Origin of the sequence: Sedimentitalea todarodis (assembly GCF_032595355.1) — a bacterium.
GTDB classification, from domain to species: Bacteria; Pseudomonadota; Alphaproteobacteria; order Rhodobacterales; family Rhodobacteraceae; genus Sedimentitalea; species Sedimentitalea todarodis.
In genome coordinates this window covers 112626-168930 of record NZ_JASMWN010000005.1, presented here as the reverse complement: position 1 = coordinate 168930, position 56305 = coordinate 112626, and the positions used below count along the sequence as shown (strand labels likewise).

Below are 56305 nucleotides of genomic sequence, written 5' to 3'. Positions count from 1 at the left end.
TTGACGAGCATGTTCAGGCAGGCAATCCCCGCCGCGCCGCCACCGGTGCTGACGACACGTATCTCCTCAAAGGACTTCTTGGCCACGAAAACCGCGTTCTTGGCCGCAGCACCAACGACGATGGCGGTGCCATGCTGGTCGTCATGGAAAACCGGGATGTTCATCCGCTCGCGGCAGATCTTTTCGACGATAAAGCAGTCCGGCGCCTTGATGTCCTCAAGGTTGATCGCGCCAAAAGTGGGGGCAAGCGAGCATACGATTTCGGCCAGCTTCTCCGGATCGGATTCGTCCACCTCGATATCGAAACAGTCAATATTGGCGAATTTCTTGAACAGGACCGCCTTGCCCTCCATCACCGGCTTGCTGGCCTGCGCGCCGATATTGCCCAGCCCCAGGACCGCGGTGCCGTTGGACACGACCCCCACAAGGTTGGCTTTGGTGGTATAGCGCGCGGCATTCGCCGCATCATCCTTGATTTCCAGACAGGCCTCGGCCACGCCGGGTGAATAGGCGCGCGCGAGATCACGCCCGTTTGCCATAGGTTTTGTCGCCCGGATTTCCAGTTTCCCGGGCTTGGGGTATTCGTGGTAGAACAGCGCAGCCTGGCGCAGGGTTTCATTTTCGGACATGACCGGGGTTCCTCCAAAAGATGGTTTAGGACTAAACGAACCTGTGACGTGGGGGCAACCGCGAATATCACAGACTGCGGTTTCGGTACCGCGCTTGCAGAATCTCCTGACCCCCGCCAGAGTTTTTCGCAATCTGACAAGAGGTCCCATGTCTGATATCATAGCCGAAGTACGCCAGCCGACGTCCGAACTGCGCGATGATCTGCCCTTCTATACAAAGACGCTCGGGATGAGGCTGGATATGATCTATCCGGCGGACAATCCGCAGGTGGCGGTGTTCTCCGGTTATGGGGTGCGCCTGCGGATCGAGAATGGTGCGACCGAGCCCCCGGGAACGATCCGGATCCTTACGGATGATCCTGACGGGTTTGCGAACGGTGTTCGACAATTGACCGCCCCGAATGGAACGCGCATCGAGATCGTTGAACGCAATCCGCCGATCGTCCTGCCCACGACGCTGCATTCCTTTGTGGTGCGCCGCCTGGCGGATCAGGCGCCCTGGATCATTGGCCGCGCCGGCATGCAGTATCGCGACCTGATCCCCGACCGGTTGGGCGGGTCGATCATCGCCAGCCATATCCGCATCCCCGATGGCGGCCCGGTGCCGGACATGGTGCATTTTCACAAGGTCGGGTTTCAGCTGATCTTCTGTTATCGCGGCTGGGTCGATGTGGTCTACGAAGATCAGGGCCCGCCGATGCGCCTGACAGCGGGAGATTGCTTCATCCAGCCGCCGGAAATCCGTCACCGGGTGCTGGTGGCGAGCGACAATGTCGAGGTGATCGAAATCGGCGTGCCTGCAGAGCATGTGACCGAGATCGACCATGACATGACCTTGCCAACTCCCCACCTGCGTCCCGATCGTGAATGGCAGGGGCAGCGGTTCGTGTTCAATCAGGCCGAGGGTGCCGAATGGCTGCCCTTCCGACTGCCGGGCTATGTCAGCCGTGACACCACGATCGCCGCCAATACCGGCAATGTCGCGGGTGTTCAGGTGGTGCGGCGCGGGCCGGGAGGTCCGGTCTGGGCGCGCCATGACACCGACATCCTGTTCGCGTTCGTGATGGAGGGGCGGGTGACCTTGCAGGGCGAGGAGCGTGACGCGTATGATCTGATGGCGGGGGATGCCTTTGTCATACCGCCGGGCATGAACACGCGGCTGGCCGATCCCAGCGACGATATCGAGTTGCTCGAGGTCGCCTTGCCCGGTGCGTTCAGAACAGAACTGGAAACCGGATGAACCTGAAAGACGCAGCAACGCGGGTGCGCGAGAACGCCCATGCTCCATATTCCGGCTTCAAGGTAGGAGCCGCCCTGCGCGCGGGGTCTGGCACAGTCTATTCCGGGTGCAACGTGGAAAACGTCGCCTATCCGGAAGGCACATGTGCCGAGGCTGGCGCCATTGCCGCGATGGTCGCTGCGGGTGATACCGAACTGGTCGAGGTCTATGTGATCGCCAGCAGCCCGATGCCCGTCACGCCTTGTGGCGGCTGTCGCCAGAAACTGGCGGAGTTTGGGGATGGCGCCGTGACCGTGACCATGGGGACCACCAACGGTGCCGAACAGGTGATGACGCTTGCCGAGTTGCTTCCCGGTGCGTTCACCTCTGATCACATGGCGGGTCGATAGGGCGATGGACGCGCGCGCCATTATCGCCAAACTGCGCCGCCACGAGGTGCCGGATGCAGCAGAGCTGTGCTGGTTTGCGCAAGGCCTTGCGGATGGAACGGTGAGCGACGCGCAGGCCGGGGCCTTCGCCATGGCGGTTTGCATGGGCGAACTCGGCGAGGTCGGGCGCGGTGCACTGACACTGGCAATGCGCGACAGCGGCGAGGTCTTGACCTGGGACCTGGATGGCCCTGTGGTCGACAAACATTCGACCGGCGGCGTCGGCGATTGCGTGTCGTTGTTGCTGGCTCCGGCGCTGGCCGCCTGCGGGGCCTCTGTCCCGATGCTTTCGGGCCGGGGTCTGGGCCATACGGGCGGAACTCTGGACAAGCTTGAGGCGATACCGGGGCTGACGACCGATGTGTCGCAGGAGCAGTTGACCGAGATCGTCTCGAAGGTTGGCTGCGCCATTGTCGGCGCGACCGCACAGATCGCGCCAGCGGACAAGCGGCTCTATGCGATCCGCGATGTGACAGCGACCGTCGAGAGCGTTGATCTGATCACGGCCTCGATCCTCTCAAAGAAACTCGCGGCGAGCCCCGACGCGCTGGTGCTGGATGTCAAGGTCGGCAGCGGGGCGTTCATGAAGACGCAGGACGAGGCCCGCGCACTTGCCAAGGCATTGGTGGGGGCCGCCAATGCCGCCGGATGCAGGACGAGCGCGGTGATCAGCGACATGAACCAGCCGCTGGCCCCGGCGCTTGGCAACGCGCTTGAAGTGGCCGAAATCATGCTGGTCCTGACGGGTCAGACCAAAGGACCGCTGATGCAATTGACTGCCGCGCTGGGCGGCGTGGTGCTGGCGGATGCCGGGCTGGTCGACGATGTGCAGGACGGGGCCGACCGGGTGGTCGCCGCGATACGTGACGGGCGTGCGGCAGAACGATTTGGCAAGATGATCGCGACGCAGGGCGGGCCACTGTTCTTTGTCGAGGACTGGGCGCGGTTCCTGCCCGAAGCCGATGTGATCCTTGAAGTCGCGGCCCGGGACGCGGGTTATGTCAGCTCCATCGATGGCGAGGCGCTGGGGCTGACGGCTGTCGCGCTGGGTGGTGGGCGACAGGTGGAAAGCGACGTGATCGACCCGGCGGTGGGCCTATCGGGCCTTGTTCGGCTGGGCGAACAGGTCAATCCGGGGCAGCCCTTGGCGGTGATCCATGCCGGGCGCGAGGACGCGGCGCGGCGGGCCGAGGCTGCGGTCCGTTCGGCGATCACGATCGGGGACACGCCGGAACCGGTGCCGGACCTGATCTACGAGAGGGTTGGCTGATGGCGCGGGCATTCCTTGTGGTGATGGACTCGGTCGGCATCGGCGGTGCGCCGGATGCCGGACGATACTACAACGGCACTGTTCCCGATACCGGGGCCAATACCGTGGCCCATATCGCCCAGGCCTGCATGGCGGGTCGGGCCGAACGCGGACGCAGCGGCGCATTGAAGGTGCCGCATCTCGACCAATTGGGGCTGGGGGCCGCAGTGCGCCTGGCCTCGGGTTTTGCCGCGCCCGGTCTGGGTATGACGCCCGCTGGTGCGTGGGGGGCCGCGACCGAAGTATCACGGGGCAAGGACACGCCGTCAGGCCATTGGGAACTTGCCGGCGTGCCTGTGCCGTGGGACTGGCACTTTTTCCCGGACGACCTCCCGGCCTTTCCCGACACGCTCGCCCGCACCGTGGCGCAGGCGGCGGGGACCGGGGGCATCCTTGGCAATTGCCATGCCTCGGGCACCAGGATCATCGCCGAATTGGGGCCTGAACACCTGCGGACGGGTTGGCCCATCTGCTATACATCGGCGGACTCCGTGTTTCAGATTGCCGCCCATGAAGAGCATTTTGGTCTCGACCGTCTCTTGACCCTTTGTGCCGAAATCGCGCCGCGGCTCCACGCGCAAAAGGTCGGCCGGGTGATCGCCCGCCCGTTCATCGGGCGGGCCGATACCGGGTTCATCCGGACGTCCAATCGCAAGGACTATGCCATTACCCCACCCGCACCGGTCCTGACCAACTGGGTTCAGGACGCGGGGCACAGGGTTTATGCGGTGGGCAAGATCGGTGATATCTTTTCGATGCAGGGCATCGACGATCTGCGCAAAGGGGATGATTCCGAACTGATGGGCCATCTGTCGGATCTCGTGGATGATGCCGAAGACGGCAGCCTGACATTCGCCAATTTCGTCGAGTTCGACAGCCGGTTCGGTCATCGGCGCGATATTTCGGGATATGCCGCCGCGCTGGAGTGGTTCGATGTGGGGCTGGGCCGGATACTCGCCCGGTTGCGTCCCGATGACATCATGGTTCTGACTGCTGATCACGGCAACGATCCCAGTTGGACGGGAACCGATCATACCCGTGAACGGGTGCCGGTTCTGGTCAGCGGTCGGGGTGCCCGGTCCTTGGGGCACGTGGGCTTTGTCGATGTCGCCGCAAGTGTTGCCGATCACCTCGGTGTGCCGCCACGTGGGCCGGGAATGAGCTTTTTCTGACGTCGCGCACAGGCGCATGGGTTGCGGAGACCGCGCTGCTGGCCCACAACTTGTCCCGGACATTCCGGGAGAGTCGCATGTCAGAAGCCGTAACCGTCGTTGATCATCCGCTGGTTCAGCACAAGCTGAGCCTGATGCGGGAAAAGGACACGCCCACCGCCGTGTTCCGTCAGCTCTTGCGTGAGATCACCCAGCTTCTGGCCTATGAGGTCACCCGCGAAATGCCGATGACCCGCAAGCCCATCGAAACACCGCTGGAAGAGATGGATGCGCCGACGCTGGCCGGCAAGAAACTGGCGCTGGTATCGATCCTGCGGGCCGGGAACGGCATGCTTGACGGGGTGCTGGAATTGATCCCGCTGGCGCGGGTCGGCTTTGTCGGGCTGTACCGCGACGAGAAAACCCTGCAACCGGTGCAGTATTACTTCAAGGTGCCCGACGGGCTTGAGGACCGGCTGGTGATCGCGGTCGACCCGATGCTGGCCACCGGAAATTCCTCGGCGGCCGCGGTGGATTTGCTGAAAAAGGCCGGGGCGACCAACATTCGCTTTCTGTGCCTACTGGCTGCGCCCGAGGGCATTGCGCGGATGCAGGAAGCGCACCCGGATGTGCCGATTGTCACGGCTTCGATTGACCGAAAGCTGAACAGTCAGGGCTATATCGTGCCGGGGCTGGGCGATGCGGGCGACCGGATGTTTGGAACTAAATGACCGCGCTTTGACACATCTGTCGTTCTGCGGCACTGTTTCGTCAGCAACCACTCGAGGGCAGACATGAACGTGTATCACATTCTCGGAGCCACGATTATCGCCATGGGGGGATTGGTCGGTGGCGCAGCACCGGTGGTGGCTGACGTGGTGAAGATGCTGCCGCAAAACACCCGCGTCGTGCCCTATCATGTCTATGAAGATCGCCAGCAGGCGCGCGATGTCGTGACGCCGCGAGGCTATCGGCGCGTCTGGGACGACGACCGATTGAACCCGCAGCGCGGAATCACGACATTGAAGCCCACTGGCTCCGGGGCTTATGCAGTGGTGCCCCCGGGCTACAAACCGGCCTGGAATGACAACCGCCTGAATCCGACACGGGGGCAGGGCACCGCATTTGGTGCTGCGCAAACTGATCGGGTGTGGCGCCAGACCGTCCCGCGTGTTCCGATGCCGGTGGCCGCGCCACAGCGTCTCTATGACGGCCCGACGCCGCGCAAGCAGCAGAAGACGCCGCTCTGGGAAACACGATAGCGCAGCTGTTTGCGTTCATGGCACGCAAGAGCCTGCCTTAACCGCCGCAGATGTTCTGTAGCTGAACCCAATCCCGATCGGGAAGGATCGGTACGGGGTCGCGTCCGGCCATCGGGTCAGCCTCGATCAGGTCGAGCACTGTTTCGCCGGTGACATCCCGTGCGTAGGCGTAGGGCGAAGATGGTATCTGCGCGGTATCAAAGGCCGCGAGCAAGGCACCGGGCGGCAAGGGTGGTCTGGGGGAAATCAGGACCCATTCGGCATAGCCGTCAAGCGTACCTTGTGTCACCTCGCCCGTGGTCAGCAGCCGGAAGCTCGCCACCGGCCCGGCAAAACCGAGAAGCTGGTCCAGTGGGTCGCTGACCTCAGCCTGAACCTGTTCTGCGAGGATGTAACCCGCGGCGACGGCAGGATCTTCGTAGTCTTCGATCAGGGCCTTGTTCAAAAGGATGACACCGCCCGGCAGGTTACGGCTGTCGATGACCCCGGCAGGCAATACCACCAGCCGCTTGGCCCCGGTGCGTTTCGCCAGTTGCACCAGAACCGGCGTGGTTTCGGCGGTGCCGCAGGCAACGCCTGCCACACGTTCGATCCGACCCAGAAGCGCGTCGCCGATTGCCTGCCGCTGGATTTGGGGCACCACGTTCAGCACGTGGCTGCGCAGCACGCCGGGCAACCACAGGACCAGCACCGCAAGAACCACAGCTGCAATCGCCATCGAACCGGCAAACCGCAAACGGCCCGGCCGCGACCTGCTGCGATCAATTGCGCGCCGCAGCTTGGCGATGGCGTCCAGCATGGCGGTTTCGTCCTCGGCAATCTCCAGCGTTTCGCCAGGATCGCCATCGGGGGAAAAGATCGCGGGGAATTCTCCGGGGTTCTGGCGCAGCACCGCCGCCAGCGACCAATGGGCCAGCGGTTGTTCCTTCATGTCGGTGATGGTCAGTGTCGCGTCGCCAATCTTGACGACCACATCGCGACGTTGCACGTCAGGCGATGGCCGCCATAGGCCCGAGGCTTCCAGCCGTTCATATTTCTTGAGCGCCGTCATGCTGCGGGGTCTGCCAAGCCTCTATTTTTGCGATCTCTTACCATGCCCCGCCTAGGCGGCAAACGGAATTGCGCCCGACGCCTCATAGATCGGCGGATCGCCTGCGCAATTCGAACTTCTGTATCTTGCCGGTCGAGGTTTTTGGCAATTCCTGAAACACCACGCTTTTCGGAGTTTTGAAACCGGCGAGCGTTTTGCGGCAAAACGCAATTAGCTCGACCTCTGTTGGATTGGCCCCATCTTTCAATTCGACAAATGCACAGGGGACTTCGCCCCATTTTTCATCCGGCTTTGCGACCACGGCGGCCAGCAACACATCGGGGTGGCCCATCAGAACGCCTTCGATTTCAACCGAACTGATGTTTTCGCCACCCGAGATGATGATGTCCTTGGCCCGGTCCGCAATCTGGATATAGCCATCCGCATGTTGCACGGCGATATCGCCGGAATGGAAATAACCACCCTTGAAGGCCTCTGCCGTGGCCTCGGGGTTCTTGTAGTAGCCCTTCATCATCCCGTTGCCGCGCATCACGATTTCGCCCTGCGCGCTGCCGTTCATCGGGATTTGCTCCATCTGCTCATCAACCACGGTGATGTGCTCCATGAACGGCATGGCCACACCTTGGCGCGCCTTGATCGCAGCGCGGGCCTCGCCCTCCAGATGGTCCAGATGCGGGCCCCAGGTGCATTCGGTCGCCGGCCCATAAACTTCGGTCAGCCCGTAGACCTGCGTCACGTGAAAGCCCATCGGTTCGATCTTGGCCAGCGTGGCCGGGGCAGGAGGGGCGCCGGCGGTGAACACCTGGACCGTGTGATCAAAAGCGCGCCGTTCGGTTTCAGGTGCGTTGACAAGCATGTTCAGCACGATGGGCGCGCCGCCGAAATGGGTCGCTCCTTCGTCTGCAATCGCGCCAAAGATCGCGGGTGCCGTGATGTCTCGACAGCAGACAAGCGTGCCCCCGACCATCGGCATCATCCAGGTGTGGCACCAGCCGTTGCAGTGAAACAGCGGTACGATTGTCAGATAGCGGGGGCGTAATACCATGCCCCAGCTGATCACCTGGCCCATGGCGTTCAGATAGGCACCGCGATGATGATAAACCACGCCCTTGGGCCGCCCGGTGGTGCCGCTGGTATAGTTCAGCGCAATGCTTTCCCATTCGTCCTGCGGCATGATCCAGTCGAAATCATGGTCTGCATTGCCCAGCACCTGTTCATAGGTCGCATGGCGTCCGGTGGCCGGGTAACCTGCCGCGGCATCGGGCACTTCGATCAGGATCGGGCCGGGGCCGTCATTGCGGGCAATGGCCGCTTCGACCAGTTCCGCGAATTGGGTATCGACCAGCACCACGCGCGCCCCACCGTGATCGAGGATATAGGCCACGGTGCCGACGTCGAGCCTTGTATTGATTGCATTGAGGACAGCGCCACAGGCAGGCACGCCAAAATGCGCTTCGGCGTGGGCAGGGATATTGGGCAGCACCGTGGCCACGACATCGCCGGACGCCACGCCCATGTGCGACAGAGCCGAGGCCAGCCGGGTGCAGCGGTCGTAATACTCGGCATAGGTCTTGCGGTGGGCACCGTAGATCACGGCCAAATCATCGGCAAAGACGTGCGAGGCCCGTCGCAGCCCAGAGAGCGGCGTCAGAGGGACATAGTTGGCCGCTGTCTTGTCGAGCCCGGATTCGTCGCACATCCACCCCATCTTGCATATCCTCCGCTGCCGTTTCGCACCGAACCCTATGGCGATGGTGCTGGGCTTTCAATCGGGATTGCAGGCGAGACGTGGCTCAGAACTACAAAAGGCGACGCATTGCGCCGCCTTTCGAATGGTGTTTGTCTGAAAGTCAGCTCTTGCGGCGACGGCGCGCGGCATAGCCAAGGCCAGCCAAGGCAGCTGCCAGAAGCGGCATTGTCGCGGGCAACGGAACCGGTGTCGGGGTCCCGCTCACCAGAAGCGATGCGCTCTGGAGATCAAATTCGTCGGCGCCGCGATACGGCCAGCTTGAACCGGTGTTTTCGGAAAATCCGAAGGAGAACATGCTGGATGCGACCGAATGGGCGAAGGCATCAGGAGAACCGAGGTCCGACCAGAAGCTCAGCGTGATTGTCTGGGGGCTGGCTTCGTCGTACATGGTCACAAAGTTGTCGTCAGACGATGCGCCATCATCCGACCCGAGAATGCGCGCTTGCCAGCGCTCTCCCAGGCCGAACCACCCGCTTGGACCGGCGTTGCCAAAGGTCAGGGTCAGATCAAACCGCTCGATCGATCCGGTAACCGTACTCAGGTCGAAATTGTCCTGAAACCGCGGCGCCTCGTTGTCGGCAACAGTCACCGAGTCAGAGTTGAGTGCACCCGAGCCGTACTGGTCAGGTGCTACATTCCCACTTCCTGTGCCATAGTCGTGAGTGAACATGCCCAGAGTCGCGGCCTGAGCGCCACCAGCAAGGGCAAGTGCGACCGCTGCGGCCGCGAGAATTGTAGGGTTTTTGTTAAACATGGATTGTGTCCCTCATAAATACACTATTCACAATTCGATTATTCACATCTTCAGGAGCCAATTCAAATGAATTTAATTAAATTCCTGAAAAGTTTTTGTTTTTTCGACGCCCAACACAATTGGCTATGGGCAAGACACCGTTATTGTATCTCGATCGGCATCAAATCAGGGACGGTCAAATGATTGTTTCCCCGGGCCGTCGATACGTGTTCGTGCACATTCCCAAAACGGGAGGGACGGCGCTGGCACTCACGCTTGAGTCGCGCGCGATGCGGGACGATCTCATGCTCGGCGATACCCCCAAGGCCATGAAACGCCGCCGCCGTTTGCGTGATGTGCAAACTCGGGGGCGATTGTGGAAACACTCGACCCTTGCCGATATTGATGGCCTGATCGCGCCGGAGATAATGAACGGGTTGTTCGCATTTACGCTGGTACGCAATCCCTGGGATCGGGCGGTCAGCTATTATCACTGGCTCAGGGATCAGAACTTTGATCATCCGGCGGTCGCGTTGGCGCGGCGACTGGAGTTTTACGAGTTCGTGATGAACCCCACGATCATGGCATCCTTTCGGTCCTATCCTGCCCGTCGATACATGCGTCACGCCGATGGCCGCGAACACTGCGATGCCTACATCCGGATCGAAAAGTTCGACGAGGACGCCGCCCCGCTGATCGCGCATCTTGGGTTCGATCTGAAAATGCCGTTCCTGAACCAGTCTTCGAGAGCCCGGGACTATCGCGGCTATTATTCCTGCGAGAGTGCGGCAACGATCGCGGAATGCTGCGCCGAGGACATCTCCCGCTTTGGTTATACGTTCGAGTGATCCTCGGGATCGACTTCGGTCAGGATCAGGCGCCAGAGCGTCCCGGAGATCAGCAGCGGCGGCAATCAGCGTCCCGCAAATCAGCAGATGTCCCGCGAGACCCGCGCCGCCCGTCAGCCCGGAAATGCCGCGATTGTCGCCAGCGCCGCGACAAGGCTGGGCCATTGCTTGCCGAGCATGGCGCCAAAGAAACCGGGGATCAGACCTGCAAGACCCGAAATGGCATCCTTGCCATCCGGTGAAAACAACGCTGCCGGCACCAGAAAACTGACGCCGACAGCAACAATGATCAGGATCAGCCGCCAAGGCAGCACACGCGCGCCGCTGCCCGGTGGTGCATCGCGAGAAACGACGATCAGGCCGCCGCAGCTTCGGGGGCGAACCGACCGTAAAAGGTCTGGCCCTTCTCTGCCATCTCGCGCAACAGATCCGGGCACTTGAACCGGTTGCCATACTTGGCCGTCAACTGGTCACAGCGTTCGGCGGCGTAGGGCGCGCCGATGATATCAAGCCAGCTCAGCGGGCCACCGGACCAGGGCGCAAAGCCCCAGGCCAGGATCGCGCCGACATCGGCCTCGCGGATATCTTCGACCACGCCTTCTTCCAGCGCCCGCACCGCTTCCAGAACCTGCGCGAACATCAGACGTTCCTGCACTTCGATCAGGTCGGGTTGCGCGTCTGCCAGCGGGTACTTGTCGTGGATGCCCTGCCAATAGCCCGTGCGCTTGCCCTTTTCGTCATAGTCGAAATAGCCGGCCTTGGCTTTGCGCCCCAAACGCCCCTGTTCCTCCATCCAGAACACCAGATCGTCCGCCTCACTCGCCGGATACTCATTGCCCATCGCCTCTTTGGTGGCGCGGGTGATCTTGGCGGCGAGGTCGATGCTGGTCTCATCACCCAATTGCACCGGACCCACAGGGAAGCCGAGTTGCTGTGCCGCGTGGTCGATCAGAACCGGTGCAACGCCTTCGGTGATCATCCGTGTGGCCTCGTTGCCATAGGGAATGATACAGCGGTTGCAGTAGAAGAACCGTGCGTCGTTGACCACGATGGGCGTCTTGCGGATCTGGCGCACATAATCCAGCGCCTTGGCGACGGCGCGCGGGCCGGTTTCGCGGCCCTTGATGATCTCGACCAGCAGCATCCGCTCGACGGGTGAGAAGAAGTGGATGCCGATGAATTGTTCCGGCCGTTTTGATGCCTTGGCCAGGCCGGTGATCGGCAGGGTCGAGGTGTTGGAGGCAAAGATGCAATCCTCGGGAATGATCGCTTCGACCTTCCGGGTCATCTCGGCCTTGACCTTGGGATCCTCGAACACTGCTTCGATGATCAGATCACAATACTTGAGCTGGTCAAGATCGGGGGTGGCGGTGATCAGGCTCAGCATTGCCTCTTTCTTCTCGGGTGTCACTTTCTTGCGCGCGATCCCCTTGTCCAGGTACGCCTCGGAATAGGCCTTGCCCTTGTCGGCGGCGGCTTGATCCCGGTCGATCAGAACGACCTGCATGCCAGCTTGCGCCGAGACCAGCGCGATGCCCGCGCCCATCATGCCCGCGCCGAGAACACCCAGCGTCTTGACCCGCTGATCCGGCACATCCTTGGGTCGGACCGCGCCTTTTTCAAGCGCTTCCTTATTGAGGAACAGCGAGCGGATCATCGCGCCCGACGACGGGTTCATCAGAACAGAGGTAAACCAGCGCGCTTCGATCTTCAGCGCCGTGTCAAAATCCACCAGCGCCCCTTCGTAAACCGCGCTCAGCAATGCCTTGGCAGCGGGGAACGCACCTTGGGTCTTGCCGTGCACCATGGCGCTGGCACCCACAAAAGTCATGAAGCCTGCCGGGTGATATGGCGCGCCGCCGGGCATCTTGTAGCCCTTGGCGTCCCAGGGTTTGACGATGTCCGCGTCCTTGGCACTCAGAACCCAGTCGCGGGCCGCGGCAACCGGATCGTCCACGACCTCGTCCACAAGACCGGCGGCTTTGGCTTTCTTTGGTTCGACCATCCTGCCTTCGAGCAGGAAGGGAGAGGCCCCCATCGCGCCCAGCTTGCGGGTCAGGCGGGTGGTGCCGCCGGCGCCCGGAAAGATGCCGACCATGATTTCCGGCAGGCCGATCCGTGCCTTGGGATTGTCGGCGACAAAAATGCGATGCGTCGCCAGCGGAAGTTCCAGACCGATGCCAGCGGCGGTGCCGGGCAGGGCGGCGGCAATCGGCTTGCCGCCCTTGTTGGTCTTGGGGTTCATGCCGGCGCGCTCGATCTTGCGCAAGAGGGCGTGCATCTGCATCGTGCCTTCAAACAGGCCTCGCGCCGGATCGTCGCCTGCGTCTTCCTTCATCTTGGCCAGCAGGTTCAGGTCCATGCCACCGGCAAAGGAACCGTCCTTGCCGCTGGTGATCACGACGCCCTTGACGGCCTCATCGGCCAGCGCGTCGTCGATGCAGTCCGACAGTTCCGTAAGCCCGGTGATGGACATGACATTCATGGATTTTCCCGGCACATCCCAGGTGATCGTGGCAACGCCGTCGGCGTCTTTGGTCATAGTGAAATCGGTCATTTTCTGTCTCCGATCTGGTCAGCCGTCAGCGGGCTGCCGTTTTTGCGTGTAAAATTGTTCTCGGCCCCGGGGGTGTCTGTCACCATCATGTCGATATCGCTGTAGATGGCGGTCTCGGTCAGGGTTCGCGTGCCCACCACGAGGAACGCCGCGCGCTTGTCGCTGCGGTTGACCAGGTGATGTCCGTTCTCCTGACCCGCAGGCCAGGCGGCGCAATCGCCGGGGCGCATCACGATCTCGCCTTCGTTCTCCACAAGCACCAGCTCGCCTTCGGTCATCATCGCAAACTCGTCCTGTTCAAGATGATAGTGGCGAAGTGACGACGCGCTGCCCGGCTCGATGAAAACGAGGTTCACCCCAAACTGGGTGATCCCTCCGACATCGCCGAGCGCCTGCCAGGATCGCCCTGACACTGCCTCGGCCAGTTGGCCCGGATAGCTTGATCTCGACACGATGCTGATCTGTGAAAGGTCCAGTATCGGCATCAGACCCGCTCGATTATGGTGGCCGCACCCATGCCGGACGCAATGCACAGGGTTGCAAGGCCGGTCTGTTTTCCGGTGCGCTCCAGTTCATCCAGCAGCGTGCCGATGATGATCGCTCCGGTTGCGCCCAGCGGATGACCCATGGCGATCGACCCGCCATTGACGTTGACCAGGTCTGGATCAACATCGAACGCCTGCTGGAACCGCAATACGACGGCGGCAAAGGCCTCGTTGACCTCGAACAGGTCGATATCCTTGATGTCCATGCCGTTGTCAGCAAGGATTTTTTGCGTCACCGGAACCGGGCCGGTCAGCATGATCGTCGGATCCGTTCCGATCTTGGCGGTGGCCTTGATGCGGGCGCGGGGTTTCAAGCCGTGTTTCTCGCCGAATGCCTTGTTGCCGATCAGAACGGCGGCGGCCCCGTCCACGATGCCCGAGCTGTTGCCCGCATGGTGGATGTGGTTGATCCGTTCGAGATGCGGATACTTCATCAGCGCGATCTTGTCGAAACCGGGCATCTGTTCGCCCATCATGGCAAAGCTGGCGTTCAGCGAACCAAGGCTCTGCATGTCGGTCTGCGGGCGCATGTATTCGTCATGATCCAGGATCGGCAAACCGTTCTGGTCACGCACGGTGATCACCGACTTGGCAAACCGCTTGTCATCCCACGCGGCCTTGGCGCGGCGTTGGGATTCTACGGCCAGCGCATCGGCCTGATCCCGGGTGAACCCGTATTCGGTGGCGATGATATCCGCCGAAATGCCCTGCGGCACGAAATAGCTGTCCATGGCGATGGACGGATCAACGGCAATCGCCGCCCCGTCGCTGCCCATCGGCACGCGGCCCATCATCTCGACCCCGCCGGCGATATAGGCATCGCCTGCGCCGCCTTTGACCTGGTTGGCGGCCAAGTTCACCGCCTCCATGCCGCTGGCACAGAACCGGTTGATTGCAAGGCCGGGGATGGACTGGTCAAGATCGGAGGCCAGTACCGCGGAGCGGGCAAGACAACCCCCCTGTTCCATAACCTGGGTCACATTGCCCCAGATCACGTCTTCAACGGCATGGCCGTCGAGATTGTTGCGCTCTTTCACGGCGTTCAGGGTCTGGGCCGACAGGCGCAGGCTTGTCACTTCGTGCAGGGCGCCGTCCTTGCGGCCCTTGCCGCGCGGTGTGCGCAGCGCGTCATAGATATAGGCTTCGGTCATCAGGGTCTCCTCAAGCGCGATCCGACGGGTTGCCGGGCATCAGGTCATAGGGATGTTTCCATCCCGGTGTTTCAGAAAGACGCGTGAGCCACGCGTCGATGTTCGGCCAGTCCGCCCGGTCAAAGCCGAACGGTTCCGGGTAGTAGAGATAGCCACAACAGCTGATATCGGCATTGGTGATGCCGTCCCCGACAATCCAGTCGCGCCCAGCCAGATGCGCATCCAGCACCTGGTAGGCGGCTTTGAGGCGGCCCTGGTTGAACGCGATCACATCGGGATTGCGATGCTGCTCGGGCAGGAAATTGATCAGGAACCGCGTCAGGCCCGCCTGCGAGCTGAGCTTGTGGTTGTCCCACAGCACCCAACGCAGAACCTCATAGCGCTCTGCCTCGCCCTTGCCGCCAAACTTGCCGGAGCGGTCCGTGACAAACTGCTGAATTGCACCCGATTGGCTCAGGCGAAGATCGCCGTCCACCAGCACCGGCGCTTCGCCTTGCTCGTTGATCGTGCTGCGAAACTCCGCTGCGCGGGTCACGCCGGCGAAAAAATCGACAAAAACCGGTTCCCAGTCCAGCCCGCTCAGCTCAAGCGCCAATGCTGCCTTGTAGGAATTTCCGCTTTCGCCAAAACAATGCAATTTCAGTGTCATGTGCCAAGAGCCCCTCCCCGGGCGTGTGTGGGTTCTGTCGGATTTGAGTATTTGTACAAAGATGAAGCCGCAGGTTTTCTTCGGTAACCGCGCGTTAAGATTAATGGACCATGCTTGGTGCCGCGGTACAGGCTGGAGAGCCGATGGCCGTCAAAGGCGAAGTCGCTCCCGTCCTGTTGACAAGCGCACGGTGGCGGGGGCGCATCCTGTGTTTCATCTTTGTGCAAATACTCCCGCCGGAGGCATTCCAGGGGTGCAACCGCCGATACCGCTCTTCTGTTCAAAGCGACCTCGCAATCAACTCTTTCATGATCTCGTTGGTGCCGCCATATATCCGCTGCACGCGCGCATCCGTCCACATTTCGGCAATCGCGTATTCCTGCATATAGCCATACCCACCATGCAACTGCAGGCAGGCGTCAAGGACCTGACCTTGCGTTTCAGTGGCCCAGTATTTCGCCATCGCCGCCTTCTCAACGCTGAGCTTGCCTGCAATCAGATCGGCGATGCAATCGTTCAGAAACGCTTCGGTCACGGCCAGTTTCGTCTGGCATTCCGCCAGTTGAAACCGCGTGTTCTGGAATTGCAACAGAGTGTCGCCAAATGCCTCGCGTTCCTTACAATATTCTATCGTGCGTTCGATGCCGCCCTGCATGGATCCGACGGATTCCGCCGCAATGATCAGCCGCTCCTGCGGCAATTGTTGCATCATCTGGTAAAAGCCGCGACCTTCTTCGCCGCCAAGGATGTTCTCGGGCGGAATCTCGACATTGTCAAAGAACAACTCCGATGTATCCGAGGCGTGCTTGCCAATCTTCGCAAGGTTGCGTCCACGGGTGAAGCCAGTTGCGCCGCCGGTCTCTACGGCGACCAATGAGATGCCCTTGGCACCAAGTGACGGATCGGTCTTGGCCGCCACCAGAATCAGATCGGCATGCTGGCCGTTGGTGATGAAGGTCTTCTGCCCGCTCAACCGATAGGCGTTGCCTTCGCGCACGGCCCTTGTCTTGATCGACTGGACATCTGTTCCGGCCGATGGCTCGGTCATCGCCAGCGCGCCGACCATCTCGCCGCGCGCCATTTTGGGAAGCCAGGATTTCTTCTGCGCCTCTGACCCGAAGGCCAGAATGTAATGCGCCACGATGCCGGAGTGGATGCCATTGCCCCAACTCGCAAGATTGGCCCGTGCCGCTTCGATCACGATCGCAGCTTCATGCCCGAAATCGCCACCAGCGCCGCCGTATTGCTCGGGGATGGACGCGCAGAGCAGGCCGAGTTCGCCCGCCTGACCCCATGTGCTCTTGTCCATTTCCCCCTGCTTGCGCCATTTCTCGATTTGCGGCACCCATTCCTCGGAAAAGAATGTGCGGGCCATGTCGGCCAGCATCTCGTGCTCTTCGGTCTTCCAGCTTGGGGTCATGGTCGATCCTCGGGGTCTGCGCGGGGTGCGCGGCGACGGGCAGTGCCGCCGCGCGTTTTCGATCAAAAGTTTGCCGCGTCAAGCGCCATCACCGTATCCGCACCGCTCTGGATACGGGTCAGGTGCATCGCGGTCGCGGGCAGGCGGCGTGCCATGTAGTAACGCCCGGTCGCCAGCTTGGTTTCATAAAACGCCGTATCCGGCGCTCCCGAGGCCAGAGAGTCCAGCGCCGCCTTGGCCATCTGCGCCCACATCAGGCCCAGGCAGACATGACCGAACATGTGCAGGAAGTCCGTCGAGCCGGCCAGGGCGTTGTTCGGGTTCTTCATGCCGTTCTGCATGAAATACATACCGGCGGCCTGCAGGTCCTTGGACGCGGCCTTGAGCGGTTCAAGGAAGTCGCGGTCAAAGTCTTCGTTCTGACCGGAATTGTCCTTGATATAGCTTTTGACCAGATCAAAGAACGCCATCACGTGCTTGCCGCCGTCCTGCGCCAGCTTGCGGCCGACGAGATCAAGCGCCTGAACGCCGTTGGCCCCTTCGTAGATCATCGCGATACGGGCATCGCGGGTGAACTGCGACATGCCCCATTCCTCGATGTACCCGTGCCCGCCATAGACCTGCTGGGCCTGAACGGTCATGTCGTAGCCTTCGTCGGTGAGAAAGCCCTTGATCACCGGGGTCAGCAGCGAAATGAGGCCGTCAGCGTCGTCATCGCTGTTGCGATGCGCGCGGTCGATCATCACCGCACCCCACAGGATGAACGCACGCGCACCTTCGGCAAAGGACTTCTGGTCCATCAGGCTGCGGCGGATATCCGGGTGCACGATCAGAGGATCGGCCGGCCCGTCCGGGTTCTTGGCACCGGTGACATCGCGACCCTGAAGCCGGTCCTTGGCGTATTCCACCGCGTTCTGATAGGCGGCCTCAGCCTGTGACAGACCCTGCATCCCGACACCCAGACGGGCCTCGTTCATCATGGTGAACATGGCGCGCATGCCCTTGTGCTCTTCGCCCAGCAGATAGCCGGTCGCCTCGTCATAGTTCATCACGCAGGTCGAGTTGCCGTGAATGCCCATCTTTTCTTCGATGTTGCCACAGGAGACGCCGTTGCGCGCTCCGAGGCTGCCGTCCTCGTTGACGAGGAATTTGGGCACGATGAACAGGGACACGCCCTTGATCCCTTCGGGGCCGCCGGTGATCTTGGCCAGCACCAGATGCACGATATTGCCGGCCATGTCATGTTCGCCAGCCGAGATGAAAATCTTCTGACCCGTGATCTTGTAGCTGCCATCGTCCTGTGGCTCTGCCTTGGTGCGCATCATCCCGAGATCGGTGCCGCAGTGCGGCTCCGTCAGGTTCATGGTGCCGGTCCATTCACAAGACACCATCTTGGGCAGGTAGGTGTCTTTCTGCGCATCGGTGCCATGCGCCAGAATGGCGCTGGCGGCACCGTGGGTCAGACCCTGATACATGGTAAACGCCTGGTTGGACGCCGAAAACATCTCGCCCACAGCGGTGCCGATCACATAGGGCATGTTTTGCCCGCCGTATTGTTCGGGCATATCCAGCCCGGGCCAGCCGCCTTCCTTCATCTGCTCGAACGCCGCCTTGAATCCGGTTGGTGTGCGCACCACACCGTTTTCAAGTGTGCAGCCCTCGGTATCGCCAATCACGTTCAGCGGTTGCAGAACTTCGGTGCTGATCTTGCCGGCTTCTTCGAGGATCGCGCTGGTGAAATCGGGTTCAAGATCGTCATAGCCGGGAATTCCCGCTTGGGTGATGTTCAGCACGTCATGCAGGATGAACTGCATATCCTTGGTCGGGGCTACATAGCTGGGCATGTGGGATCCTCCTGGTGAATATTGTCTGGGCCGCGCCGATCAGAGCTATTCGGCGGCCTTGTTTGCGGTTTCGTTGGAATCGATGATCTTGCCGGCCCAGTCGATCTGGGTCTGCAACTCGCCAATCGCCTGGGTCAGCTCATCGCGCTTTGATTCCATGTCGGCCAGCCGCTCTTTGGCGATCTCGTAGGCGCGCAGCAATTGCGTATGTTGCTGATCGCCCATCTGGTAGAGATCGAGAAGCTGGCGGATTTCCTCGAGGCTGAAGCCAAATCGCTTGCCCCTGAGAATCAGTTTGAGACGTCCGCGGTCGCGGCGTGTGAACAGGCGTTTCTGTCCGTCCCGTTCCGGGAACAGCAATTCCTTGGACTCGTAGAATCGCAGGGTTCGGGGCGTGACGTCAAAGGCGTCGCACATTTCGCGGATGGTCATCATGTCATCGGTCATCGGTTTTTCTCTCAGGTTTCGCTTGGCAGCCGTGAGATGTGTGCCTCTGGCCGCGGTTACAACATGAGATTGACGTTTACGTAAGCGGAACGCTACGTCACGGGGAATTTGACGTGGGATAAACCAGTTCCGACGATGGATGCAGCACTCAGGAGACGGCGCGGGCGGTCTCGTTGCGCAGGTCTTTCAGTTCCTGCATGGCCTCATCAAGCTGCGCGCGCTGGCTCTCAAGCTCGGTCATCTGCCGGTCGGCCATCTCGACGAAGGCCTGCATCTGCGCGGCTGTGCCTTCCTTTTCGTAGATCAGCAGCCATTGGCGAATCTCTTCCAGGGAAAAGCCGTATTTGCGCCCGCGCAATACCAGCTTCATTCTTGCGGATTCGCGCGGCCCGTAAAATCGCGCGCGCCCGTCACGGTCGGGCTGCAGCAGTTCGATATATTCATAATAGCGCAGGGTCCGTGGTGTGACGTCGAACTTTGCGCACATTTCCTTGAACGACAATCGCGTATCAGCCATGTCTCTACTCCCCGATCAGCAAAGCGTAAAATGATGTCCAGGCAAGCGCAACAGGTGGGCTTGCCCTTTTGGCACGGGACTGTTCATAAAGACCCCGAAACAAGCGAGGACAGCACGGATGGCGGACAAGGCCCAGATAGCGCGGCAATTCATCGAGGCAATCCCACATTGTCGGGCGCTTGGCATGGTGCTGACGGATATCAGTGCGGGCAAGGCGGTGATCGAGATGCCCTATGACGGCAAGCTGGTCGGCGATCCCAAGACCGGTGTCATTCACGGCGGCGCGGTTTCGGCGATCATGGACACCTGTTGCGGGGCCGCCGTGATGAGCCACCCGGCCGCCCCGGGCGGGACGGCCACCATCGATCTGCGCATTGACTACATGCGCGGCGCGACACCCGGACAAAAAATCGTCACCACGGCGCATTGTTATCACATCACCCGGAACGTCGCGTTCGTGCGGGCAACCGCGGTCGATGATGACATGGACCGCCCGGTCGCCACCGCGGCAGGCTCATTCACAGTGGAGAAGTCCTGATGGCGCGGCCCCGTCCCGAACCGATGCAGGTGGTCAAACAGCGCCGGGACTCGGCGTTGAATGCGCTGGTCCAGGGCGTGCCCTACATCCAGTTCCTCGGCATCGAATTCGAACGCCGTGGCGACGAGCTGACCGGTCTGCTGAACTTTGACGAAAAGCTGATCGGCAATCCGTTCCTGCCCGCGATCCACGGCGGCGTGACGGCGGCGTTTCTTGAGACGACGTCGATCATCACGCTCAGCTGGTCGTTCCTGTGGCCCGACATTGAATCCGGTGCGATCGATCTTGACCAAATGGCGGCGGGCGATCTTCCGAGCCTGCCCAAGACCATCGGTTTCACGGTTGACTACCTGCGGTCCGGCCTGCCACGCGATGCCTATGCCCGCGCTACCGTCAGTCGCGCGGGTCGCCGGTATGCCTCGGTCCGGGTCGAGGCCTGGCAAGACAATCGGGACAAGCTGTTCGCACAGGCGACTGGGCGGTTCCTGATGCCGCCCCAGGGCGAGCGGGATGGCGGCTGAGACCACCAGCCAGATCACGCATCGGCGTGTCCTGAAGATTGCCGTACCCATCGTGATTTCCAACGCCACGGTGCCGATCCTCGGCGCGGTGGATACCGGAGTCGTCGGCCAATTGGGCGAGGCTGCGCCAATTGGTGCGGTGGGCATCGGTGCGATCATCATCGCGTCGCTCTACTGGTTCTTCGGCTTTCTGCGCATGGGAACCACCGGCTTGACCGGGCAGGCATTGGGCGCCGGGCGCATGGACGAGGTCACGGCCCTTCTGACCCGCGCCATTCTGATCGGCGCTGTGGGCGGACTGGCAATCCTGTCGTTGCAGGTGCCGCTGTTCTGGGCCGCGTTTCAGGTGTCCCCGGCTTCGGCAGAGGTCGAAGGGCTGGCGCGCGGGTACATGGCAATCCGGGTCTGGTCGGCCCCCGCCGCAATCGCCATCTTTGGCATCACCGGTTGGTTGATCGCACAGGAACGCACCCGTGCGGTGCTGGTGTTGCAACTCTGGATGAACGGGCTGAACGTCGGGCTGGACCTGTGGTTCGTACTCGGCCTTGGCTGGGGGGTGAACGGCGTGGCCTTTGCCACGTTTCTCGCGGAATGGAGCGGGCTGGCGCTGGCGCTCTGGCTTTGCCGCGAAACCTTCACCACGCCGGCCTGGCGTGATTGGGCGCGGGTTTTTGACAAGACACGCCTGCGCCGAATGCTGCTGGTCAATGTCGATATCCTGATCCGCTCTCTGATGCTGATGGGCATCTTTGTCTCGTTCCTTTTCCTGGGTGCCGATTTTGGCGACGTGACTTTGGCGGCCAACCAGATCCTTCTGCAATTCATCGAAATCACCGCCTATGCGCTGGACGGGTTTGCCTTTGCCGCCGAAGCGCTGGTGGGCCAGGCGGTGGGCAAGGCCAGTGTCGAGCGCCTGCGCCGCAGCATCGGGGTTGCGTCGGTCTGGGCACTCTTGGGGACGCTCCTGCTGTCGCTTGCGTTCTGGCTCTGGGGCGCGGCAATTGTCGACCTGATGGCCAAATCGGTCGAGGTCCGTGCCGAGGCGCGCGATTATCTGAACTACATGCTGCTGGTCCCGGTTCTGGGGGTCGCCAGCTGGATGCTTGACGGCATTTTCATCGGTGCCACGCGCACCGCAGACATGCGCAACATGTCGATCCTATCGACAGGTGCCTTCGTGATCGCGGTGTCGGTGTTGGTGCCGATCTATGGCAATCACGGATTGTGGATTGCGTTCCTGTTTTCCTTTGTTGCACGGGCGGTGACGCTGGGCGCCCGCTATCCGGCATTGGAACGCGCCACGGCGGCGGGCGCGCTCTAGGTCTGGTTCGCGCTCAGAGAAGCTCCAGCACCCGCTCCGGCGGCCGCCCGATCACGGCGCGCGGACCGGCAATCGCCAGCGGACGTTCGATCAGGATCGGGTGCTCGGCCATGGCTTGCAGCAGCACATCATCGCCATCCGTCTTGTTCAGCCCAAGTTCGCGAAACAGCTTTTCGCCGGGTCGCATCATCTCGATCAGCGGTGGTTCGCCAAGCGCCGCACGTGCCTGTTTCAACTCGTCCAGGGTCGGGGCGTCGTCCAGATATCGCCGTTCGTGAAAGGCCGCTTCGCTCTCGGTGAGGAGCGCCACCGCCTGCCGCGATTTCGAACAGCGCGGGTTGTGCCAAAGTTCGATCATAGCCAGTCCTCTCTCTTGGTGCCGACAGCCTCTGCCACATTGCCAAACCCGTCCCGTTCCAGCAACCGGTCCAACCCGGTTGCGATCTCACCCACGAGAGACAGCCCGCCATAGACCAGCGCGGTATATAGCTGCACTGCCGAGGCCCCTGCGCAGATTTTGGCGTAGGCTTGCTCGGCATTGCCGATCCCGCCCACACCGATCAAGGGAATGTCTCCGTCCAGCAGCGCGCTCAGGCGGGCCAGCACGCGCGTTGATCGTTCAAACAGCGGCGCACCCGAAAGCCCACCGGCCTCATCCTGATGACGGCTCTGCAACCCGTCGCGCGACAAGGTCGTGTTGGTCGCGATAATCGCGTCGATGCGCTCCTTGCGGGCCACCTCTGCGATATCCGCCAGATCCGCCTGATCCAGATCGGGCGCGATCTTGAGGAACACCGGGAGTGGCCGCGCCAATTCTGCACGCGCCCGCATTACCCCCGCGAGCAACGCCGCCAAGGCCGCCTTGCCTTGCAAATCACGCAGCTTTTCGGTGTTTGGGGAGGAAACGTTGACCGTGGCAAAATCCAGGTGCGCCCCGCAATGGCGCAGGACTCTGGCAAAATCGCCGGGCCGGTCGGTGCTGTCCTTGTTGGCCCCGAGGTTCAGCCCGATCACGGCGTCGCGCGGGCGCGCGGCCAGCCTTGCGCAAATCGCCTCCATCCCCTTGTTGTTGAACCCGAAGCGATTGATCGCTGCGCGATCCTCGGTCAGGCGAAACAGGCGCGGGCGCGGGTTTCCGGGCTGTGGGCGAGGGGTGGCGGCTCCGACTTCGACAAAGCCGAACCCGGCGCGGGTCAGCGGGGCCAGCGCCTCGGCATTCTTGTCAAACCCGGCGGCGAGACCCACGGGATTGGGCAGCTCCAACCCGGCCAGGGTACTGCGCAGCCGATCCGAGGTGATCGGCCCCGGCGCGGTCGTCAGCCCGCTTTGCAAGGCGCGCATCGCAAGCCCGTGCGCGGTTTCGGGATCGACCCGGTGCAGCGCCGCAAGGCCGAGTTTTTCGAGCACGCTCATGCCATGTCTTTCGGGAACTGATGCGTCCCATCCACCAGCGGCAGAGGCTTGGCCCAGAGCATGTCGGACAGGCGCAACACGCGATAGAGATGCGGGAACAAGGCACCACCACGCGACACCTCCCATTTCAACGCGTCGCCCAGAGCGTCAGCGTCAATCGCCAGCAGGATCAGATCATCGGCTCCGGAAAAGTGCTTTGCGGCGGTTTCGGCGGCTTGTTCGGCGGTGGAAAAATGCACGAACCCATCGGCCAGATCGACCGGAGCGCCACGGGTTTCGCCGTCGGCCTGAAGCGCGGCCCATTCCTCGGCGCGGAATATCTTGTAGATCAACATCCGCGCGGTGTTGCATCGCATGGGGGCAAGGGTCAAGCCACTTTGCCCAAGATCGTCATGCCCTTTGACAAGTCACCACAAAGCAGCGCAGGATTTCGGACAACGACCGCTGGACAAGGACCCTGATCATGCTGAAATCCCTTCTGACCTCCGCCGCCGCTCTTGGCCTGACGGCCGGTGTCGCATCTGCCGACTATTCACTGACCATCCTGCACACAAATGACTTCCACGCCCGGTTCGAGCCGGTCAATAAATATGACAGCGGCTGCAGCGTCGAGGACAATGCCGAGGGCAAGTGCTTTGGCGGCACCGCGCGGTTGGTGACGGCGATTGCCGATGCGCAGGCGCGGACAGACAACGTGATTCTGGTAGATGGCGGCGACCAGTTTCAGGGCTCGCTGTTCTACACGTATTACAAGGGCAAGGTCGCGGCCGAGATGATGAACAAGCTTGGCTATGACGCGATGACCGTGGGCAACCACGAATTCGACGATGGGCCCGAGGTGCTGCGCGGATTTATCGAGGCGGTCGATTTCCCGGTTCTGATGTCCAACGCGGATATTTCCGCGGAGCCGCTGATCTCTGACAAGATCCTGAAATCGACCGTGATCGAGCGGGGCGGCGAGAAACTGGGCCTGATCGGGTTAACACCCGAGGACACCGACGATCTGGCAAGTCCGGGACCGAACATCACCTTTTCCGATCCGGTGCCCGCCGTACAGACCGAGGTTGACCGGCTGACCGGCATGGGCGTCAACAAGATCATTGTCCTGAGCCATTCGGGCTATGGTGTGGATCAGCGCGTCGCCGCGGAAACCACTGGCGTCGATGTCATCGTCGGCGGCCACTCCAACACCTATCTCAGCAATGTCAGCGAACGCGCGGTCGGACCTTATCCGACGATGGTGGGCAAAACCGCGATCGTGCAGGCCTATGCCTACGGTGTGCTTCTGGGTGAGTTGAACGTGAGTTTTGACGATGCCGGCAAGCTGATCGAGGCGTCAGGCGAACCGCTGGTGATGGACGCAACAGTGGCGCAGGACGAGGAAACGGTGGCGCGCGTTGCCGAACTGGCCGAACCGCTCGAAGAGATCCGCAACGAGGTGGTCGCCCAGGCGGCGGCCCCGATCAATGGCGAGCGTGACACCTGCCGGTTGCAGGAATGCGAGATGGGCAATCTTGTGGCCGATGCCATGCTCGCCCGCGTGGCGGATCAGGGCGTTACCATCGCCATCGCCAACTCCGGCGGGCTGCGCGCGGGCATTGACGCGGGCGAGGTGACGATGGGCGAAGTTCTGACCGTGCTGCCGTTCCAGAATACGCTCTCGACCTTTGAAGTGAGCGGTCAGGTGGTGATTGACGCGCTTGAGAACGGCGTCAGCCAGGTCGAAGAGACCAAAGGCCGGTTTCCGCAGGTGGCGGGCCTCAAGTTCGTCTGGGACCCGACGATCGCACCGAACGAAGGCCGGGTGATCGAGGTATTGGTCGCAACCGAGGACGGCTTCGCGCCCATCGACCCGGCGGCCACCTACAAGGTGGTCACCAACAATTATGTGCGCAATGGCGGCGATGGCTATGACATGTTCGAAGGCGACGACAAGAATGCCTATGACTTTGGCCCCGATCTTGCGGATGTGACGGCAGAGTATATTGCCGCCAATGCGCCGTACCAGCCCTATGTGGATGGGCGCATCATCCGAAAGTGAGCGTTTCGGTCGGCTCGCGCCTTTCGCTGGCCGCCCCGGCGCGCTAGACGGAGGCATGGCCCGACGTTTTGACTCCTTGCCCGACCTGCTCAATCATGGTTTTGACACTGTGATTGACGTGCGCAGCCCGGCGGAATTCGCCGAGGATCACTTGCCCGGTGCGATCAACCTGCCGGTTCTGGACAATGCACAACGCGCCGAGGTCGGCACAATCTACAAGCAGCAAAGCCCGTTCCTGGCGCGAAAGCTGGGCGCGGCGATGGTGTTTCGCAGTGCCGCGCATCATGTGGAAACTGCGCTGCGCGCCCATGAGGGCGGCTGGCGGCCTTTGGTCTATTGCTGGCGTGGTGGCCAGCGGTCGGGCACGTTCACCTGGATGCTGCGCGAAATCGGCTGGCGGGCCGAGGTTATCGAGGGCGGCTATCGCAGCTACCGTCGGCTGGTGAATGCGACACTTTACGATGTGCCTCTGGCGCATCGGCTGATTGCGCTGGATGGCTATACCGGCACGGCAAAGACCGACTTGCTGCACCGGTTGCGTGCGCGCGGTGTGCAGATGCTCGACCTGGAAGGGCTGGCTGGGCATCGAGGCTCGTTGCTGGGGCGCATGGAGGTGGCTCAGCCGAGTCAGAAAGCGTTTGAATCGGCGCTGGCCGAGGCGCTCAGCAATCTGGACCCGGCCCGGCCCGTGGTGATCGAGGCCGAATCGAGCAAGATCGGCGACCGGATCATTCCGCCCAGCCTCTGGGCCGCGATGAAGGACGCGCCGCGCCTGCAGTTGAATGCGCCGATCACGGCGCGCACCACTTATCTCGTAGGTGCCTATGACGACATCCTGTCAGACGGGGCGCGGATGATGGAACTGCTCGACCTGTTGCGCGGGTTTCGGGGCAACGCGGTGGTCGATGGCTGGTTCGAGCGGATCAAGGCAGGCGACAAACCAGGTCTGACGCGCGCGCTGATGGAGCAGCATTACGACCCTGCCTATGACAAATCGCGCAAAGCCGTGTCCGCGCGGGTGATCGACCATGTGTCGTTGAACACGCTGGATGATGCCGGATTGGACCGGGCGGCGGCCCGGATCGAGGGAATTGTCGAGGATCAGCCGGCCTGCAAGGTCAGTTGACCGGCCGTTGCGGTCAAACTGCCGATCTGTACCGCCGGATAACCTGCCGCGCGCAATGCTGTGACCAGATCATCCGCCTCTGACGCGGCAACGGCGGCGAGCAGGCCGCCAGCGGTCTGTGGATCATAGAGCAGATCGGCCATGCCGCCGGTGGGCAGGTCCGGAACCAGCGAACGGTTGTCGTCAAACAAGGTGGACCGGATATCGGCGTTCGCCATCTTTAGCGCGCCGTCCATCACCGGGAGCGCGTCGAGGGTCAGCGTCGCGCCGGTGCCGGAGGCCTCGCAAATTCCATGCAGATGCCCGGCGAGGCCAAACCCGGTCACATCCGTCATCGCATGGGCGTTTGCGAGGAGTCGCGAGGCCTCGGATTGCGGCTGGACCATGTGCGAGAGCGCCGCAACGATCCATGCTCCATGTGCCTGCCCGGCCATATCGGCCGCCATCAGGACACCGCTGCCCAGCGGCTTGGTCAGAATCAATGCGTCGCCTGGCCGCCCGCCCGCCAGCGTGACGGGGTCGCGCTCGCACAGACCGGTGAGAGTAAAGCCGATGGTCAACTCGCTGCCGACCGAGCTATGGCCGCCGACGATCTCGGCCCCGGCGGCGCGCAGAACCTCGGTTGCGGTTGTCATGATTTCCGACATCATCCGCTGCTGCATCACGCCCGACAGGCGTGGCAGGATCAGCGTCGCGATTGCCGCCTGGGGAGCGGCCGCCATTGCCCAGATATCGCCAAGCGCATGGTTGGCAGCGATCCGGGTCATCATCACCGGGTCTTCGACCAGCGCACGCAGGTGATCCGATGTCATCACCTGTCTGATACCACCCGTTGTCAGCAACGCCGCGTCATCACCGGGAAGCGGGATCACATCCGCGCGTTGGTTGCCCGAGAGCGGCGCAAGGGCCGCACGCAGTGCTGTGCGTCCCACCTTGGCGCCGCAGCCGCCACAGAGCGGCTTGTCGCCCAACGCTTCGCCCAGGCCGGTGGTGTGAACCGGAGGCAGATCGGCGGCGTCCATTCTTGGCAGGTTGCGGAAACGGTTCATGAAGGTCTGGTCGATATGGTCTTTCCAGCGCCACATCAGCGGTCCGGTCCAACTCCGGCCAAACCGTTCTGCAATCGCGTTTTTCTGGCCGAGGGAGATCAGTTTCAAATAGTCTTTCTGCGGCGAATAGGTTCGCAGGGTACCACCGCTCAGCGCGGCGCAGAGGTTATCGTAGAGGATCGGCGCCTGCCGCACCGCAAAAACCCCGGCCTTGGGGCGCGGTGTGTCGGTCATATGGGCGCAATCGCCGACGGCAAAAACCGTCGGATCACTGCTCTGCAGGTGGCCGTTGACCGCAATGAACCCATCATGCAGGGCCAGTTCGCTGTGGCCAAGCCAGTCATAGGCCCGCGCCCCTGCTGCCCCGGTGGTAAAACCGGATGCAACGCTGCGCCGGTCCTGCAACATCACCGCATCGTTGCGTATTTCAGATATCCCGGTCTCTTCCAGAACCGTCACCCCAAGCGCGCGCATCTGCTCCATGATGCGGATGCGTGCATGCGCGCCGATCGCCGTGAGCGCCCGATCCCGTTCGAGCAGCGTGACCTTCGCGGTACGTCCCTGCGTCCGCAGCCGGTGCGCCATCGCCAGCGATAACTCGGCCCCGGCCACGCCACCTCCGATCACGACGGCATCTGCGGGGGCTTCGTTCTCTGCAAAGAGTTCCCATCGTTGGGCAAATGCACCAAGTGGCTTGGCCGGAATAGCATGGTCGGAGAACCCCGGCAGATCGGGCATATCGGAGGTAATGCCGATATCGACCGAGCACAGGTCGAACGCCACCGGTGCACGCCCCGGCACCAGCACCTGTCGGTTGACCGTATCAATATGATGGGCCGCGCCCATCACGACGCGTGCGCCAGCGAACCGCGCCAGCCGGATCAGGTCGATATCCAGATCATCTCGGGTGTAGTGTCCGGCGACGAAACCGGGGAGCATGCCGGAATAGGGTGCGGTCGGGCCGGGATTGATCAGCGTCATACGCGCGCCGGGCAGAGGCCGCATTCCCCACTTGCGCAAAACCAGCGCATGGGTATGGCCACCGCCAATCAGGACAATGTCATGGGTGAGAGGAAGGTCACTGTTCATGCGCCGGTTCTATCCGATCCGGAACCCGGCGCAAGTTTGGCGGGCCGCGCGATGCGGGAAGGCGGGCAAGGGAACGCGATTGTGATTTCCCGCGCTGCGTATGGTGCGGCAGGTTTGACCGCGCTCACGAAAGGAACAGGGATCATGCGAATTCTCGGAATATCGGTGCTGGCCTTTTGGCTGAGTTGGGGGGGCGCAGTGTTGGCGGGCCCTGTCACCGAGCGTGAAGGCTGGGTCGTGATGCCGACCGACATGCCGTTTGATGTCCTTGTCACCGCTGTGAAAGCCGCCACCAAGTCGAACGGCATGGGGGTCGTGACCGAAGCCGGACCAACGGCGATGGCCGCCAGCCGCGGATTCTCGATCCCCGGCAACCGGGTCATCGGCGTGTTCAACAATGATTTCGCGGTCAGGGTGCTGGCCACATCCACGGCGGCCATGATCGAGGCACCGATCCGGTTTTATGTCACCGAATCGCCGGATGGTCGCGGCACGCTGTCGTACAAGACACCGTCGCATGTCTTTGCCCCGTATCTGGACGAAGGCGGTGACGAACTGTCTGAACTCGCGGCCACTCTGGATCAGAGGTTCGCAACAATTGCAAAAGCGGCGGTCATGTCGTCACACTGACGTGATCGGGGTTGCGGTGCCGGTCGTTAGGGTCAATCTCGCGGCAAACGAGACGGAGTTCAATTTCATGCCGCATACCGACCTGCGCGCCGCAGATATCCTCGCCCGGCGGCTGTACGACGCTGGATGCCGTTTTGCCTTTGGCATGCCGGGGGGCGAGGTACTGACGCTGGTCGATGCGCTGGAACGGGCTGGTATCCGGTTTATCCTCGCCAAGCACGAGAACGCGGCGGGATTCATGGCCGAGGGAGTGCACCATCGCGATGGTGCACCGGGCATTCTGGTCGCAACTCTTGGTCCCGGTGCCATGAACGGCGTCAACGTGGTGGCCAACGCTCTGCAAGACCGGGTGCCGCTGATTGTCCTGAGTGGCTGTGTCGATGAGGATGAGGCGCTGAGCTATACGCATCAGGTGCTGGACCATCAGGCGGTGTTTCGCCCGATCACCAAGGCCAGTTTTCGCCTCACGGCGGCGGGGGCGGGTATCGTGGCCGACAAGGCGGTGATGGTGGCCACCGCGCCGCGCCCGGGGCCCGTGCATGTCGATGTCCCGATCGGAGTGGCCGATACCGTGGTTTCACCGACGAAAATCCGTCACAGTCGCCAACCGGCGCCGGTCGTGCCGCAGGGGGCCGGCCTTGCGCAGGCGCGCGAATGGCTGGCGCAGGCGCGCCGCCCGCTGGCCATTGTCGGGCTGGATGTCTTGGGGGAGGACTCGGCCTGCGTCTTGCGGGCCTTTGTAGAGCATTTCCAGATCCCGTTCGTGACCACCTACAAGGCCAAGGGCGTCATTACGGAGGATCATCCGCTCTGCCTTGGCGCGGCGGGATTGTCGCCTCTGGCGGATCGGCACCTCTTGCCATTGGTGCAGCAGGCAGACCTTGTGCTGGCCATCGGATATGACCCCATCGAGATGCGCCCGGGTTGGCGGGATGCCTGGGACATCACCCGGCAGCACGTGATCGACATCGCGGCGGAGCCCAATACCCATTACATGCATCAGGCGGGGCTGCATCTTGTCGCCGATACCGGTGCCACGCTCGAGGCCCTGGCGCAGGGGACAAAGGCGCAAAAGACCTGGCCCGATGAACAACCCGACCATGCCAAGGCGGCTTTGGCACAGGCGTTTCCCAACGATGACACATGGGGGCCTGGGGCGATTATCGCCGAAGCGCGCGATGTGCTGCCCCGCGATACGCTCGCCACCGCCGACAGCGGGGCACATCGCATCCTGCTTTCGCAAATGTGGACCTGTCACGCCTCTCGCGACCTTGTGCAATCCTCGGGCCTTTGCACGATGGGGTGTGCGGTGCCTCTTGCCATCGGTCTCAAACTGGCAGAGCCCGCGCGTCCGGTCGTCAGCTTTTCCGGTGACGCGGGATTCCTGATGGTGGCCGGCGAGTTTGCGACGGCGGCAGAACTTGGGACATCGGCCATATTCGTGATCTTTGTCGATGCCAGCCTCGCGTTGATCGAACTGAAACAGCGCCAGCGCCAGATGACCAATTGCGGCGTTGATTTCCCGCGTCACGACTTTGCCGCGATGGGACGCGCATTTGGAGGCAACGGAGTATCCGTGACCAACCGCGCCGAATTGCGCCGCGCCTTGCAGGATGCCCTGACCGCTGACCGGTTTACCGTGATTGCCGCAGAAATCGACCGGGGCGGGTACGACGGACGCCTCTGAATCGCTCGGATCGGACAGAGAATCAGCCGAAAATTTACAGCTAATGCGTGTCTGACTTCAATTTAGACGTGTTCTCGCCCAAACGACCCCTTCTGCTCGGCGACATTTCTCTCATCCATCACACGGCTCTTCACCAATGCGAGAGTATCAGACATAGCGATATTTCAATGGCCTACTGTTTGCTAAGCGAGTCGCAGTGCGTGATTTCCAAGCAGAATTGGACCCCTAGATGAAGTTTGATGTTTTCGGCCTACCAACCAGCCTTCAGCAGCCCGCCAGTCAGAATGACTGGAACGCGGCCATGCTGGGATTCCTGGCGCATTCCGCCGTCACGCCCACGCATCTGATGGCGGTTCTCAAGGCCGAGCCGGGCTTTGCCCTTGGCCATGCGGTGAAGGGAATGTTCTATCTTCTTCTGGGGCGCCGGGAACTGCTGGACGTCGCCAAGAGCGATCTGGTCAACGCGAAACAGGCGCTGGCGCAGGGACAGGCAACCGCACGTGAACGATCCTATGTGCAGGCGCTGGACATCTGGATGACCGGCAAACCCAGCGGTGCAGTGCAGCTATTGGAACAGGTGCTGCGGGACCACGCCGAAGATGCGCTGGCCATGAAGATGAGCCACGCGATTCGTTTTGTGCTCGGCGACGTTGCTGGGATGCGCCGGTCGGTCGAACGGGTGCTTCCGGCCTATGGTACGGATCACGCGGCGCATGGCTACCTGCTGGGCTGTCACGCCTTTGCGCTTGAGGAAACCGGCGAATATGACCGTGCCGAGATTGCCGGGCGGCAGGCGCTCTGGACCGCGCCGGACGATGCCTGGGGGCTGCATGCGGTGGCGCATGTGTATGATATGACCGGCAACGCGAAAAAGGGGCTGGATTGGATCGCAGGGCGCGACGGTGCCTGGGCGCATTGCAACAATTTCCGCTATCACGTATGGTGGCACAAGGCGCTGATGCACCTCGATCAGGGCCAGACAGAGGCGGCACTTGCTCTCTATGACCGCGACATTCGCGGCGACAAGACCGATGATTACCGTGATATTTCAAATGCCACCTCGCTGTTGTCACGTCTCGAACTAGAAGGCGTCGATGTCGGGAACCGCTGGCAGGAACTCGCTGATCTGAGTGCGGCCAGAACCGAAGATGGCTGCCTGATCTTTGCCGATCTGCACTATCTGCTGGCGCTGAGCGCGGATCGCCGCGATGCCGAGGTGGGCTCCCTGCTGCGCCGCATTCATCGGGATGCGGAGGCCAGTCAGACCGAGATTGAACAGCGCATGGCGCGTCCCGGCGTGTCCGCCGCCGAAGGGTTGGCCGCGTTTGGCGAAAGCCGCTTTGCCGAGGCGTTTGCGCATCTTTCCGCCGCTCGTGCCGACATGCAGCTTGCCGGTGGTAGCCATGCGCAGCGGGATGTGTTTGAACGACTGACCATCGATGCCGGCCTGCGCGCGGGCCTGCTGGATCAGACTGAAACCATCCTGAACGACAGGCTGGCGCGGCGTGGCAGCGAAGATGCCTATGACGTCGCCAGACGCGACCTGATCAGCATCGGGCGCGGACAGGACGGGGCGCATAGCGTTCCCGCACAATAGAATTTGCAGAGGCAAGACAAAGACATGGCGACAATTTCGCCCACTTCGGATTTTGTAGCAACTCCCTCCGCCGCGTCACCTGCGGTGGCGCGCGCGCGTGATCCACGCCTGGATTTCTATCGCGGTATCGCGATGTTCATCATCCTGGTGGCGCATATTCCATTCAATGCCTGGAGCAGCTGGATACCCGCACGGTTCGGCTGGTCTGATGCCACCGAGATCTTTGTCTTTTGCTCGGGCATGGCCTCGGCCATTGCCTTTGGCGGGGCATTTGCACGTATGGGCTGGCCGATGGGCACCGCGCGTGTCGCCTACCGGGTCTGGCAGGTCTACTGGGCCCATATCGGGCTGTTCTTCTTTGTCGCGATGATGATGGCCGCGCTCGACACCTACGGGGCGTTTGACAAGAGCTATGTGGACTCGCTCAATCTTGGTCGATTCTTCGCCAATCCGATGCCGCAGATCGTTGGCATATTCACCCTGACCTACGTGCCGAACTATTTCGACATTCTGCCGATGTACCTCGTGGTGCTGGCGTTGATGCCGCTGTTCATGGCGCTGTCACGGATCGGCTTTGCACCCGTTGCCGGGGCCAGCATCGCGATCTGGCTGGCGGCGAATATCGGTCTCTTGTCCATCCCGGCAGAACCCTGGTCGGACCGCCCCTGGTTCTTCAACCCTTTCGGCTGGCAGTTGCTGTTTTTCACCGGTTTTGCCTTCATGCGCGGCTGGATCCCGGCGCCACCTGTGTCGCGATCATTGATCTGGGCCGCTGCCGCCTTTCTCGTGCTGACGGCCCCGTTCGGGTCGTGGAAGGTGTTCCAATGGGTCAATGCCGCCAGTCCAGATCTGGGTGCGGCATTTCGCGAGATCTGGACGATGTTCAGCACCCTGGAAAAAGAGACCGGCTTCAGCCTGCGCAACAAGACCGAGTTCGGCGTGCTGCGCTATGTGCATTTCCTGTCACTGGCCTATCTGGCCTGGGTCGCGGCGGGCGAGGGGGGGCGGCGTTTGCAGGCGACCGGTACAGGGGTTGCGGCAGACATCTGGCGTAACCTTTTGAAAGTCATCACGAAAGTTGGCCAACAATCGCTGGCGGTCTTTGTGTTTTCGATGGCGATTGCGCGGCTGTTGGGTTTTGTTCTCGATCAAACCGGGCGCAGCCCTGCGACAGTTTTACTCGTTAACTTGACGGGATTTGTAATGATCATCGCGATTGCCTATATCGCAGCTTGGTTCAAGTCTCAGCCATGGCGGGGCAAACGCGCATGACACTTACGCGCAGGCAATTTCTGGCATCCACATCGGCCTTTGCGCTGGCAACGGCCGCCGGTGCAACGTCCCCTGAAGCGGGGTTTGACCACGCGCGCGTGATTGCGCTTGCGCAGGAGCTGGCCGCAGCCGACTATTCCCTGCGCGAAATGGTTCCGAAGGCGTGGCAGGACCTCACATACGAGCAATACAAGCTGATCCGCTTCCGTCCTGAAGCGGCACTCTGGTATGGCACCGAAACGCCCTTCAACGTCGATTTCTTTACGCCGGGCCTCTATTTTCCGCGCACGGTCAAGGTCGAGACCGTCGAAGACGGCGTGGCGACACCGGTGGCATTCGATCTGGCGATGTTCGAGAAATCGGACTCCGTTCCCGATCTGCCGGTTGACGAGACGCTCGGCTTTTCCGGGCTGCGGCTGCGCACCGAAATGCACCGTCCCGGCCTGACCGACGAATTCTGCGTGTTCCAGGGTGCCAGCTATTTCCGCGCCATCGGGCTGGATGAAATCTATGGGCTGTCGGCCCGCGGTCTGGCGCTGAATACCGGCGATCCGGAAGGCGAGGAATTTCCCGATTTCATTCGCTTCTGGCTGGAACGGCCCCGCCCGGATCAGCGCAACATGATCGTGCACGCGCTGATGGACAGCCCCAGTGTCACGGGTGCCTATCGCTTTGATATCACGCCGGGACCCGCCTGTGTGATGGAGGTCGAGGCGACCTTGTTCGCACGCGAAGACCTTGACCACGTGGGCCTTGGCCCGCTGACCAGTATGTTCCTGTTCGACGAAACCAACCGAAACCGGTTCGACGATTTCCGGCCCGCAGTGCATGACAGCGACGGGTTGATGATTCTCAATGGCAATGGTGAGGTGCTGTGGCGGCCACTGGCGAACCCCAGGCAGCTTCAGATATCGTCGTTCATCGACACCGACCCGCGCGGCTTTGGCCTGATGCAACGGGCGCGGCGCCTGTCGGACTTTGCCGATCTCGAAGCGCATTACCACCGTCGTCCCGGTCTCTGGGTCGAGCCGAAAGGCGATTGGGGGCAGGGGGCGGTGACGCTGGTTGAAATTCCGGCGGATCGCGAGATATACGACAATATCGTCGCCTATTGGCGGCCCGCAACGTCATACGAGGCCGGCGCGCGGATCGATCTTGCCTATCGGTTGACCTGGGGCGAAGAGGCCCCGGTTGTGGCCACCTATCCCAAGGTTCTCAACACCCGGATGGGGCAGGGTTTTCACGGTGACCGCGTCGCAACCATTGATTTCGAAGCCGATCCTCTCTTTGACGACGGCCCCGATGCGATCAGGCCTGTGATCAGCTCGCCCCATGCCGAAACGTCAGACGGGATATTGCAGCACAACCCGGAAACCGGGGGGCTGCGGCTGGCATTTTCGTTCGAGCCCGGCGATCGCGTTTTCGTCGAACTGCGCGCGCAATTGCGCAAGGGCGATCAGATGGCGAGCGAAGTCTGGCTCTATCGGTGGACATCATGAGCCGCGAATTCCGCAAGATGCCGCCACGCGCGCCGATGGCGATGCCGGAGCAGGATTTCGACGCAGATTTTCATGACCAGAGCGCCCCCGGTGCGGCGCCCGTGCGTGGCACTCGGCTGTGGCGGCTCATGGCGTTCAGTCCGGCCTTGATCGCAACACTCGGGCTGACCTGGGTCATTCACGGCTGGTTCGCGGCGCAGGGCATCAACGTGATCGAGGCGATACTGCTAACCCTGATCTGTTTCAACTTCTTTTGGATCGCCTTTTCCGTCAGCACCGTTGCCCTCGGGCTGGTGTCACTGGCGCGGCGCGAACCACCGGCCCGCCCAACCGCGATGCAGCCGCAAAAGGTCGCGCTGCTCATGCCGATCTACAACGAGGTGCCGTGGTACGTTCTGGGCAATGCCCGCTCGATGCTCGAGGAACTGCGCGCGCGCGGCGGGCGACATGATTATTCCATGTTCATCCTCAGCGATACGCAGGACGATGCCATTGCCGCGCAGGAACAGGAAAGTGTGCAGGCGTTGCTTGCGTCGCTTTCGCCGGGTCTGAAACTCTATTACCGCCGCCGTGCCCGCAACACCGATCGCAAGGTGGGAAACATCGCCGACTGGGTGGCGAACTGGGGGGCGGATTACCAGGCCATGCTGGTGCTGGATGCCGACAGCCTGATGACAGGGCGCGCCATCCTGCGGCTGACCGATGCGCTGGCCCAGGATCCGGCAGCAGGGCTCATCCAGAGCTTTCCGCAGCTGATCGGCGCGCAGACCGTGTTCGCCCGGATGCAGCAATTCGCCAATGGGGTCTACGGCATGGCGCTGGCCGAAGGGCTGGCGCGCTGGTGCGGGCAGGAAGGCAACTATTGGGGCCATAACGCGATCATCCGGACGGCCGCCTTTGCCTCCTGTGCCGGGTTGCCGAAACTGCGCTCTTGGCGCGGGCAGGATCAGCTGATCATGAGTCATGATTTTGTCGAGGCAGGATTGCTGCGCCGCGCTGGCTGGGGCGTACGCTTTCTGCCCCGCATCCGGGGCAGTTACGAGGAAACTCCGCAAACCCTGATCGACCACATCCTGCGCGACCGGCGCTGGTGCCAGGGCAACCTGCAGCACCTCAACCTGCTGTGGTCGCGCGGTTTTCGCTCGATCTCGCGGTTTCACATGTTCAACGGGGCGGTGGGCTACCTGATGTCACCGATCTGGTTTGCGTTGCTGGTGATGTGGGCGTTGATCGGCATGGGCGAGGACGCCAGCGTCCTGACCTATTTCAGCGAGACCAACCCGACCATGCCAAGCTGGCCGGAATTGACCGAAACCCGCCATGTTCTGATTATCGTGTTGATGTACGCGATGCTGCTGGTGCCGAAACTCATGGGGATCGCAGCGCTGCCCCTGACCGGGGTCCGGTTCAACGAGTTTGGCGGCGGGCTGTGGTTCGCGCTGTCGTTCCTCTCCGAGGTCCTGTTGTCTGTGATCTACGCACCAATCCTGATGGTACAGCAAATGATCGCCGTATTCCGCACCATGTTGGGGATCCAGCGTGGCTGGTCACCACAGGCGCGCAACGGCGGGCACTACGGGCTTGGGACTTTACTGACATGTCATGCGTTGGAAACGATCAGTGGTCTGGCCCTGACCGCCGGGATCATCGCCGGGCTGGTTTCGCCCTGGCTCCTTCCGATTGCGATCAGCCTGCTCTGTGCAGTGCCCCTGTCTGCTTTGAGCGGCTATTCGATGTCGGGTCGGGCACGGACATGGCTGGGCACCCGCGAAGACTATTGCGAACCGCTGATCACACAGGCCGCGCGCCACTACCGGACCGAGCTGAAATCAGTGCTGGAACGCGAAAAGATCCAAACCCCAGCCGAGTGATCAGTTGGTCAGGCCGTCCTCGAACCAGTCCAGAACCATATCGGACCAGCCTGCGGGCACGCTATGCCCGCCGGGAAAGAGCGCAAGTTCCAGCGCACTGCCTGGTGTGCAGCCGGTCCACGCCCGCCGCCAGAAATGTCCGGTTTCCGAGAATTCGGTCGCCTTTTCATCAGGGCATTGATTGGCGGCGCGCCAGATTTCGAGCCCGGCAAAGATATCGCCCTGCTGAAACCGGCCACCGCCGAGAATCCGGCCTTCCAGAGGAACCGTGGTGTCGCGCCAGCCGTGGGTGTGAAACAGTCGTACGGGAGCGGCGCATTCCGTCGGGTGAGGGCGCCAGAACCCGCCTGAAACCGGGGCATAGGCGGCGAATGCCATAGGCTCTTTACACGCAAGGTAGTTCACCATGAAGCCGCCGCCGGAAAAGCCGGCCAGCAGGGTCCGGTCTTCGTCCAGGTCAAACCGGTCGGCGGCGTCCGCGCGGACACGTTTCAGAAAGTCGGTTTCATCCCGCCCGTCCCAGCCCGGATAAAAGGTCCAGCCGTGCCCATTGCCCGACCCGACGCTGCGCGAACCGGTTGGTGCCACAATCGCATAACCACGCGCCTGCAGGGCGTTGACCATTCCCGTGTTGTTAAGGGTGCGATCTCCGCTGCTCCCCCAGCCGTGCAGGAACAGAACCATCGGCGTCCTGGCGGACTTGGTGTCGGGCAAGACGACATGATACTCACCATCTTGCAGCAGGCAGGCATCCGGTTCGGGGCCACAGGCCGCCTGCGCGGCACCCGTCAGGCCCGACAAGAACAGAAAGGTGGCGGTGGTTGTCTTCATTCGGATTCCTGTGGGGCGCTGTTGACGGGCAGCCCTGCGTCCAGCCATCCCGGGCCGGCGGCAGAGCCGAGCATGCCCTCGGGGACATCAATGATATTGGTATAGCCCGCATCTGTCAGTTCCAGTGCCAGCCGGGCAGACCGTACGCCACGCGCGCAGATCAGGGCGATGGGGCGGGACCGGTCAGGCCCGACAATTGTGGCAAGCGCCGGTTCAAAGTCGTCACGCCGCATGTCCAGCAGAGCGGCGCCATCGGGTACACCGGTGTGTCGCCATTCCTGCGGGCGGCGAATGTCGATCAGGACCACGTTGCCTTCGACGGCCTGTTGATGCGCCTCGGCAACGGTCAGTTTGCCGCCGACATAATCAGGCGGGATCAGGGACACGCGATAGGCCATGAGGGCAGCCGCCACGGCCAGAAAGGCAAGCCCGATCAGGACGCGTGCCCGGCTCATCCCGCCTGTTTCCCGTTGCTGCGCATCTGTGTAGCTCGTCTGTGGTCCGTCATGCGGTCGTGCATACCACGGATAGGTGTCGGTGCACGTCATCTGATGCCTCCAGATGATCAAGTTCGCGTCAGAACTGCGCAGGATGACGCCGCGCAGTGACCGCGCGCGGGCGAAACTTGTGCCAATCATGTTTGCGATCTCTACGTTGACGGGACGGCGCCATGTCAAGCGCGGGCCGGTTGCTATAACCTTAATTTGAAATCGTTTTTTCGGATGAGGTTCTGGCGACTTCCTGTTGCGTATATACAATCATGAGGATTTTTCTTAGTATTTCTACGAATCAAGAAAAGAACAATTTCCATCCGCGAAACAGATACTGGTCGGGATGGATGAACGGGTGGGTAAATTCGGGTGCGATTGATCGGAACCGCAATATTTCTATCGGTGCTCTGGCTCCTGATGTCCGGTCTCTTCAAGCCGATGATACTCGCATTTGGTGTCGTTTCCGTACTGCTCGTCGTCTACGTCTTGCATCGCATGGACCGCGTCGATGAAGACCGGGTGGCACTGCCTTTGGGGCCGTTCGCGACGGTTGGCTATTTCTTCTGGTTGCTGGTCGAGATCGCCAAGGCGAACTGGGCGGTGACCAAGATCGTTCTGTCGCCTAAAATGCCGATCACCCAGCATCTGTTTTCCGTGCCCTATACCCAGAAATCCGACGTTGCCCAGGTGATCTTTGCAAATTCGATCACCCTGACGCCGGGCACCCTGACGGTTGAAACCGATCTGGGGTATTTTCTCGTGCACGCTCTGGATTATTCTCCCGATGACATCGCGGCGCTGGCCGACATGGATGCGCATGTCACCGCCATCGAGACGGGGCGGGCAGGCTGATGTTCATTGTTGCCACCGTTTCGTTGTTCATCGCCATGATCCTGGTGCTGATCCGCCTGTTTGCCGGTCCATCCTTGTATGACCGGGTGTTGGCGCTGAACTCGTTTGGCACGCAGACGGTGTTGTTCATCGGGGTGGTCGGGTTCCTGATGGGGCGCCCGGATTTTCTTGATATTGCATTGCTGTACGCGCTGATCAACTTTGTCGGCACCATCGCCATCCTGAAATTTTTCCGCTACCGCGCAATCGGTGATATGCGCCGCGACATGGGCGAGGCGGACGGTTGAGCGCATGGATATGATCGTCGACATACTCAGCTGGATCTTCATTGTTTCGGGGTCGTTCTTCACGATCGTCGGGGCCATCGGCGTCTTGCGCCTGCCGGATTTCTGGACCCGCCTGCACGGGATGTCGATCAGCGACAGCGCCGGGGTGATCCTCTTGATCCTTGGTATGGCCATGCAGGCCGGGCTGACCCTGATCACGGTCAAGCTGTTCATCATTCTGGGCTTCCTGTTCATCACCGGACCCACGTCGACCCATGCGGTTGCAAACGCGGCACTGGTTTCGGGGCTCAAGCCGCGCTCCGATGTTCCGCCGGAAGACGACCCTGACCCCATTTCCAACCCAGAGACAAAGTAAGGCAGGCCAGAGATAGAGACGTTCATCGATATCGTTCTGTTCATCCTGCTGGTGTGTACCGCACTGGCCGTGGTGCGCACGCAAAGCCTGTTTGCGACGGCGATGCTGGCGGGCGCGTTCAGCCTGCTCTCGGCGCTGTTGTTTGTCACCCTTGATGCAGTCGATGTCGCCTTTACTGAGGCGGCCGTGGGGGCGGGGATTTCAACGGTCCTCATGCTGGGCACCTTGGCATTGACGGCGCGGTTTGAACGGCCACCTTCGCATTCCCCTGTGATCCCGCTTTTCGTCGTGCTGGTGACCGGTGCCGCCTTGATCTACGGCACTCTGGACATGCCGAGCTTTGGCGATCCGAATGCCCCGGCACAGGTCCATCTGGCGCCTGATTTCATCCAGCGCAGCCCTGAAGAGATCGACGTGCCCAACATCGTGACGGCCATTCTTGCCAGCTATCGCGGCTATGACACGCTGGGCGAGGTTGCGGTGGTATTCACGGCCGGGATCGGTGTGCTGCTGCTGATCAACGGTCTGCGGCATCGCCGTCGCCGCAAAGACAAAGAGGACGCCTGATGCGCCATCACCTGATCCTGCGTGTCGTGACCAAGCTCTTGATCGGCGTCATCATGCTATTCGCGCTGTATGTCCAGTTCCATGGCGACTATTCGCCCGGCGGTGGCTTTCAGGCCGGGGTGATCATGTCTGTCGGCTTCATCATCTATTCCGTGGTGTTCAGCCTTGCGGATGTGCAGAAGGTGCTTCCGCCCTGGTTCGTGCACAAGCTGATGGCGATCGGGTTGCTGCTTTATGCAGGGACGGGCGTCTACAGCATGTTCGTCGGCTACAACTATCTCGACTACGACGCGATCAGCCCGCACCACCCCGTGCACGGGCAGCACTATGGTATCATTCTGATCGAACTGGGTGTCGGCATCACCGTGACCGCGGTCATGGTGACGATCTTCTATGCTTTCGCCTCCCGCACTCCGGTCATGGATGACGAAGCATGGTGACTGAACTCGGCCAGGACTGGACATTCGTCGTCGGCCACCTGAACTACTGGCTGTTCATCGTGCTGATGATGACCGGACTCTATATCGTGGTCGCCAAGGGCAACCTGGTGAAAAAGATCGTCGGTCTGAACATCTTTCAGACTGCCGTCTTCATGCTCTACATTTCGGTGGGCAAGGTGAAGGACGGCACCGCGCCGATCTTTCCCGTCGACATGAACATTGACCCGAACGTGGTCTATTCCAACCCGCTGCCACATGTTCTGATCCTGACCGCAATCGTCGTCGGCGTGGCGACAACGGCACTGGGCCTGGCGCTGGCTGTGCGGATCCGTGAAGAATACGGCACCATCGAGGAAGACAGCATTCAGAAGATGGACAGGGAAACCGGGCTGCGGGAAGCTAACCTGCACAGCGAAGTTTCGGGCGAGCAGGGCTGATGGCAACCGAGACAGTGCATCATACGGCCCTGACATTGGTCGACCATCTGCCGGCGCTGCAGATTCTCGTGCCGTTTATCGCGGCGCCGCTCATCGTGTTGATCGGCAGTCGCCGGCTGGCCTGGCCGATTGCCTTTGCGTCGAGCGCGGTTTCTTTCATCATTGCGGCGGTTCTGCTGTCCTCGGTTCTGGATGGCAGCGTCATTTCCTACCACATGGGCGGATGGGCGCCGCCGGTGGGCATTGAATATCGGGTCGACGCGGCCAATGCCTTTGTCCTGTTGCTGGTGTCCGCGATCAGCACGGTCGTGCTGCCCTATGCGCGCACCAGTATTGGCAAGGAAGTATCGGCCCGCCATCACACGCTGTTCTACACCGCCTATCTGTTGTGTTTCAGCGGCCTGATGGGCGTTGCAATCACGGGGGACGCTTTCAACGTCTTTGTGTTTCTCGAGATTTCGTCCCTCTCCACCTACGTGCTGATCGCGCAAGGCTCTGAACGGGACAAGCGGGCGCTGACGGCGTCCTATGACTATCTGATCATGGGCACGATCGGCGCGACCTTCTTTGTGATCGGCATCGGCTTTCTCTATATGGCGACCGGTACGCTCAACATGGCCGACCTTGCCGACCGCATCGCTGACCAGGGAGACAGCCGGACCATCCGCGCGGCGTTTGCCTTTATCGTGGTCGGAATCGGGCTGAAAGTGGCGATGTACCCGGTGCATCGCTGGCTGCCCAATGCCTATTGTTTTGCCCCTTCCGCGATCACCGCGTTCCTGGCGGCGACGGCAACCAAGGTGGCGGTCTATGTGCTTTTGCGCTTTGTCTTTTCGGTGTTTCAGCCGGCCTTCCTGTTCGAAGTCAACACGCTGGAATTCATCATCCTGCCCTTCGCGCTGATTGCCATGTTCGCGTGCAGTTTCGTCGCTGTTTTCCAAAGCGATTTCAAAATGATGCTGGCGTTCTCCAGTGTCGCGCAGATCGGATATATCCTGCTGGGTATTGCGTTCCTGAACGAAACCGGCGTCACGGCGGCGATCATTCACCTGTTCAATCACGGCATCACCAAGGCAGCACTGTTCATGGCTGTCGGGGCCTATGTCTTCAGCGCGGGCGGATCGTTTTATGATACGATGCGCGGGTTGGGGCGGCGGATGCCGCTGACCTCGGCCGCGGTCGTCATTTCCGGACTAAGCCTGATCGGGGTGCCGGGCACTGCCGGATTCATCTCAAAGTGGGTGCTGGTGCAGGGCGCGCTTGAAAAGGGCTGGTGGCCGGTCGCGATCCTGATCGTCGCCTCAAGCCTGCTCGCCGTGATCTATGTCTGGCGGGTGATCGAGGTGCTGTATCTGCAGAAGACACCGGATGATTGTGAGGTGCGTGAGGTGCCGATATCGATGCTGGTGCCGATGTGGATCCTGGCATTGGCCTGTATCTGGTTCGGCCTGAACACCGACATGACAATGAGCGCGGCACAGGCAGCGGCACAGGGCCTGTTGTCCGGGTCCGCCGGGATGATGGGGCAGTAGGGGGCGGCATGGATACCAATACAGCCATACTTGCCAGCATGCTGATCCCGGCGCTCGCTGCGGTCGCCAACCTGGCCCTGCGCGAAGCACCGAACATTCGTGACGGCACCACGCTAGTCGCCGCGATCCTGACCTTTGGTTGCGTGCTGAACATCTTGTTCAACGAAGGCAGCGGCACCACCGAACCGATGGTGCTGTTTTCCGTGATGCCGGGGCTGGATTTGGCCTTTAATGTTGAACCGCTGGGTCTGTTGTTCGCGATCATCGCCAGCGGGCTCTGGATTATCACGCATCTCTATGGCGTCGGCTATATGCGCGGCAACAACGAAGACAACCATGCGCGGTTCTTCTGCTTTTTCTCGATCGCCATCTCGGCCACGCTCGGCATCGCCTTTGCCGCCAACATGTTCACGCTGTTCCTGTTCTACGAGGCGCTGACCCTTTCGACCTTTCCGCTGGTCGCACACAAGGGCACCGACGAGGCGCGGGCCGGGGCGCGGGTCTATCTGGGCATCCTGATCGGCACCTCGATCGGTTTCTTGCTGGTCGCCGTGATCTGGACCTGGACCCTGACCGGGACGCTTGATTTCACCAAGGGTGGCATTCTTGCGGGCCATGTGGCGGGCCCGATGGTCGCGGTGCTGCTGGCGCTCTATGCCTTTGGGATCGGCAAGGCGGCGTTGATGCCGTTTCATCGCTGGCTGCCGTCGGCGATGGTCGCGCCAACGCCGGTCTCGGCGCTGTTGCATGCGGTGGCGGTGGTCAAGGCAGGTGTCTTCACCATGCTCAAGGTCGGCATCTATATCTTCGGCATCGACTTTCTTGCAGAAACCGGCGCGTCGGAATGGCTGATGTGGCTGGCGGCCTTCTCGATCGTCGCGGCCTCGGTCGTGGCGATGACCATGGACAATCTCAAGGCACGGCTGGCCTATTCAACTGTCAGCCAGCTCAGCTACATTACGCTGGGCATGGCTCTGGCAACGTCGATGGGGGTGCTGGGCGGAGGCATGCACATCGCGATGCACGCGATGGGCAAGATCACGCTTTTCATGTGCGCCGGGTCGATCTATGTCGCCGTGCACAAGACCGAGATCAGCCAGATGACCGGGCTGGGCCGGATCATGCCGATCACCTTTGGGGCCTTCCTGATCGGCGCGTTGTCGATCATCGGTCTGCCGCCTCTGGGCGGGTCGTGGAGCAAATGGCTGCTGGTCATGGGCGCGGCGGATACCGGGCAATGGGTGATGATCGTCGTTCTGATGGTCAGTTCGCTGTTGAACGTGGTCTACCTGCTGTCGATTGTCGGGCGCGGCTTTTTCCTGCCGAACCCGGACATTCCGGTCGGGGCCAATTCCGCCGAGGCCGGTGTGCTGGTCTGGCTGCCGCCGGTTCTCACCGCAATTGGCTGTGTTGTTCTGTTCTTTTACGCGGGAGAGATCCAGACCTTTCTGTCCCCTCTGGTCGCTGAGGCAGGGATGAACGATGGACAATAAGACACCTGACAATCCCGACAAGTTCCCTGCTTTGGGGCGAGCGCTGTTGTGGGTCGAAAAACCGGGCGGCGTCGAAAAGATCGTTTATGCGCTCTATGTGGTTTGTGCCGCGCTGTTCGCGGCGGATTTCCTTTATCACAAACACAGCTATCTCGCGATCGAAGACTTTCCGGGCTTTTATGCCCTTTATGGCTTCTTCATGTGCGCCGCACTGGTGATCTGCGCCAAGGTGATGCGCGTTTTTCTGAGCCGATCCGAGGACTACTACGCGCCCAAGGACGTCGAATCCGAGCCCTTCCCCGAGGATCAGCTTGATAAGGTGGATTACGATGCTTGAAGCACTGCCCACCGCATTCCTGTTCTTTCTCGGCGCGCTGATCCTGCCGGTGCTGCCGCGCGGGCCGGCGCGCGCCGTGCTGCTGCTGATCGTTCCGGTCATTGCGGCGTTTCTGGTCTATACCCTGCCGCTTGGAAATCTCGTGCAGGTGGAGTTTTTCGGTTTCACGTTGGACCTGATGCGCGTGGACAAGCTCAGCCGAATCTTCGCGCTGATCTTCTGCATCGCCGCGTTTCTGGGCAATCTCTACGCCTGGCATGTCAAGGACCTGGTACAGCAGATGGCGGCCCTGCTCTATGCAGGGGCGGCGATCGGGGCGGTCTTTGCCGGTGATCTCATCACACTGTTCTTCTATTGGGAAGGCACCGCGATCTCGTCGGTCTTTCTGATCTGGGCGCGTCGCACCGAAGGGGCGTTTCATACCGGGATGCGATATCTGGTGATCCAGATCGGCTCGGGCGTGATCCTCCTGGCCGGGGTGATCCTGAACTACGCCGACACCGGCAGCATTGCGTTTGAACATATGGAACTGGGCACGCCTGCCACCTGGCTCATCTTCCTGGCGTTTGGCATCAAATGCGCCTTCCCGCTGCTTCATAACTGGCTGCAGGACAGCTATCCCGCCGCGACGGTCACCGGGACCGTGATCCTGTCGGCCTTTACCACAAAACTCGCGGTCTACTCGCTCGCGCGTGGCTTTGCAGGGACTGAAATCCTGATCTACATCGGGGCGATCATGACGCTGTTCCCGATTTTCTACGCGGTGATTGAGAACGATTTGCGGCGGGTGCTGGCCTACAGCCTGAACAACCAGCTTGGCTTCATGGTCGTCGGGATCGGCATCGGCACCGAGTTGGCCCTGAACGGCACAGCAGCGCACGCATTCGCGCATATCCTCTACAAGGCACTGCTGTTCATGTCGGTGGGGGCGGTCCTGTTTCGAACCGGAACGGCCAAGGGCTCGGAACTGGGCGGGCTGTACAAGACCATGCCGCTGACCATGATATTCTGCGTGGTCGGCGCGGCATCGATCTCGGCCTTCCCGCTGTTCTCGGGCTTTGTCACCAAATCCCTGATCCTGTCTGCCGCGGCCAAGGAACATTACTATATCATCTGGGGCATCCTGCTCTTTGCGTCAGCCGGTGTGTTCCATCATTCCGGCATCAAGATCCCGTATTTCGCCTTCTTTGCGCATGACAGCGGATTGCGTCCGAAGGAAGCGCCATGGCACATGCTCTGGGCAATGGGTCTGGCCTCGTTCCTCTGCATCGCGGTCGGTGTCTATCCGGCCCCGCTCTATGCGCTGCTGCCGTTCGAGGTAAGTTACGACGCCTACACCACGACCCATGTGATCACGCAGTTGCAGCTTCTGTTCTTCTCGGCGCTCGCCTTCACGGTGCTGATGCGCACGGGCATCTATCCGCCGGAACTGAAGTCGGTGAACCTCGATTTCGACTGGACCTATCGCCGTCTGTTGCCGACGCTTCTGGGCTGGATTGCCAAGCCGGTTCGGGCGATCTTTCAGGGGTTGGACACGTTCAAAACCCGCACGATGAAAGGGATGATCCTCCATCTCTACAACGCCTTTGGGCCGCGCGGGCGCACGTCACAGTTCTGGCCGACCGGGGCGATGGTGTTGTGGATCGCAATCCTGCTCGGCGTCACCCTGTTGGTCAACTACGCGTCCTGACCCTGGTGCAGGCAGCCGCATGATCCGGGGCTGGCGTCCGGGGGGCTTGCCGTGCATGGTGTTGCCAATTGCTTTGCGACCCAAGGAAAGACGCCCGCCATGACCTTTCAGCCCAACTCGCCCGAAGCCCGCGATGTGGCCTATCACATTCACAGCTATACCGATGCCCGGAGCCATCAGGAGGATGGACCGCTGATCATCGAGCGCGGCGACGGAGCCTATGTCATCGACAGCAGTGGCAATCGCTATCTCGAGGGCATGGCCGGGTTGTGGAGCGTCGGCGTCGGTTTCAACGAACCGCGTCTCGCCGCGGCGGCTGCAAAGCAGATGGAGAAGCTGCCCTTCTACCATACCTTTGGCGGACGGTCGCACGGTCCGGCGATCGATCTTGCGGAAAAGTTGATACGGCTCGCGCCGGTACCGATGAGCAAGGTGTTCTTCACCAATTCCGGTTCCGAGGCCAACGACTCGGTGCTGAAACTGCTCTGGTATCGCTCCAATGCCATGGGGAAACCACAACGCAAGAAGATCATCAGCCGCCTGCGTGGCTATCATGGCGTCACCATCGCCTCGGCCAGCATGACAGGGCTGCCAATCAACCACACCTCGTTCGACTTGCCGATTGCCAACGTGCTGCACACCGGCTGCCCGCATCACTATCGCGACGCGCATGACGGCGAGAGCGAGGAAGACTTTGCCACCCGTCTTGCGACCGAACTGGAAGAGATGATCGAGGCAGAGGGTCCGGAAACGGTCATGGCGTTCATCGCAGAACCGGTGATGGGCGCGGGCGGTATCGTGGTGCCGCCGGAAACCTATTGGGCCAAGATTCAGGCGGTGCTGCGAAAATACGATATCCTGCTGGTCGCGGACGAGGTGATCTGTGGGTTCGGTCGCACGGGGCAGATGTTCGGTTCGCAGACCTTTGACATGCAGCCCGACGTGATGGTCATGTCCAAACAGATCACGTCGAGCTATTTCCCATTCTCGGCCTTCATGATCAACGACAAGGTGTTCGAACCATTGGCGGATGAATCAAATCGTATCGGCGTGCTGGGCCACGGCTTTACCGGCGCGGGGCATCCGACCGGTGCCGCGATTGCGCTCGAAAACCTCAAGATCATAGAGGAACGCGACCTTGTCGCCAATGCCGCCGAGGTCGGTGCCTACCTGCGGGAACACCTGAACAGTTTCCGGGATCACCCGCTCGTTGGCGAAGTGCGCGGTGTCGGACTTTTGGCGGCGATGGAACTGGTGCTCGACAAACAGGAAAAAACCGCCGCAGAGAAACCGGGCCAGCTTGGCAAATACGCCGCCGACCGGCTGTTTGCACATGGTGTGATCTCTCGCCCGATGGTCGATGCGCTGGCCTTCTGCCCGCCAATGATCGTCAACCGCGCCGATATCGACGGGCTCATCGGCGCATTGCGCAAGTCGCTGGATGAAACCGCCAAAGCCTTTGATATCGCGGTCTGAAGGGCAGGGGCAGAGCATGGCAGGGCCACTTGACGGCGTACGCGTTGTCGACCTCACCACGATGATCTCGGGCCCGCTGGCGACGATGACGCTTGCCGATCAGGGGGCCGAGGTGATCAAGATCGAGCATCCGGCCGGCGGCGATCACAGTCGGCAGGTGGCCGACAGGCGCGGCGGCTTTGCCGCGTCCTTCCTGAACAACAACAGGGGCAAACGCTCGGTCACGCTGAACCTCAAGGATCCGCGCGGGGTGAAGGCGGCGCTGAAGCTCTGCGAGACCGCCGATGTGTTCATCCAGAACTTCCGCCCCGGAGTCGCCGAACGCATTGGCCTTGGCGAAGCTGCGGTCCGCGACGCGCGGCCAGACATCGTTTATGCCTCGATCGCGGGATTCGGCTTTGAAGGAGACTGGGCGCCGAAACCGGTCTATGACCCTCTGATCCAGGCGCTCTCGGGTCTGGCCAGTGTCCAAGGTGGCGGCACGCGCCCGCGCCTCGTGCGGACCATCGTGCCCGACAAGGTGACGGCGCTTCAGGCCAGCCAGGCCATCACCGCCGCGTTGTTTGCCCGCCAACGCAGCGGTGAGGGCACCCATGTGCGCCTGTCAATGCTCGACACGATGGTCGCCTTCCTGTGGAGTTCGGACATGGCCGGCTACACGTTTGTCGGCGATGAGACCCCCGAGGAAAAGAGCGATCAGGCGCAGAGCTATGTTGAACTGATCTATGAAACCGCCGATGGCTGGATGGCGGTATCGGCCCATACCGACAGCACATGGGCCGGTCTCTGCGCTGCTGTCGATCGTCCCGACTGGCTGACCGATCTGCGTTTCGCCACGGTCGCGGCGCGTGAGATCAACAAGCCCGCTCGACTGGCGCTGACGCAAGAGGCGCTACTGTGTGATACCACAGCCAATTGGATGCGGCGCCTGCCCGCCCATGATGTACCCTGCGCCCCGGTGCTGTCCCGGCGTGAGATGTATGATCATCCACAGGTCATCGCCAACCGCGCCGTGATCGAAACCGAGCATCCCCAGGCCGGCCGGCTGCGACAGGCCCGCCCCCCGGCGCAGTTCTCTGCTACCCCGCTTGATCCGCCTGAACCCGCGCGCCGTCTTGGCGAGGATACCCGCGCCGTGCTTGGCGACGCGGGCTATGACGCCGCCACGATTGACGCCTGGATTGCCGGGGGCGTCTCCACCGAAGCACAGGACAGCGAGACATGATCGACCTCTATTATGCCCCAACTCCAAACGGCTGGAAGGCCGCGATCATGCTCGAGGAATGCGGGATCGACTATCGTCCCAACCTGCTGCGCCTTTCAGAGGGCGACCAGTTCGCCCCCGACTTCCTCGCGATCAGCCCCAACGCCAAGATCCCGGCCATCCTCGACCACGAACCGGCTCCGGAGTGGGGCGCGGGGCCGGTTCCGGTGTTCGAGTCCGGCGCTATCCTGCTCTACCTCGCTGAAAAAACCGGACAGTTCCTTCCGGACGCCAGCAACCTGCGCACGCGCAAGGACATGATGGAATGGCTGTTCTGGCAGGTCGGCAACCAAGGGCCCATGGGTGGCCAGCTTAGCCATTTTTGCAACTATGCGCCGGACGATCAGAAAGACTATGGCTTCAATCGGTATCTCGGCGAATATGACCGCAACCTCGGAGTGTTGGAAAACCGTCTGACCGACCGCGACTGGATCCTCGACGACTACTCGATTGCCGATATGCTGATTTTTCCCTGGGCGTTCATCGCCAAACCCCTCGGCGCGTCGCTGGAAAGCTTTCCCAAGGTTGCCGACTGGCGTGCCCGGATCAAATCGCGCCCGGCGGTGCAGCGCGCGATCGACCTGAACAAGTCAGATCAGAATCGTGGGCGTCATCGGGTCGATAACAACAACGTGCTGTTCAACCAATCCGCCGCCTCTTTGCGCCCGCAATCAGGGGACGGCGACGAATAGGGAGCGGAGCTCCCGATTATTCCGAAGATGATTTCGGAGCAGGGAATTCAATCGGGCCGCCCTGTTTCTCCCAGGTCGAAAACCCCTCTTTCAGATGCGCCGCTTCAAACCCCATGTCCTGCAACGTGGCCACGGACAGCGCCGACCGCCAGCCCGAGGCACAGTGAAACACGAACTGCTTGTCCTGACCGAAGATGTCCTTGAAATAGGGACTTGCCGGGTCGACCCAGAATTCCAGCATCCCGCGCGGGCAATGAAAGCTGCCGGGGATAAAGCCGCTGCGCTGTCGCTCTCGAACATCCCGAATATCGACAATCACCACGTTGGGATCATCCATCATCGCGATGGCATCGGGCGTTTCGATTTCGCGAATGCGGTCGCGCGCCTTGGCCACCATTTCGGCGACGGATGTCTTCAATTCTGGCATGGGGTCTCTCTCTTTTTCAATCAGGGCCTGTTGTTGATTGACCTGATCGCCCAACCAAATCAAGGTCGGATCAATCAAGGCCGATCAAAGGAAGACGCGAGATGACTGACAGACCCATTGCATTGGTGACCGGTGGCGCACAGGGGATTGGCCTCGCCTGTGCACAAGCGCTGGCGGCGGACGGGGCACGGGTCGTGCTCGCCGACATCCAGGCGGAAGCTGTTGAGGCGGCGGCGCAGAACCTTGGCGATGATGCGGTCGGAATGGCCGTGGATATGGCCGACCCAGCACAGGTGGCGGCGTTGTTTGATCGGATCGAAGCCGAGGTCGGGCCGGTCTCTGTTCTCGTCAACAATGCCGGTGTCGCAATCTCGGAAGACTTTCTCGACATGTCGCTGGAGGATTTCCGCAAGGTGATCGACATCAATCTGGTCGCGGTGTTTCAGGCCACGCAACGGGCCGCGCGCACCATGGTCGCGCAGGGTATTCGCGGTGCGATTGTCAATATGTCCTCTATCAACGCGGTTGTCGCGATTCCGAAAATTGCGGGCTATTGCGCCTCAAAAGGCGGCGTGATGCAGTTGACCAAGGCGGCGTCTCTGGCGCTGGCGCCACATGGTATCCGGGTGAACGCGGTCGGTCCCGGTTCGATTGATACGGCGATGATGGCTGGCATTAACGCCAGTCCAGATGCTCTGGAGACCGCCTTGTCGCGCACGCCGCTGCGCCGTCTCGGCGAGGCGCGCGAAATCGGTGATACCGTGGCGTTTCTGGCAAGCCCCAAGGCCAGCTATATCACCGGCGAAACCATCTATGTCGACGGCGGGCGGCTTGGGCTGAACTATACCTGCTAGAGCGTTTCGCGTTTGACCTGGATCATCTGGTATCACGTTACGCACAGAAATCTATGATTTCAGGCAGCGTAAGGTGTTTCCAGGTTAACGCCAAAAGACCTACAGGCTGGGTCGCGTTGCGGCTGCACCAAACCAGCCACCGACTGCTTTCTCGTAGGCAACGGCCGCCTGAAAGGCAATCGGGTCGCGATAGGTCGGCGCGACGATCTGTATGCCGGTGGGCACCCCATTGCCGCCAAACCCTGATGGAACAGAGATCACCGGGCAGCGGCTCAGCATGTTGAAGGGTGTGGTCAGCACCCATTCCAGCGTTGTTCCGATCGACGTACCGTCAACGTCAAGGCTGTCCGTCGTCGAGTCAAAATCCGCAGGGACACCGGGCAGCGCCGTCGTCGGACAGATCAGCACGTCAAAATCTTCCAGCATCGGACCAAGCGTCTTGTAGGCCGCCCCGGCAATCTCCATCGACTGCACCAGATCGCGCCCTCTGGACTGTCCCGCATTTTCGGCAAGCTCGCGCACATAGCTGGTCAGATCATCGGCGTGTTCGTCCAGAAGTTGCGTCAGTTCCCCGCCAAAGATATGGCCGAGATGGGTGTGGCATGCCTCCTGAACCTCGGATCCCCAGCCCAGATCCACGTTCTCTACGGCTGCGCCCAGCCCTCGAAACACCTCCACTGCTGCCAGCGTATTGCGTCGCACCTCCTCACTGATCACGAAACTGCCAAGATCCATCGACAACGCGATGCGCCAGCCGGTGAGGTCCGGATACGCCGTTGGCAGTGTCAGCTTGGGATAGAGAGAGGCGATGTCGCGCGGGTCAGGGCCGCTCATTACGTTCTGCAGCAGGATGGTATCCTGAACGCTGCGCGCCAGTGGGCCGGTGTGACAATAGTAGTCAAGGTTGAACGGCGTGTCGTCGGGATTGCGCCCGTAAGGCGGCTTGTAGCCGACCAGCCCACAGCAAGAGGCCGGCACCCGGATCGAGCCGCCGATGTCGGACCCGGTGGCCAGCGTCGTCATGCCCGCCGCCAATGCCGCCGCCGCGCCGCCTGAAGACCCGCCGGGTGTAAACTCAGGGTTCCACGGATTGCGGGTGACGCCCCACAGTCGCGACCAGGTGACCACTGCGCTGGAAAACTCGGGTGTCGCTGTGCGCGCGTGTACGATGGCCCCTTCGCGCAAGATGCGTTCGTTGTTGGCAGAGGTCTCTTCCGGCACGAAATCCTTCGTCACCAGCGATCCGTAGCTGGTTGGCTTCCCTGCAATATGGCTTTCGTCCTTGATCGCCACCGGCAGCCCATCAAGACAGCCCATCGGTTCGCCTGCGGCCCAGCGTGCTTCGGAGTCGCGCGCGATCTGCATCGCCTCGTCGAAATAGGTATAGGTAAAGGCGTTCAGCGTCTCGCTCTGCGCATGCGCGCGCGCGATTTGAGCCGACAGTAGCTCGACCGGTGACAGGGACTTTGCCCTAAATCGCGCCAATGCCTCGGTTGCCGGCATATAGATCAGATCATCAGACATCGTGCGCTCCGCCGTGCATCGAATGGTCGGGGCCGCGCGGAACGCGGCCCCGATATGATGGTCACTTCTGAAGGTCGGTCCAGATGCGTGTATAGATCGACTGCACTTCGGGCGGACAGGTCTCGTTGAACACGCCCACGCTCTTCAACTCTTCCGGGATGACGATTTCCGGTGCGGTTTTCATCTCTTCGGGCATGAACGCCTCCGAGCCCGTGATCCCGTTGGCATAGCGCGCGAATTCCGAGATCAGCGCCGCGTTTTCCGGTTCCATGATGAAATTCTGGAACGCCCTGGCCTCGTCGACGTTCTGCGCATCCTTCAGCACCGCAACGGAATCCATCCAGATCGGATACCCCTCTTTGGGATAGCCATAGGCGATATTCTCGTTCTGAAGGCGCATCCGGAAGGTTGATCCGTTCCAGTTTACCCCCGCCCAGAGATCCTCTTTGGCAAACTTCTCGAGATTGCCATAGTCCATGCCGAGCCAGGACTTTTTGGCTTCGACCAACGTATCGCGCACTTTCTTGAGCACGTCCTTGTCGCCGGTGCATGGCTCGCCACCATGATACATGATCGCCAACGCCATCACGTCGCCCATCTCGGGAACCACGTTGATCTTTCCGACCAGTTCTTCGGGCGGATCCAGGAAAATACTGGAGGTATTGATATCACCGTCATAGTACTTGGTGTTCACCACGACGCCGGTGGTGCCCCACTGCCACGGCACGGTATAATGGCGGCCGGGATCCCAATTCACATCAACCCAGACCGGGTCCATGTTCTTGAAATTCTCCATCTCGTCCGGTCGGCTCTCCAGCAACAGGTCCTCGCCGATCCAGATCGGGACATAGGTGTGTGGGCACGACGATATCAAATCCGTGGCCACCGGCCTTGACCTTGGCCAACGCGGTATCGTTGCTGTCAAAGTCGGTGATCGTGACCTTGATACCGGTCTCGGCTTCGAATTTCTCGATCAGCTTGGGGTTGGTGTAGTTGCCCCAGTTGTAGATGTTCAGTTCTTGCGCAGCGGCGCCTGTCGCAAGTAACGCAAGCGCCGAAGCGGCAGAGAGCAGGTGTTTCATCATGTGTACTCCTTGTTGGTGGTCAGGTTTCTGATCCCGGTTCGTTGCGACCGGGTTTGCGTCGGTCAGCGTTTTCTCATCGTGAGTAGGAAGAACAGGCTGACCAGGGTTGCGCCCGCGACCAGGATCGCGGTCGAAATGGCATTGATTTCGGGTGTCACGACGCGCCGGAGCTGTCCCAACATATAGGTCGGCAGGGTGTCCTGCCCGGCGGATTTGACAAACTCGGTGATCACCACGTCGTCCAGCGAGATCACAAAGGCGAGCATCAGCCCGGCCACGATTCCCGGCCACATCAGCGGCAGAGTCACACGGCGGAACACCTGCCACCGAGAGGCGTAGAGATCGGCCGCCGCCGCCTCGAGCGAGGTGTCCATGGTTTCAAGCCGCGCGCGGATCGGCAGATAGGCAAAGGGCACGCAAAAGGCAGTATGGGCCACGATCAGGTAGATCATGCTGGTGTGCCCGGTCCAGACCTTTACCGCGGCAAATACGATCAACAACGCCACGGCGGTCACGATTTCCGGCACCATCAACGGTTGGTTGATCAGCGCATAGATCATGGTACGTCCGGGAAACCGCCGGACCCGCGTGGTGGCCAGCGCCGCCATCGTTGCGGCGATGGTTCCGATCGATGCCGCCGCCGTCGCAAGATAGAGCGAGCGTAGCGCTGCATCCTGCACCTGTTCATTGGCGATCGCGCGCTGATACCAGCGCAGCGAAAACCCTCCCCAGATCGCCAGCGACGTTCCCGCGTTGAACGAAAAGGTGACGAGAATCATGATCGGCGCATAGAGCACGACAAAGGTGAACAGTGGGACGATGGAAAAGCCGGGCAGGGTGCGCACGGAGTAGCCGCGGGCCTTGGATTTTGGCGCGCTTTCGGTGGGTTCAGCCATCGGCCTGCTCCCGCGATGTGACGCGTACATACCAGATCAGCGATATCATCACCGCCGCCATCAGCACCAGTGACAGCGCCGCACCGAGGGGCCAGTTTCGCCCGGCACCAAACTGCAACTCAATCAGGTTGCCAAACATCAGGTTCTTGCCGCCCCCCAGAACCCGTGGCGTCACGTAGGCCCCCAGCGAGGGGATGAACACGAGGATCGATCCGGCGATGATCCCCGGCTTGATGAGTGGCAGGATCACCCGCCGAAACGCGGTCCAGCGCCCCGCGTAGAGATCATGCGCTGCCTCGACGAGGCGGAAATCCAGCTTGTCCACGGCGGCATAGACCGGCAGCACCATCAACGGCAGGTACACATAGGTCATGCCGAACGCGATGGCGAAATTGGTGAACATCAGCTGTATGGGCGCGTCGATAACGCCGACGAATATGAGGACATTGTTGAACACGCCCTCGGCGCGCAACAGTTCCTGAATGGCAATCGTGCGCACCAGAAGGTTGGTCCAGAACGGCACGGTGATCAGAAACAGCCAGAACTCGCGCTTGCCCGGCGGTTGCGTCGCGATGAACCACGCTGTCGGCACTCCGAAAATCAGGGTCATGACCGTGGTGATCATCGACAGCGACAGGCTGCGCCAGAAGATCGACAGATGCGCATCCGCCCACATCAGCGTGTCATCGAAAATGTCGCGTTGCAGGAAAATGCCGACCCAGCCGTCCGTCGAGAACTCCCATTTCACGTTGCCATAGTCGCCGGGTGCCAGAAACGAATAGACCACCATCACCATAAGCGGGCCAGTCGCGGCGCAGACGATGATCACCAGAGCGGGCAGAGACAGCAGCCAACGCCGTTTGTTGTCCTGACGCTGTGCTTCGGCCTCAAGATCGCCGGGCGCAAAGGATGAGGATGTATCGGTCACGGCCTCAATCCCTCAGCACGGTGATGGCGTTGGGTGCGATGGTCATGGTGACCGCACCGCCTTCGCCGGGCAATTCGCTTCCGGCACCCGGAGCGTTTGACAGCCGCGCCTTGACCAGCTCCCCGGTGCCCAGACGCATATGCACAGAGGTTGCGTCGCCAGAATAGACCACGGTTTCGATCACCGCGCCGATTTCGCCGTCGCCAGCGGTGCCGGCACGCACCTGCGCGTGTTCGGGGCGGACCAATACACTGACCGGCCCATCGGCAACGCCTTCCGGGATCTGTGCCTGGAACCGGCCTCCGGCGTGCAGAGTGACGGTGTTGCCCGCCAGTTCGGCATCCAGGAAATTGGACTCGCCGATGAAATTCGCCACGAACCGCTCTGCTGGCCGTTCGTAGATATCCCGTGGCGTGCCGATCTGAAGGATCTTGCCAGCGCTCATTACCGCGATCCGGTCGGACATGGTCAGCGCTTCTTCCTGGTCGTGGGTGACAAAGATGAAGGTGATCCCGGTTTCGTGTTGCAGACGCTTCAGCTCGATCTGCATCTCCTTGCGCAGCTTGAGATCCAGCGCCGACAGCGGTTCGTCCAGCAACAGAACCTCGGGATGGGGCGCCAGTGCGCGGGCAAGGGCCACGCGTTGCTGCTGTCCGCCCGAG

General features: G+C 61.4%; 56 protein-coding genes and 1 pseudogene (2 of these 57 only partly in view). 32 read left to right on the top strand and 25 right to left on the bottom strand.

Annotated elements, in window-relative coordinates; translation table 11 throughout:
• A protein-coding gene (locus QO231_RS09020; RefSeq protein ID WP_316775301.1) for an NADP-dependent malic enzyme crosses the window boundary here: on the bottom strand, positions 1-629 show its beginning. Its footprint begins 1645 nt before the window's first position; the window shows 629 of its 2274 coding nt (coding positions 1-629); the start codon lies at positions 627-629; its stop codon lies off the left edge, out of view.
• 148 nt (positions 630-777) lie between these two features.
• Between QO231_RS09020 and QO231_RS09015 the strand changes: the two genes are divergently transcribed.
• The 6 genes from QO231_RS09015 (at position 778) to QO231_RS08990 (ending at position 6019) form a co-directional block, all read left to right on the top strand.
• Entirely contained in the window at positions 778-1869 is a 1092-nt protein-coding gene (locus QO231_RS09015) for a cupin (protein WP_316775300.1), read from the top strand.
• Entirely contained in the window at positions 1866-2258 is a 393-nt protein-coding gene (locus QO231_RS09010) for a cytidine deaminase (protein ID WP_316775299.1), read from the top strand. The genes QO231_RS09015 and QO231_RS09010 overlap by 4 nt, the downstream gene beginning before the upstream one ends.
• A 4-nt stretch (positions 2259-2262) precedes the next feature.
• The gene (locus tag QO231_RS09005) at positions 2263-3567 is read left to right on the top strand and encodes a thymidine phosphorylase (RefSeq protein ID WP_316775297.1); all 1305 of its coding nucleotides are present in this window, start codon (positions 2263-2265) and stop codon (positions 3565-3567) included.
• Positions 3567-4778 (top strand): phosphopentomutase, encoded by a 1212-nt coding sequence (locus QO231_RS09000; protein ID WP_316775296.1) that lies wholly within the window; start codon positions 3567-3569, stop codon positions 4776-4778. The genes QO231_RS09005 and QO231_RS09000 overlap by 1 nt, the downstream gene beginning before the upstream one ends.
• 77 nt (positions 4779-4855) lie before the next feature.
• Entirely contained in the window at positions 4856-5488 is a 633-nt protein-coding gene (upp, locus tag QO231_RS08995; protein WP_316775295.1) for a uracil phosphoribosyltransferase, read from the top strand.
• Between the two features lie 63 nt (positions 5489-5551).
• Positions 5552-6019, top strand: coding sequence for a hypothetical protein (locus tag QO231_RS08990; RefSeq protein ID WP_316775293.1), 468 nt, complete (start codon positions 5552-5554; stop codon positions 6017-6019).
• Positions 6020-6056: 37 nt separating this feature from the next.
• On the opposite strand, the gene QO231_RS08985 is transcribed toward QO231_RS08990, so the two are convergent.
• From QO231_RS08985 to QO231_RS08975, 3 genes are all read right to left on the bottom strand, one after another.
• Entirely contained in the window at positions 6057-7070 is a 1014-nt protein-coding gene (locus QO231_RS08985) for a hypothetical protein (protein ID WP_316775291.1), read from the bottom strand.
• 82 nt (positions 7071-7152) lie between these two features.
• Positions 7153-8778, bottom strand: a complete 1626-nt coding sequence (locus QO231_RS08980; RefSeq protein ID WP_316775289.1) for an AMP-binding protein — start codon at positions 8776-8778, stop codon at positions 7153-7155.
• Between the two features lie 142 nt (positions 8779-8920).
• Positions 8921-9574 carry a VPLPA-CTERM sorting domain-containing protein gene (locus tag QO231_RS08975; RefSeq protein ID WP_316775287.1) on the bottom strand — a complete coding sequence of 218 codons (654 nt, stop codon included), beginning with the start codon at positions 9572-9574 and terminating at the stop codon, positions 8921-8923.
• A 179-nt stretch (positions 9575-9753) separates the two neighbouring features.
• Here QO231_RS08975 and QO231_RS08970 point away from each other — a divergent pair, with 179 nt between their 5' ends.
• Entirely contained in the window at positions 9754-10401 is a 648-nt protein-coding gene (locus QO231_RS08970; protein ID WP_316775285.1) for a sulfotransferase family 2 domain-containing protein, read from the top strand.
• A gap of 113 nt (positions 10402-10514) precedes the next feature.
• Here QO231_RS08970 and QO231_RS08965 read toward each other — a convergent pair whose 3' ends face one another.
• The 9 genes from QO231_RS08965 to QO231_RS08925 form a co-directional block, all read right to left on the bottom strand.
• Positions 10515-10715, bottom strand: a complete 201-nt coding sequence (locus tag QO231_RS08965) for a hypothetical protein (protein ID WP_316775283.1) — start codon at positions 10713-10715, stop codon at positions 10515-10517.
• A 41-nt stretch (positions 10716-10756) separates the two neighbouring features.
• Positions 10757-12958, bottom strand: a complete 2202-nt coding sequence (locus QO231_RS08960; RefSeq protein ID WP_316775281.1) for a 3-hydroxyacyl-CoA dehydrogenase NAD-binding domain-containing protein — start codon at positions 12956-12958, stop codon at positions 10757-10759.
• Positions 12955-13443, bottom strand: coding sequence for a cupin domain-containing protein (locus QO231_RS08955; RefSeq protein ID WP_316775278.1), 489 nt, complete (start codon positions 13441-13443; stop codon positions 12955-12957). The genes QO231_RS08960 and QO231_RS08955 overlap by 4 nt, the downstream gene beginning before the upstream one ends.
• Positions 13443-14654, bottom strand: coding sequence for an acetyl-CoA C-acetyltransferase (locus QO231_RS08950; protein ID WP_316775276.1), 1212 nt, complete (start codon positions 14652-14654; stop codon positions 13443-13445). The genes QO231_RS08955 and QO231_RS08950 overlap by 1 nt, the downstream gene beginning before the upstream one ends.
• Positions 14655-14664: 10 nt before the next feature.
• Complete coding sequence (locus tag QO231_RS08945) at positions 14665-15303, bottom strand: glutathione S-transferase family protein (RefSeq protein WP_316775273.1); 639 nt, start codon at positions 15301-15303, stop codon at positions 14665-14667.
• A 280-nt stretch (positions 15304-15583) separates the two neighbouring features.
• Complete coding sequence (locus QO231_RS08940) at positions 15584-16723, bottom strand: acyl-CoA dehydrogenase family protein (protein WP_316775271.1); 1140 nt, start codon at positions 16721-16723, stop codon at positions 15584-15586.
• Between the two features lie 62 nt (positions 16724-16785).
• Complete coding sequence (locus QO231_RS08935; RefSeq protein WP_316775269.1) at positions 16786-18567, bottom strand: acyl-CoA dehydrogenase C-terminal domain-containing protein; 1782 nt, start codon at positions 18565-18567, stop codon at positions 16786-16788.
• Between the two features lie 45 nt (positions 18568-18612).
• Positions 18613-19014 (bottom strand): MerR family transcriptional regulator, encoded by a 402-nt coding sequence (locus QO231_RS08930; protein ID WP_316775267.1) that lies wholly within the window; start codon positions 19012-19014, stop codon positions 18613-18615.
• 148 nt (positions 19015-19162) lie between these two features.
• Entirely contained in the window at positions 19163-19531 is a 369-nt protein-coding gene (locus tag QO231_RS08925; protein WP_316775265.1) for a MerR family transcriptional regulator, read from the bottom strand.
• A 118-nt stretch (positions 19532-19649) separates the two neighbouring features.
• Here QO231_RS08925 and QO231_RS08920 point away from each other — a divergent pair, with 118 nt between their 5' ends.
• From QO231_RS08920 to QO231_RS08910, 3 genes are read left to right on the top strand one after another with little or no spacing between them, the layout of a single operon-like run.
• A complete protein-coding gene (locus tag QO231_RS08920) occupies positions 19650-20069 on the top strand; it encodes a PaaI family thioesterase (RefSeq protein ID WP_316775263.1) in 420 nt (139 codons plus the stop codon).
• Positions 20069-20590, top strand: a complete 522-nt coding sequence (locus QO231_RS08915) for a PaaI family thioesterase (protein ID WP_316775261.1) — start codon at positions 20069-20071, stop codon at positions 20588-20590. The genes QO231_RS08920 and QO231_RS08915 overlap by 1 nt, the downstream gene beginning before the upstream one ends.
• Positions 20580-21911, top strand: a complete 1332-nt coding sequence (locus QO231_RS08910; protein WP_316775259.1) for an MATE family efflux transporter — start codon at positions 20580-20582, stop codon at positions 21909-21911. Before QO231_RS08915 ends, QO231_RS08910 begins: the two co-directional genes overlap by 11 nt.
• A 13-nt stretch (positions 21912-21924) precedes the next feature.
• Here QO231_RS08910 and arsC read toward each other — a convergent pair whose 3' ends face one another.
• Genes arsC through QO231_RS08895 form a run of 3 tightly spaced genes read right to left on the bottom strand, consistent with a single transcriptional unit; the run spans position 21925 to position 23659 of the window.
• On the bottom strand, positions 21925-22269 hold the full coding sequence (arsC, locus tag QO231_RS08905) for an arsenate reductase (glutaredoxin) (RefSeq protein ID WP_316775257.1): 345 nt from the start codon (positions 22267-22269) through the stop codon (positions 21925-21927).
• Positions 22266-23324, bottom strand: coding sequence for a quinone-dependent dihydroorotate dehydrogenase (locus tag QO231_RS08900; RefSeq protein ID WP_316775255.1), 1059 nt, complete (start codon positions 23322-23324; stop codon positions 22266-22268). The genes arsC and QO231_RS08900 overlap by 4 nt, the downstream gene beginning before the upstream one ends.
• Positions 23321-23659: a DUF952 domain-containing protein gene (locus QO231_RS08895; protein ID WP_316775465.1), complete on the bottom strand. Its 339-nt coding sequence runs from the start codon at positions 23657-23659 to the stop codon at positions 23321-23323. Before QO231_RS08895 ends, QO231_RS08900 begins: the two co-directional genes overlap by 4 nt.
• A gap of 128 nt (positions 23660-23787) precedes the next feature.
• Between QO231_RS08895 and QO231_RS08890 the strand changes: the two genes are divergently transcribed.
• Positions 23788-25365 carry a bifunctional metallophosphatase/5'-nucleotidase gene (locus QO231_RS08890; protein WP_316775253.1) on the top strand — a complete coding sequence of 526 codons (1578 nt, stop codon included), beginning with the start codon at positions 23788-23790 and terminating at the stop codon, positions 25363-25365.
• A gap of 55 nt (positions 25366-25420) precedes the next feature.
• Positions 25421-26491 carry a tRNA 2-selenouridine(34) synthase MnmH gene (gene mnmH / locus QO231_RS08885; protein WP_316775251.1) on the top strand — a complete coding sequence of 357 codons (1071 nt, stop codon included), beginning with the start codon at positions 25421-25423 and terminating at the stop codon, positions 26489-26491.
• On the opposite strand, the gene selD is transcribed toward mnmH, so the two are convergent.
• On the bottom strand, positions 26467-28629 hold the full coding sequence (selD, locus tag QO231_RS08880; protein WP_316775249.1) for a selenide, water dikinase SelD: 2163 nt from the start codon (positions 28627-28629) through the stop codon (positions 26467-26469). The genes mnmH and selD overlap by 25 nt on opposite strands.
• On the opposite strand from selD, the gene QO231_RS08875 reads away from it, so the two are divergent.
• The 6 genes from QO231_RS08875 to mdoH all read left to right on the top strand — a co-directional run bounded on the left by QO231_RS08875 (position 28603) and on the right by mdoH (position 37185).
• Entirely contained in the window at positions 28603-29259 is a 657-nt protein-coding gene (locus QO231_RS08875) for a DUF302 domain-containing protein (RefSeq protein WP_316775246.1), read from the top strand. The two genes, selD and QO231_RS08875, sit on opposite strands and share 27 nt — an antisense overlap.
• A gap of 67 nt (positions 29260-29326) precedes the next feature.
• Positions 29327-30946, top strand: a complete 1620-nt coding sequence (locus QO231_RS08870; protein ID WP_316775244.1) for a thiamine pyrophosphate-binding protein — start codon at positions 29327-29329, stop codon at positions 30944-30946.
• A gap of 229 nt (positions 30947-31175) precedes the next feature.
• A complete protein-coding gene (locus QO231_RS08865; protein WP_316775242.1) occupies positions 31176-32543 on the top strand; it encodes a tetratricopeptide repeat protein in 1368 nt (455 codons plus the stop codon).
• A gap of 24 nt (positions 32544-32567) precedes the next feature.
• Positions 32568-33815, top strand: coding sequence for an OpgC family protein (locus tag QO231_RS08860; protein ID WP_316775240.1), 1248 nt, complete (start codon positions 32568-32570; stop codon positions 33813-33815).
• On the top strand, positions 33812-35314 hold the full coding sequence (locus tag QO231_RS08855; protein WP_316775239.1) for a glucan biosynthesis protein: 1503 nt from the start codon (positions 33812-33814) through the stop codon (positions 35312-35314). Before QO231_RS08860 ends, QO231_RS08855 begins: the two co-directional genes overlap by 4 nt.
• Positions 35311-37185 carry a glucans biosynthesis glucosyltransferase MdoH gene (gene mdoH / locus QO231_RS08850; protein WP_316775237.1) on the top strand — a complete coding sequence of 625 codons (1875 nt, stop codon included), beginning with the start codon at positions 35311-35313 and terminating at the stop codon, positions 37183-37185. Before QO231_RS08855 ends, mdoH begins: the two co-directional genes overlap by 4 nt.
• On the opposite strand, the gene QO231_RS08845 is transcribed toward mdoH, so the two are convergent.
• Together QO231_RS08845 and QO231_RS08840 are read right to left on the bottom strand one after the other, a co-directional pair.
• Complete coding sequence (locus tag QO231_RS08845) at positions 37186-38016, bottom strand: alpha/beta hydrolase family esterase (RefSeq protein WP_316775236.1); 831 nt, start codon at positions 38014-38016, stop codon at positions 37186-37188.
• Positions 38013-38564, bottom strand: a complete 552-nt coding sequence (locus QO231_RS08840) for a rhodanese-like domain-containing protein (RefSeq protein WP_316775235.1) — start codon at positions 38562-38564, stop codon at positions 38013-38015. Before QO231_RS08840 ends, QO231_RS08845 begins: the two co-directional genes overlap by 4 nt.
• Before the next feature lie 312 nt (positions 38565-38876).
• Here QO231_RS08840 and QO231_RS08835 point away from each other — a divergent pair, with 312 nt between their 5' ends.
• The 13 genes from QO231_RS08835 to QO231_RS08775 all read left to right on the top strand — a co-directional run bounded on the left by QO231_RS08835 (position 38877) and on the right by QO231_RS08775 (position 49929).
• Positions 38877-39359 carry a Na+/H+ antiporter subunit E gene (locus tag QO231_RS08835; RefSeq protein ID WP_316775234.1) on the top strand — a complete coding sequence of 161 codons (483 nt, stop codon included), beginning with the start codon at positions 38877-38879 and terminating at the stop codon, positions 39357-39359.
• On the top strand, positions 39359-39646 hold the full coding sequence (locus tag QO231_RS08830) for a monovalent cation/H+ antiporter complex subunit F (protein WP_316775232.1): 288 nt from the start codon (positions 39359-39361) through the stop codon (positions 39644-39646). Before QO231_RS08835 ends, QO231_RS08830 begins: the two co-directional genes overlap by 1 nt.
• A gap of 4 nt (positions 39647-39650) precedes the next feature.
• On the top strand, positions 39651-40001 hold the full coding sequence (gene mnhG / locus QO231_RS08825; RefSeq protein WP_316775230.1) for a monovalent cation/H(+) antiporter subunit G: 351 nt from the start codon (positions 39651-39653) through the stop codon (positions 39999-40001).
• 12 nt (positions 40002-40013) lie between these two features.
• Positions 40014-40568, top strand: coding sequence for a DUF4040 domain-containing protein (locus QO231_RS08820; protein WP_316775462.1), 555 nt, complete (start codon positions 40014-40016; stop codon positions 40566-40568).
• On the top strand, positions 40568-41008 hold the full coding sequence (locus QO231_RS08815) for a Na(+)/H(+) antiporter subunit B (protein ID WP_316775229.1): 441 nt from the start codon (positions 40568-40570) through the stop codon (positions 41006-41008). Before QO231_RS08820 ends, QO231_RS08815 begins: the two co-directional genes overlap by 1 nt.
• Positions 41002-41445 carry a cation:proton antiporter subunit C gene (locus tag QO231_RS08810; protein ID WP_316775228.1) on the top strand — a complete coding sequence of 148 codons (444 nt, stop codon included), beginning with the start codon at positions 41002-41004 and terminating at the stop codon, positions 41443-41445. The genes QO231_RS08815 and QO231_RS08810 overlap by 7 nt, the downstream gene beginning before the upstream one ends.
• On the top strand, positions 41445-42977 hold the full coding sequence (locus QO231_RS08805) for a monovalent cation/H+ antiporter subunit D family protein (protein WP_316775225.1): 1533 nt from the start codon (positions 41445-41447) through the stop codon (positions 42975-42977). Before QO231_RS08810 ends, QO231_RS08805 begins: the two co-directional genes overlap by 1 nt.
• An 8-nt stretch (positions 42978-42985) precedes the next feature.
• Positions 42986-44470, top strand: a complete 1485-nt coding sequence (locus QO231_RS08800) for a proton-conducting transporter transmembrane domain-containing protein (RefSeq protein WP_316775223.1) — start codon at positions 42986-42988, stop codon at positions 44468-44470.
• Positions 44460-44807, top strand: a complete 348-nt coding sequence (locus QO231_RS08795; RefSeq protein WP_316775222.1) for a hypothetical protein — start codon at positions 44460-44462, stop codon at positions 44805-44807. Before QO231_RS08800 ends, QO231_RS08795 begins: the two co-directional genes overlap by 11 nt.
• Positions 44800-46497: a Na(+)/H(+) antiporter subunit D gene (locus tag QO231_RS08790; protein WP_316775220.1), complete on the top strand. Its 1698-nt coding sequence runs from the start codon at positions 44800-44802 to the stop codon at positions 46495-46497. Before QO231_RS08795 ends, QO231_RS08790 begins: the two co-directional genes overlap by 8 nt.
• Before the next feature lie 99 nt (positions 46498-46596).
• Positions 46597-47973 carry an aspartate aminotransferase family protein gene (locus tag QO231_RS08785; RefSeq protein WP_316775218.1) on the top strand — a complete coding sequence of 459 codons (1377 nt, stop codon included), beginning with the start codon at positions 46597-46599 and terminating at the stop codon, positions 47971-47973.
• Between the two features lie 16 nt (positions 47974-47989).
• Positions 47990-49198 carry a CaiB/BaiF CoA transferase family protein gene (locus QO231_RS08780; RefSeq protein WP_316775216.1) on the top strand — a complete coding sequence of 403 codons (1209 nt, stop codon included), beginning with the start codon at positions 47990-47992 and terminating at the stop codon, positions 49196-49198.
• Positions 49195-49929, top strand: a complete 735-nt coding sequence (locus QO231_RS08775; RefSeq protein ID WP_316775214.1) for a glutathione binding-like protein — start codon at positions 49195-49197, stop codon at positions 49927-49929. Before QO231_RS08780 ends, QO231_RS08775 begins: the two co-directional genes overlap by 4 nt.
• Positions 49930-49945: 16 nt before the next feature.
• Here QO231_RS08775 and QO231_RS08770 read toward each other — a convergent pair whose 3' ends face one another.
• The gene (locus QO231_RS08770; RefSeq protein WP_316775212.1) at positions 49946-50356 is read right to left on the bottom strand and encodes a rhodanese-like domain-containing protein; all 411 of its coding nucleotides are present in this window, start codon (positions 50354-50356) and stop codon (positions 49946-49948) included.
• A 101-nt stretch (positions 50357-50457) separates the two neighbouring features.
• Between QO231_RS08770 and QO231_RS08765 the strand changes: the two genes are divergently transcribed.
• Positions 50458-51210 (top strand): SDR family NAD(P)-dependent oxidoreductase, encoded by a 753-nt coding sequence (locus QO231_RS08765; protein WP_316775211.1) that lies wholly within the window; start codon positions 50458-50460, stop codon positions 51208-51210.
• Positions 51211-51309: 99 nt separating this feature from the next.
• Here QO231_RS08765 and QO231_RS08760 read toward each other — a convergent pair whose 3' ends face one another.
• The 5 genes and pseudogenes from QO231_RS08760 to QO231_RS08740 form a co-directional block, all read right to left on the bottom strand.
• Positions 51310-52734 carry an amidase gene (locus tag QO231_RS08760; RefSeq protein WP_316775209.1) on the bottom strand — a complete coding sequence of 475 codons (1425 nt, stop codon included), beginning with the start codon at positions 52732-52734 and terminating at the stop codon, positions 51310-51312.
• 61 nt (positions 52735-52795) lie between these two features.
• Positions 52796-53816 (bottom strand): annotated as a pseudogene (locus tag QO231_RS08755) (ABC transporter substrate-binding protein).
• Between the two features lie 65 nt (positions 53817-53881).
• Positions 53882-54715: an ABC transporter permease gene (locus tag QO231_RS08750; protein ID WP_316775208.1), complete on the bottom strand. Its 834-nt coding sequence runs from the start codon at positions 54713-54715 to the stop codon at positions 53882-53884.
• Complete coding sequence (locus tag QO231_RS08745; RefSeq protein WP_394356588.1) at positions 54708-55643, bottom strand: ABC transporter permease; 936 nt, start codon at positions 55641-55643, stop codon at positions 54708-54710. Before QO231_RS08745 ends, QO231_RS08750 begins: the two co-directional genes overlap by 8 nt.
• Positions 55644-55647: 4 nt before the next feature.
• Positions 55648-56305, bottom strand: partial view of an ABC transporter ATP-binding protein gene (locus QO231_RS08740; protein WP_316775207.1) — the 3' portion only. Its footprint extends 446 nt past the window's final position; 658 of the gene's 1104 nt are visible here — the last part of the coding sequence; its start codon lies beyond the right edge, outside the window; it ends in the stop codon at positions 55648-55650.

What these genes read in the sequence shown, in the direction of transcription:
- QO231_RS09015 (WP_316775300.1), top strand. Translation starts at nt 778, where the DNA reads ATGTCTGATATCATAGCCGAAGTACGCCAGCCGACGTCCGAACTGCGC.
- QO231_RS09010 (WP_316775299.1), top strand. Translation starts at nt 1,866, where the DNA reads ATGAACCTGAAAGACGCAGCAACGCGGGTGCGCGAGAACGCCCATGCT.
- QO231_RS09005 (WP_316775297.1), top strand. Translation starts at nt 2,263, where the DNA reads ATGGACGCGCGCGCCATTATCGCCAAACTGCGCCGCCACGAGGTGCCG.
- QO231_RS09000 (WP_316775296.1), top strand. Translation starts at nt 3,567, where the DNA reads ATGGCGCGGGCATTCCTTGTGGTGATGGACTCGGTCGGCATCGGCGGT.
- upp (WP_316775295.1), top strand. Translation starts at nt 4,856, where the DNA reads ATGTCAGAAGCCGTAACCGTCGTTGATCATCCGCTGGTTCAGCACAAG.
- QO231_RS08990 (WP_316775293.1), top strand. Translation starts at nt 5,552, where the DNA reads ATGAACGTGTATCACATTCTCGGAGCCACGATTATCGCCATGGGGGGA.
- QO231_RS08985 (WP_316775291.1), bottom strand. Translation starts at nt 7,070, where the DNA reads ATGACGGCGCTCAAGAAATATGAACGGCTGGAAGCCTCGGGCCTATGG.
- QO231_RS08980 (WP_316775289.1), bottom strand. Translation starts at nt 8,778, where the DNA reads ATGGGGTGGATGTGCGACGAATCCGGGCTCGACAAGACAGCGGCCAAC.
- QO231_RS08975 (WP_316775287.1), bottom strand. Translation starts at nt 9,574, where the DNA reads ATGTTTAACAAAAACCCTACAATTCTCGCGGCCGCAGCGGTCGCACTT.
- QO231_RS08970 (WP_316775285.1), top strand. Translation starts at nt 9,754, where the DNA reads ATGATTGTTTCCCCGGGCCGTCGATACGTGTTCGTGCACATTCCCAAA.
- QO231_RS08960 (WP_316775281.1), bottom strand. Translation starts at nt 12,958, where the DNA reads ATGACCGATTTCACTATGACCAAAGACGCCGACGGCGTTGCCACGATC.
- QO231_RS08955 (WP_316775278.1), bottom strand. Translation starts at nt 13,443, where the DNA reads ATGCCGATACTGGACCTTTCACAGATCAGCATCGTGTCGAGATCAAGC.
- QO231_RS08950 (WP_316775276.1), bottom strand. Translation starts at nt 14,654, where the DNA reads ATGACCGAAGCCTATATCTATGACGCGCTGCGCACACCGCGCGGCAAG.
- QO231_RS08945 (WP_316775273.1), bottom strand. Translation starts at nt 15,303, where the DNA reads ATGACACTGAAATTGCATTGTTTTGGCGAAAGCGGAAATTCCTACAAG.
- QO231_RS08940 (WP_316775271.1), bottom strand. Translation starts at nt 16,723, where the DNA reads ATGACCCCAAGCTGGAAGACCGAAGAGCACGAGATGCTGGCCGACATG.
- QO231_RS08935 (WP_316775269.1), bottom strand. Translation starts at nt 18,567, where the DNA reads ATGCCCAGCTATGTAGCCCCGACCAAGGATATGCAGTTCATCCTGCAT.
- QO231_RS08930 (WP_316775267.1), bottom strand. Translation starts at nt 19,014, where the DNA reads ATGACCGATGACATGATGACCATCCGCGAAATGTGCGACGCCTTTGAC.
- QO231_RS08925 (WP_316775265.1), bottom strand. Translation starts at nt 19,531, where the DNA reads ATGGCTGATACGCGATTGTCGTTCAAGGAAATGTGCGCAAAGTTCGAC.
- QO231_RS08920 (WP_316775263.1), top strand. Translation starts at nt 19,650, where the DNA reads ATGGCGGACAAGGCCCAGATAGCGCGGCAATTCATCGAGGCAATCCCA.
- QO231_RS08915 (WP_316775261.1), top strand. Translation starts at nt 20,069, where the DNA reads ATGGCGCGGCCCCGTCCCGAACCGATGCAGGTGGTCAAACAGCGCCGG.
- QO231_RS08910 (WP_316775259.1), top strand. Translation starts at nt 20,580, where the DNA reads ATGGCGGCTGAGACCACCAGCCAGATCACGCATCGGCGTGTCCTGAAG.
- arsC (WP_316775257.1), bottom strand. Translation starts at nt 22,269, where the DNA reads ATGATCGAACTTTGGCACAACCCGCGCTGTTCGAAATCGCGGCAGGCG.
- QO231_RS08900 (WP_316775255.1), bottom strand. Translation starts at nt 23,324, where the DNA reads ATGAGCGTGCTCGAAAAACTCGGCCTTGCGGCGCTGCACCGGGTCGAT.
- QO231_RS08895 (WP_316775465.1), bottom strand. Translation starts at nt 23,659, where the DNA reads ATGTTGATCTACAAGATATTCCGCGCCGAGGAATGGGCCGCGCTTCAG.
- QO231_RS08890 (WP_316775253.1), top strand. Translation starts at nt 23,788, where the DNA reads ATGCTGAAATCCCTTCTGACCTCCGCCGCCGCTCTTGGCCTGACGGCC.
- mnmH (WP_316775251.1), top strand. Translation starts at nt 25,421, where the DNA reads ATGGCCCGACGTTTTGACTCCTTGCCCGACCTGCTCAATCATGGTTTT.
- QO231_RS08875 (WP_316775246.1), top strand. Translation starts at nt 28,603, where the DNA reads ATGGGTGAGAGGAAGGTCACTGTTCATGCGCCGGTTCTATCCGATCCG.
- selD (WP_316775249.1), bottom strand. Translation starts at nt 28,629, where the DNA reads ATGAACAGTGACCTTCCTCTCACCCATGACATTGTCCTGATTGGCGGT.
- QO231_RS08870 (WP_316775244.1), top strand. Translation starts at nt 29,327, where the DNA reads ATGCCGCATACCGACCTGCGCGCCGCAGATATCCTCGCCCGGCGGCTG.
- QO231_RS08865 (WP_316775242.1), top strand. Translation starts at nt 31,176, where the DNA reads ATGAAGTTTGATGTTTTCGGCCTACCAACCAGCCTTCAGCAGCCCGCC.
- QO231_RS08860 (WP_316775240.1), top strand. Translation starts at nt 32,568, where the DNA reads ATGGCGACAATTTCGCCCACTTCGGATTTTGTAGCAACTCCCTCCGCC.
- QO231_RS08855 (WP_316775239.1), top strand. Translation starts at nt 33,812, where the DNA reads ATGACACTTACGCGCAGGCAATTTCTGGCATCCACATCGGCCTTTGCG.
- mdoH (WP_316775237.1), top strand. Translation starts at nt 35,311, where the DNA reads ATGAGCCGCGAATTCCGCAAGATGCCGCCACGCGCGCCGATGGCGATG.
- QO231_RS08845 (WP_316775236.1), bottom strand. Translation starts at nt 38,016, where the DNA reads ATGAAGACAACCACCGCCACCTTTCTGTTCTTGTCGGGCCTGACGGGT.
- QO231_RS08840 (WP_316775235.1), bottom strand. Translation starts at nt 38,564, where the DNA reads ATGACGTGCACCGACACCTATCCGTGGTATGCACGACCGCATGACGGA.
- QO231_RS08830 (WP_316775232.1), top strand. Translation starts at nt 39,359, where the DNA reads ATGTTCATTGTTGCCACCGTTTCGTTGTTCATCGCCATGATCCTGGTG.
- mnhG (WP_316775230.1), top strand. Translation starts at nt 39,651, where the DNA reads ATGGATATGATCGTCGACATACTCAGCTGGATCTTCATTGTTTCGGGG.
- QO231_RS08815 (WP_316775229.1), top strand. Translation starts at nt 40,568, where the DNA reads ATGCGCCATCACCTGATCCTGCGTGTCGTGACCAAGCTCTTGATCGGC.
- QO231_RS08810 (WP_316775228.1), top strand. Translation starts at nt 41,002, where the DNA reads ATGGTGACTGAACTCGGCCAGGACTGGACATTCGTCGTCGGCCACCTG.
- QO231_RS08805 (WP_316775225.1), top strand. Translation starts at nt 41,445, where the DNA reads ATGGCAACCGAGACAGTGCATCATACGGCCCTGACATTGGTCGACCAT.
- QO231_RS08800 (WP_316775223.1), top strand. Translation starts at nt 42,986, where the DNA reads ATGGATACCAATACAGCCATACTTGCCAGCATGCTGATCCCGGCGCTC.
- QO231_RS08795 (WP_316775222.1), top strand. Translation starts at nt 44,460, where the DNA reads ATGGACAATAAGACACCTGACAATCCCGACAAGTTCCCTGCTTTGGGG.
- QO231_RS08790 (WP_316775220.1), top strand. Translation starts at nt 44,800, where the DNA reads ATGCTTGAAGCACTGCCCACCGCATTCCTGTTCTTTCTCGGCGCGCTG.
- QO231_RS08785 (WP_316775218.1), top strand. Translation starts at nt 46,597, where the DNA reads ATGACCTTTCAGCCCAACTCGCCCGAAGCCCGCGATGTGGCCTATCAC.
- QO231_RS08780 (WP_316775216.1), top strand. Translation starts at nt 47,990, where the DNA reads ATGGCAGGGCCACTTGACGGCGTACGCGTTGTCGACCTCACCACGATG.
- QO231_RS08775 (WP_316775214.1), top strand. Translation starts at nt 49,195, where the DNA reads ATGATCGACCTCTATTATGCCCCAACTCCAAACGGCTGGAAGGCCGCG.
- QO231_RS08770 (WP_316775212.1), bottom strand. Translation starts at nt 50,356, where the DNA reads ATGCCAGAATTGAAGACATCCGTCGCCGAAATGGTGGCCAAGGCGCGC.
- QO231_RS08765 (WP_316775211.1), top strand. Translation starts at nt 50,458, where the DNA reads ATGACTGACAGACCCATTGCATTGGTGACCGGTGGCGCACAGGGGATT.
- QO231_RS08760 (WP_316775209.1), bottom strand. Translation starts at nt 52,734, where the DNA reads ATGTCTGATGATCTGATCTATATGCCGGCAACCGAGGCATTGGCGCGA.
- QO231_RS08750 (WP_316775208.1), bottom strand. Translation starts at nt 54,715, where the DNA reads ATGGCTGAACCCACCGAAAGCGCGCCAAAATCCAAGGCCCGCGGCTAC.